Source organism: Pseudomonas sp. Pseusp21 (assembly GCF_059492145.1).
In genome coordinates this window covers 2909590-2966002 of the sequence record NZ_CP168520.1, presented here as the reverse complement: position 1 = coordinate 2966002, position 56413 = coordinate 2909590, and the positions used below count along the sequence as shown (strand labels likewise).

Here is a 56413-nt window from a genome sequence, read left to right as displayed (position 1 = left end):
TGCCGCTGCGGCACAGATCATCCAGCCAGCTCGGTGAATAATCCTTGAGCCGCGCCGGAAGAATGTCGCTGTCCCAGGCCGAAGCGGCGGCCGGGTAGCCTTCGAACTGGCCGACAATCACCGGCAATACGGCGTTGCCCTGACCACGGGTGGACGGGGACACATGCTGCCAGTCGAACAGAAACCGCATGAAATCCTGCAACGCCACCGGCTCGATTTCCCGGCGCAGACGCTTGACGGTGTAGCGGTGAATTCGCGCCAACAGATGCCGTTCGCACCATTCTTCAACGGTCGATCCCGGCGTGAAGCGGCCGCGCAGTACATAACCTTCGCGCTCCAGATGAGCGAGGGCTTGATGAACAGCGGCCGGCATCAGGGCCAGCGGTTCGGCAATCGCCGCCAGCGGTAGCGGACCGAATGCGCCGAGCCGCGCGCGGATCACTTCGATCAGTGCCTCATCGGCGGTCCATGCTTCGTCGAAACCGGGCAACGCGGCCAGTTCAGAATGCGCCTTTGGATAAAGCGCTTGCAGACAGGTCAGGCGTTCTCTCGCCAGCCACAGTGAGTGCTCGGGATCGATCTGCAATCGGCAGGCTCGTCCGGTTTCTGCCAGGGTATTCAGCCAATCGCGCCACTGCGGATTTGCCTCGACTTCGCGGTCGCTGATGCAGGCCAGGCTCATCAATGCTTCGTGCATTTCATCGGCGCTGTTCGGCGTCGGCCAGGCCTCTTCGCGCACGGCGTTGATCGCGTCGGCGTCCAGCGCGCCGAGGTCATCGGTGGATTGGGGATCGCTCCAGCGGCGGTTGAGCACGGCCTGGGTGCGACGCTCCTCCAACGGCGCATCGTCGAGAAAGGTGTAGGGCCGGGCGCTGAGGATTTCCGCCGCCAGCGGCGAGGGCGCCGGCAGGTCGCGGGCGATCAGCCGCACTTCGCCGCGCTCCATGCGCCGCAGGAGTTCGAGCCAGCCTTCGCTGTCCATCGCCTCGTGCAGGCAGTCGTCGAGGGTCTGTTCCACCAGCGGATGCTGGGGAATTTCCCGTTCACCAGCGAGGTTTTCCAGGCAGGCGATCTGATCGGGAAACACGCTGGCGATCAGGTCTTCGCTTTTCATCCGCTGCAATTGCGGCGCGACCTTGCGCCCGCCGGTGTAGCGCGGCAAGGCCAGCGCCACGCCGGCATTCCAGCGCCAGCGCACACCGAACAGAGGCGCATCCAGCACCGCTTGAATCAGGATGTGCTCGGCGCTGTTGCTGTGCAGATAACGCCAGACTTCATCGAGTTCGAAACTGTGGCTGGTGGACAGCGACAGCACGATCGCGTCTTCGCTGGCGGCGGCCTGCAATTCGAAGTTGAAGGTGCGGCAGAAACGCTTGCGCAAGGCCAGGCCCCAGGCGCGATTGATACGACTGCCGAACGGCGAATGAATGATCAGCTGGGTGCCGCCGGACTCGTCGAAAAACCGCTCCATCAGCAGCGTGTCCCGCGACGGCAACGCACCGAGGGCGAGGCGGGCGCGGGCCAGGTAATCCACCAGTTGTTCGGCGCTGGCCAGGTTCAGGCCGAGGGTGTCGGTCAGCCAGTCGAGGGCCGGTTGCAGGTTGCCGGGGCTGGCGCTGAGCAGTTGATCCAGCTGCGCGTGCAGGCGCGCCACGGCCGCCGACAGTTCATCGCTGCGTCCCGGCGCCTCACCGAGCCAGAACGGAATGGTCGGCGGCAGGCCCTGGGCGTCTTCGACCCGCACCTTGCCGGAGTCCACCCGCAGGATCCGATAAGAGGCGTTGCCGAGCTGGAACACGTCGCCGGCAATGCTTTCCACGGCGAAGTCTTCGTTGACGCTGCCGATGTTCAGCCCTTGGGGTTCGAGCAAGACGCTGTAGTCGGCATTGTCGGGGATGGTGCCGCCGCTGGTGACTGCGGTCAGCCGTGCGCCGCGTCGTCCGCGCAGGGTTCGGCTCACGGCGTCGCGGTGCAGGTAGGCGCTGCGGATGCCCTGACGGCCGTTGTAGCCTTCGGCGAGCATGCCCAGCAGCGCCTGATAATGTTTTTCGTCGAGGCGGGCGTAGGGCTCGGCCCGGCGGAACAGCGCGAGCAAATCGTCTTCGGCCCATTCCTGGCAACTGACCTCGGCGATGATCTGCTGCGCCAGCACATCCAGCGGCGCCTTGGGGATGTGCAGCGTATCGAGTTCGCCCCGGCGCACGCAGTCGAGCAGGGCGGCGCACTCGATCAAATCGTCGCGGGTGGTGGCGAACAGGCGGCCCTTGGGCGTGCCGCCGACCTGGTGCCCGGAGCGGCCAACTCTTTGCAGAAAACCGGCAATCGAGCGCGGTGAAGCGATCTGACAGACGAGGTCGACTTCGCCGATATCGATCCCCAGCTCCAGCGAGGCGGTGGCGATCAGCACTTGCAGCTCGCCACGCTTGAGCCGTTGTTCGGCGTCGAGGCGAAACTCCTTGGCCAGACTGCCGTGGTGCGCCGCCACCGCGTGTTTGCCGAGGCGTTCGCTCAGGTGCCGGCTCAGGCGTTCGGCCAGGCGTCGGGTGTTGACGAAAATCAGCGTGGTGCGGTGTTCACGGGCCAGTGCCGCGAGGCGGTCGTAGACCAGTTGCCAGACGTCATTGGCCATCACCGCCGACAACGGCACCGGCGGTACTTCAATGCCCAGATCCCGTGGGCGCGCGTGGCCGATGTCGATGATTTCGCACGGGCGCCCATGGCCGACCAGAAACCGCGCGACGGCATCGATCGGTTTTTGCGTGGCCGACAGACCGATGCGGGTCAGTGGTTCGGCGCACAGCGCCTGCAAGCGTTCGAGACTCAAGGCCAGGTGACTGCCGCGTTTGCCGGCGGCGATGGCGTGGATTTCATCGACGATCACCGTGCGCGTGGTGCCGAGCATTTTGCGCCCGGACTCGGAGCCGAGCAGCACGTAGAGCGATTCCGGGGTGGTCACCAGTATGTGCGGCGCGCTCTTGCGCATGGCGGCGCGGTCTTTCTGCGGGGTGTCGCCGGTGCGCACGGCGGTGGTGATTTCCAGCGCCGGCAGGTCCATCTGGCGTAACTGCTCGGTAATCCCGGCCAGCGGGTTCTGCAGATTGATGCGTATGTCGTTGGACAGTGCCTTGAGCGGCGAAACGTAGACCACCAGGGTTTCGTCCGGCAGGCCGTCAGGCGTTTCCAGGCCGCGGTGGACCAGTTCGTCGAGCACCGCGAGGAACGCGGTGAGGGTCTTGCCGGAACCGGTGGGCGCGGCGATCAGCGTCGAACGGCGCTGGCGGATCAACGGCCATGCGCGGGCCTGGGCGGCGGTTACCGTCGGGAAGGTGCTGCTGAACCAGGCGCTGACGGCGGGGTGAAAGCCTGCCAGCGCCGCGTCCGTGGGAAGGGGCAGATTCATGGCTCCAGTTATGCGGGTGGGTGGGCGAAGTTGCAAGTACCGCTCGGGATCTACACTTTACGGGTGACGGTTGCGCACTAAACCCGCAAAATGCAACGATTCCGGCAATTATCGACGACGGTGTCACAAGCATCGTCGCCAAAGCCATCGTTCCAATCAGACTGGGCCTGCTGACTCTATGCGAATGCGCCTTATGTTACTGGGCGGCGGAAATGCCCTTGGGCAGGCGCTGATTCGCCTCGGTGCGGAGGAAGACATCGGTTTCCTCGCCCCCCGCCCGCCCGAAGACGGCTGGGATGCCGCGAGCCTGACCCAATTGCTCGACGACACCCGTCCCGATGCATTGATCAACCTTGCCTACTATTTCGACTGGTTCCAGGCCGAGGTCGTCAGTGAAAGCCGTCTGGCCGGGCAGGAACGCGCCATCGAACGCCTGGCCGAACTGTGCCAGCACCACAACATCGTGCTGGTGCAGCCGTCCAGTTATCGGGTGTTCGACGGTTCCCGCGCCACTGCCTACAGCGAAAAGGACGAACCGGTGCCATTGGGCCTGCGCGGTCAGGCGTTGTGGCGGATCGAACAGAGCGTTCGCGCCACTTGCCCGCAACATGTGCTGCTGCGCTTTGGCTGGTTGCTCGACGACAGCCCGGAGGGGATCCTCGGGCGCTTCCTGGCCCGTGCCGAACAGCCGGAAGAACTGCTGCTGGCCGATGACCGGCGTGGCAATCCGACCCCGGTCGACGATGCGGCACGGGTGATCATTTCGGTGCTCAAACAACTCGATTGCGCCGCGCCGCTGTGGGGCACGTACCACTACGCCGGCCACGAGGCGACCACGCCGCTGGCACTGGGTCAGGCGATTCTCTCCGAAGCGCGCAGCCTGCACCCGTTGGCCATCGAAGCGCCGACCGCCCAGGCCCACGCCGCGCGGCCGGATGCCGCCGAAGAACCGCAACACGCGGTACTCGCCTGCAAGAAAATTCTGCACACCTTCGGGATCAAGCCGCGCGCCTGGCGTGCCGCACTCCCGGGCTTACTGGATAGGTTTTATCGTCATGGCTGAAGGCCCTGTTCTCATCACCGGCGGTGCCGGTTTCATCGGCTCGCACCTGACTGACGCGCTGCTTGCCAAGGGCCATTCGGTGCGGATCCTCGATGACCTGTCGACCGGCAAGCGCAGCAATCTGCCGCTGGATAATCCCAGGGTCGAACTGATCGTCGGCGATGTGGCCGATGCCGCATTGGTCGCACAGGCAATGCAGGGTTGCAGCGCGGTCGCACACCTCGCCGCCGTCGCTTCGGTGCAGGCATCGGTGGACGATCCGGTGAAAACCCACCAGAGCAATTTCATCGGCACGCTGAACGTCTGCGAAGCCATGCGCGAGGCCGGCGTCAAACGCGTGCTGTATGCTTCCAGCGCGGCCGTCTACGGCAACAATGGCGAAGGCGAGTCGATTGACGAAGACACGCCCAAGGCACCGTTGACGCCTTACGCGTCGGACAAACTGGCCGGCGAGCAGTACTTCGATTTCTACCGCCGCCAGCACGGTCTGGAACCGGCGATCTTCCGTTTCTTCAACATCTTCGGCCCGCGCCAGGATCCGTCCTCGCCGTACTCCGGGGTGATCAGCATCTTCAGCGAACGCGCGCAGAAAGGCCTGCCGATCACCGTGTTCGGCGATGGCGAGCAGACCCGGGATTTCATGTACGTCGAAGACCTGGTCGATGTGCTGGTGCAGGCGATCGAGACGCCGCAAGTGGACGTCGGTGCGGTGAACGTCGGCTGGAATCAGGCGACCAACCTCAAGCAGATGCTGGCCGCGCTCGAAGCGGTGGTCGGCGAGTTGCCGCCCGTCAGCTACGGTCCGGCGCGCTCCGGTGACATCCGTCATTCGCGGGCGAACAACCGCCGGCTGCTGGAGCGATTCAAGTGCCCGACGCCAACGCCGATGAGCGTCGGCCTGGCCCGTCTGCTCGGCCGCTGAGTTTCTCCCGGACATGAAAAAGGCGCCTTTTGACAGGCGCCTTTTTCACGGCCGGAATTCGGGTTTCAAACCGGTTTCCTGTAGCGAGGGAGCTTGCTCCCCGGTCGATTGCGAAACATCGCCGTCAGTTCTGAGCTGCCCGCCACCAAGCCTCATTCACCACCACGTGAACGTTCTTTAGAACTTGTAGCCTAGACCAACCATGTAGATGAAGGGATCAACGTCCACATTCACCCGTGCACGGGTGCCCGGGGCCACGGCGTTGTTCTCGACGGTGGCGCGGGTATCGATGTCGATGTAGCGCACCTGGGCGTTGAGCATGATGTTGTCGGTCAGCATGTAGTCGGCGCCGACCTGCCAGGCCAGGCCCCAGGAATTTTTCGCCTTGAAGTTGCTGAAGCCGTTGGACTGGGCTTCGCTGCCGACGTGCTCGTCGTAGATCCAGGTGTAGTTGATGCCGCCGCCGATGTACGGCTGGAAGGCCGACTTCGCGTCCAGCGGGTAGTAGACGACGCTCAGGGTCGGCGGCAGGTGTTTGAGGGTGCCGAGTTTGCCGTTGGCGGCTGGCAGGGCAGTGCCCTTGAGCTTCACGTCATGTTCGAACGGCGAGGCGGCCAACAGCTCGATACCGATGTTGTTGGTCAGCATGTAGGCGAAGTTCAGGCCCAGTTGGGTGTCGCTGCTCATGGTCGCCTTGCCGCCCAGGTTGGTGCCGCTCAGCGGACCCTGATCGACCTTGACGCTGGAGCTGTCGGCCTTCGGGTTGACGGTGATCGCACCGGCACGAACGATGATGTCGCCGGCTTCGTGGGCGTGGGCGAGCGGGGCTGCGAGCGCGAGGGCAAACAGCGAGGCGCTGAGCAAGGACTTGTTCATGGAAGCTCCCAAAGGACGTTAAAAATGTTTGATGTCCTATGGTACGAATCCGTCTGATACGGTCTTTTGACTCAGCTCAATGAAACAGTGATGCCCCTGATTTTTGTGGAACTTTCATGGCCTCATCGCTGACAAGCAATAAAGAACCAGCAGATTTACTCCGGCAGTTCGTACACATAAATCTTGTCAGCTTCCATCTGATACCCGGCATCGGCCAGTTCGCTGGTGGACTGCTTGACCTGCAACGGCCCTTCCACCCAGTACGGCTGATACAGTTCGTCGAGCTTCACGCCGAGTTCGCTTTTCACGTGCACGATCTGGTTCGATGGCGGTGGCGGCACGTGGATGCAGGCGCCGAAATACGGCACCAGCAGGAAGTCCGTGGTGCGGCCCTCTTCGCTCACTTCCAGCGGCACGATGTAGCCCGGCAGGCGGATGTTCTGGCCGTCGAGGCTTTGCACCACGGGGGCGTTGGGCATGTCCTGTTTGGCGGCCGGCGCGGACTCGGCGGAAAGCGCATCGCCCATCTTCGACAGGTCATGCAGCGGCGTCATGTTCGGCACTTCGGGCGCGGCGTCCGGCGGGATCATTTCCGACCAGGTCAGGTCTTTCGGCGCCGCCGCCCACACGGGCAGGGCGACCAGCAACAACAGCGCAAGCACGGCGCGGGGCATGGTGAACATCCTCATAAACGGATCGACAGGCCGTCGGCCAGAGATTGGCGATACGCGCGCCAGGCCGGCACGCTGCCCATCAGCAGCGCGGCCGCCAGAATGCCACCGAGCAGCGTCCATTCATACTCGCTTGGCCAGGCCAGCGGCAGATACAGCCCGTAATTGGCCTGCACATAACCCTGAGCAGCGGCGATGCCGAGGTACAGCAATGCCAGCCCGGCGATCACCCCGGTCAGCGCCAGAGCGAACGCTTCCAGCACCAGCAGGCTCGCGATGTGCCACGGCCGCGCGCCCACCGAACGCAGGATCGCCATCTCGCGGCGGCGTTCGTTGAGGCTGGTGAGAATTGCCGTGAGCATGCCGATCAACCCGGTCAGCACCACAAACAGCGAGACCACGAACAGCGCTTTTTCAGCGGTGCTCATCAGGCTCCACAACTCCTGCAAGGCCACGCCCGGCAGGATCGCCAGCATCGGTTCGCCACGGAATTCGTTGATCTCCCGTTGCAGGGCGAAGGTCGAAATCTTGCTGTTGAGGCCGAGCATGAACGCGGTGATCGCTTGCGGCGTCAGGTCCATGTTGCGTGCCTGATCGGCGCTGATTCGCCCGTTGCCACGGGCCGGCACGCCGTTGTGCCAGTCAATGTGGATCGCCTCCATGCCGCCGAGGCTGATGTGCAGCGTGCGGTCCACCGGGGTGCCGGTGCGCTTGAGAATGCCGACCACGGTGAACGGCTTGTCATCGTGCTTGACCAGACTGATCGCCGCCACGCCGTGGGCCAGCACCAGTTTGTCGCCGAGCTTGTAATGCAGCGCTTCGGCCACTTCGGCACCGAGCACCACTTCGAACGGATCGGTGGCGAAGGCGCGGCCATCCGCCAGTTGCAGATGTTGCTGACGCCCGTACTGGTAATGCTCGAAATAGGCTTCGGTGGTGCCCATCACCCGGTAGCCGCGATGGGAATCGCCGAGGGACATCGGGATCGCCCACTTCACCTTCGGATTGCTGGCGAAGTGTTCGAAGCTGTCCCAGCGGATGTTGTTGGTGGCGTTGCCGATGCGAAACACCGAATACAGCAACAGGTTCACCGAACCGGAACGGGCGCCGACGATCAGGTCAGTGCCGCTGATGGTGCTGGCGAAACTGGCCTTGGCTTCGGTGCGCACCCGCTCCACCGCCAGCAGCAAGCAGACGGAAAGCGCGATGGCGAAAGCGGTGAGCAAAGCGGTGAAACGCCGGTTGGCGAGGCTGGCCATGGCCAGACGGAACAGATACATCTCAGACCTCGGCAGACGTGGCGGCGCGATTGAGTTCGGCCAGGGACAGGTGACGGTCGAACAGCGGCGCCAGGCTCTGGTCGTGGCTGACGAACAACAGGCTCGACCCGGCTTCGCGGCATTCGGCGAACAGCAGACGAATGAAGTTTTCCCGGGCGTCGTAATCCAGTGCCGAGGTCGGTTCGTCGGCGATCACCAGTTCCGGTTGCCCGATCAAGGCGCGGGCAGCGGCGACCCGTTGCTGCTGACCGATCGACAGCGAATCGGCGCGGCGACTCAGGAGGCTTTCGTCCTTCAAACCCAGGTGGGCGAGCAGGGTGGCGGCGGCCTGATCAACGCTGCCGTGACGCTGTTTCGCTCGCTCGGCACGCAGCTTCGAAAAGTGGCACGGCAGCTCGACGTTCTCGCGCACCGAGAGAAAGGGCAACAGGTTGAACTGCTGGAAAATGTAGCCGGTGTGGTCAACCCGAAAGCGATCCCGGGCGCCGGCACCCAGTTCGGTCAGTTCCTGGCCGAGCAGGCGAATGCTGCCGCGACCGGGTTTCTGCACCCCGCCAAGCAGGCCGAGCAGGGTGGTCTTGCCGCTGCCGCTGGGGCCCTTGAGGAACAGGGTTTCGCCGGCCTCCAGACGAAACGCCGGGATGTCCAGCAGCGGCGGGTGACCGGGCCAGTTGAAGCCCAGGTCGGACAGTTCGATGAGTGCTTGGGTCATGGCGCCGTTTCGTGTCAGAACTTCAGGGCGGCGGCCTTGGCCGTCACTTCCGTGCCTTGCTGGCCGCTCGGGCCGATCAGTTGTACCTGAATTTTCTGGGTGGCCGGGAAGGTAGTGAACAGGTTCGCCAGATCCAGGGTTTTCAACGCGCCCGGCGCCGCGCAGCTGAACTGGTAGTGGGCGTGGATTTCGCTGTGGTCGTGATGATGCTCGTGACCGTCCTTGCCGGCCTCCTCTTCGTCGTGATCGTCGGCATCCGGCTTGTCGCCGAACAGCGGGCTTTCCAGCTCCTGGCTGGTGACTTTGCAACCGGCGGCGGCCGGCAGACTGAACAGAGCCTGCGGTTTTTCCAGTTGCGCGCGGGCGGCGGCGACCTTGGCCTTGTCGGCATCGCTGGTGGCGACGTGTTCAAAACCCACAAGGTTCATCGCCGGGCTTTCCAGCTCCAGCTCCAGGGTCTGGCCGTCGAGCGCGGCGTTCAGGCGTCCAACGCCATGTTCGTGGGCAGCGAGGCTGCCGTGCTCATGGTCGTGATCATGCTCATCGGCAGCCTGGGCGATGGCCAGCGGCAACAGGGCAAACGGCAAAGCGAGCAGCAGACGACGCATGATGGTCTCCGGGAAGTAAAGTGAAGAGTTTGTTATGTAATCTTATAACGAAAGTGCGCAGAGTTTGCCCGCCCGCTTGGCGTTACACAAGTCCCATGGGAGCATGCAGGTCAGAAATGTGCGGGAGCGAAGCTTATGTTGCGGATACGCGGAACCGTCGGCGAGTTGCCGGTGGATTTGACCCTGGAACTGGATGAAAGCGACTGGGCGCGGCTCGGTGCGCAGTTTGGCGTGCAGGTGCAGACGGCCCAGCCGCAGGCAGCAGCGGCGGCGCCGATGGCGAAACCGGTGAGTCAGGACGATGCGTTGTGGCAGGTCGCGAGGGATCTTTTGCGCAAGGCCGGGCAGCTCAGCGGCCCGGATCTGCTGGATCAGCTCGAAGGGCTGACCGGCAGCGCAGCGGCGGGCAAGCGCTTGCTGGTGCGCCTGCGTCATTCATCCGACGTGAAAGTGGCGAGCGGCGGCGATACGCCGCTCTACAGCTGGATCGAGTAAGCGCTTAGTACAGCGCGGCAAACACCTTGCGCCGGTAAGCGGTCACCAGCGGGTGATCGTTGCCCAGCAGTTCGAACACTTGCAGCAAGGTCTTGTGCGGCAGGCCTTCGCCGTAGCTGCGGTTGCGGATGAACAGCTTGAGCAATGCGTCCAGCGCCGCTTCGTATTGCTGACGGGCCAGTTGCTGGATCGCCAGTTGATACACCGCTTCATCGTCCTGCGGGTTTTGCGCCAGACGGCTCTTCAGGTCGGCGGCGTCCGGCAGGTCTCGGGCCAGGCCGAGGAACTTGATCTGCGCCTTGGCGCCAGCCAGCGCGGCTTTGTGCTCGTCGCTCTTGACCGCGTCGAGCACGGTTTGCGCTTCGCCCAGCTCACCGCGTTCGGTCAGGCAGCGAGCATAGAGAATCAACGCCTTGGCGTTGGTATTGTCTTCGCCCAGCAGCGTGACCAATGTCGCTTCCGCGTCGGCGTAGCGGCCCTCGTCAAACAGTGCCTGAGCCTGTTCGAACGGATCGGCAGCCGACGGCGCGGGCATCTGCACATGGGGTTCGAGCAGGGCGCGCACGGCGGATTCCGGTTGCGCGCCGGCAAAGCCGTCCACCGGTTGACCGTCCTTGAACAGCACCACGGTCGGCAGGCTGCGGATGCCGAAGCGGGCGACGATGTCCTGCTCGATATCGCAATTGACCTTGGCCAGCAGCAACTCGCCCTGATAGCTCTCGGCGATCCCTTGCAGCATCGGCATCAGCGCCTTGCACGGCGCGCACCATTCGGCCCAGAAATCCACCAGCACCGGTTTTTGAAAGGAAGCCTCGATCACCGACTGGTCGAAGTCGGCCGTCGTGGCGTCGAAGATGTACGGCGTTTGCTGACTCATGGGGTATCTCGTAAAAGCGTGAATGGGGCAACTATACGGTCAGGCGCGGGCCGCGTGGTAGAGGCTGACATGGCGAAACTCTTCCGGTTCGGCCAGATCCGGCAGGGTCATGGCTTCCAGCATTTCGATGCGCCGGTACAACGGATGACGGAAATCCCGAACCCGCGAATCCGCCACCAGCGCTTCGCGGCCACGGCTCAGGAAGGCGTCGAGCAGCGGCAGGTTTTCCCGGTCGTAGAGAACGTCGGCCACCAGGATCAGATCGTAGCGATCGGCCTCGGCGAAGAAATCCGTGGAATAACTCATTTGCACATCATTGAGTTCGGCATTCGCCCGACAGGCGGCAATCGCCAGCGGGTCGAGGTCGCAGGCCACCACCTCCAGCGCTCCGGCTTTCACCGCTGCGATGCCGGCGATTCCGGAACCGGCGCCGAAATCCAGCACCCGTTTGCCCCGCACCCACTCGGGAAACTCTGCCAGATAGCGCGCCACCGCCAGACCGCTGGCCCAGCAGAAACTCCAGTAGGGCGGTTCATGCAGGATGCGTTGGGTTTCTTCCTGGCTGAATTCGCGGGCCATGTTGTCGCCATCGATCAGCCACAGCTGCAAATCGGTGTCCGGCAACGTACAGGCTTTCAGTCGAGCGTCGCCGAGCAACTCGCCCAGCGACTGTTGCAGGTCTGACGGGGCATTCATGGGGCTTTGACAAATTGCAGCTGGCCCAACGCCTGGGTGGTTGGCTGAGTGATGGTCTGCGACGGCAGGTGCAGGATCAACTGGCCGGACTGGCTGGCGCGGCCGCGCAATTCAACCCGCGCGCCAACCGGGAAGGATTCGGGGTTGAAGCGCAGGTGAAACGGCAGAATCTGGTTGTTGCCGATCAGGCTGGAACTGGCGAGCAATTGTTGCGGGCGATCCTTTTCGTCGATCACCAGCAGCGCCAGTTCGACTTCGGCGCCGGCCGGCACGCCTTGCAGGGTGCCGCTCAGTTCGCGCTGATAGGCCGGCAGCGGGCCGAGGTCGGCGGCTTCCCGGGCTTTTTTCTGCGCCTGTTGCGGCGCCGGGCCCGGCGTAGGCGGCTGAGGCTTGGGCGCGTCGCTGCCACAGGCCACCAGCAGGCTGAAAACACTGAGCAAAACGAGCGGTCGTAGGGACATTGGTAGCTCCAGCAAAATGAAATCCATGGATCAATCGATCATGGCAGTCTGTATACCGCAAAGCCTATGGCTTGTCTTGCCACCGGGATGCGCTACCATGGCCCTCCCTTTTTTTGTTGCCAGCCACCATGCACTGTCCCTTCTGCGGTGCCAACGACACCAAGGTCATCGACTCGCGTCTGGTCGCCGAGGGCGAACAGGTGCGCCGCCGGCGTGAATGCCTGGCCTGCGGCGAACGTTTCACGACGTTCGAGACGGCCGAACTGGTGTTGCCGCGCCTGATCAAAACCGACGGCAGCCGCCAACCGTTCGACGAAGAAAAACTCCGCGCCGGCATGCAACGCGCCCTGGAGAAACGTCCGGTGAGCGTCGAGCGCCTCGAATCCTCGCTGGTCCATATCAAGCACAAGCTGCGCGCCACCGGCGAGCGCGAGGTCAAATCCCTCGTGGTCGGCGAACTGGTGATGGCCGAGCTGCAAAAGCTCGATGAAGTCGCCTACATCCGTTTCGCTTCCGTGTACCGCCGCTTCCAGGACCTCAACGAGTTCCGCGAAGAGATCGACCGCCTCGCCCGTGAGCCGGTGAAAGAATGACCACCGCCGCCGATCAGGCCATTCTCGACGCTCACTTCATGGCCCGGGCCCTGGAGCTGGCGCGCAAGGGGCATTACACGACTCACCCCAATCCACGGGTCGGCTGCGTGATCGTGCGCGACGGGCAGATTGTCGGCGAAGGCTGGCATGAACGGGCCGGCGAACCCCATGCCGAAGTCCACGCCCTGCGCGCCGCCGGTGAACGGGCCCGGGGCGCCACGGCTTACGTCACCCTCGAACCTTGCAGCCACCACGGCCGTACGCCGCCGTGCGCCGATGCGCTGGTGAATGCCGGTATTGGCCGGGTGGTTGCGGCGATGCGTGATCCGAATCCTCAAGTCGCCGGACGCGGCCTGCAGCGCTTGACCGATGCCGGCATCGCCACCGAAAGCGGTGTGCTGGAAGCTGAGGCGCGCAAGCTCAATCAAGGTTTTCTGAAGCGCATGGAACACGGCTTGCCGTTCGTGCGGGTCAAGTTGGCCATGAGCCTCGATGGCCGTACAGCGATGGAAAGCGGTGAGAGCCAATGGATCACCGGCCCTGCCGCGCGTTCGGCGGTGCAGCGTCTGCGCGCCCAGGCCAGCGTGGTGCTGACCGGCGCCGACACGGTGCTGGCCGATGGTGCACGCCTGACCGTTCGCGGCGATGAGCTGGGGCTGGATGCCGAACAAACCGCGCTGGCCCTGAGCCGTCCGCCGCTGCGGGTGTTGATCGATGGTCGTCTGCGGGTGCCGCTGGATGCGCCGTTCTTCAAGGCCGGCCCGGCGCTGGTCGCCACCTGCGTGGCCATCGAAGAACAGTACGCCCACGGTCCGGAATGCCTGATCGTGCCGGGCGATGACGGTCATGTCGATCTGCATCAACTGCTGATCGAACTGGCCAACCGTGGCGTCAACGAAGTGCTGGTCGAGGCCGGTCCGCGACTGGCAGGTGCGTTTGCCCAGCTCGGTCTGGTCGACGAGTTCGTGATCTTCATCGCCGGCAAGTTCCTCGGCTCCACGGCGCGTCCGCTTCTGGACTGGCCGCTGGCCTGTATGAAGGATGCGCCGGAGCTGAAAATCACTGAAATTCGCGCGGTTGGCGATGACTGGCGAGTCACTGCCGTCCCTGTCCCATCGGCGAGCGTATAATTCCCGGCCATCGCGTTAGCGCTGGCTTCGTTCTCAAGGAGAACCCCATGTTTACCGGCATCATCGAATCCATCGGCAGTATCCGCGCACTGACCCCAAAGGGCGGTGATGTGCGGGTGCATGTCGAAACCGGCAAGCTCGACCTGAGCGACGTCAAACTCGGCGACAGCATCGCGGTCAACGGCGTGTGCCTGACTGCGGTTGAACTGCCGGGCAACGGCTTCGCCGCCGACGTCAGTCGCGAAACCCTCGACTGCACCGCCATGAATGACCTGAAAAGCGGCAGCCCGGTCAACCTGGAAAAAGCCCTGACCCCGACCACCCGTCTCGGCGGCCATCTGGTCAGCGGTCACGTCGACGGTGTCGGCGAAGTGGTTTCGCGCAGCGACAATGCCCGCGCCGTGGAATTTCGCATCCGCGCGCCGAAAGAGCTGGCCAAGTACATCGCCCACAAAGGCTCGATCACCGTCGACGGCACCAGCCTGACCGTGAACGCGGTCGATGGCGCCGAATTCCTGCTGACGATCATCCCGCACACCCTGAGCGAAACCATCATGGCGTCCTACAAGCCAGGTCGCCGGGTGAACCTGGAAGTCGACCTGCTGGCGCGTTATCTGGAGCGTCTGCTGTTGGGCGACAAGGCTTCAGAGCCAACGTCCGGCGGCATCACTGAAAGCTTTCTGGCCGCCAACGGCTACCTCAAATCCTGACTGAAGGGGGTGCCTTGTGGCGCTCAATAGCATCGAAGAACTGGTTGAAGACATCCGCCAAGGCAAGATGGTCATTCTCATGGATGACGAAGACCGCGAGAACGAAGGCGACCTGATCATGGCCGCCGAATGCTGCAAGGCCGAGCACATCAACTTCATGGCCAAATACGCCCGTGGCCTGATCTGCATGCCGATGAGCCGCGAGCGCTGCGAAACCCTGAAGCTGCCGCTGATGGCTCCGCGCAACGGTTCCGGTTTCGGCACCAAGTTCACCGTCTCGATCGAAGCGGCCGAAGGCGTGACCACCGGCATTTCCGCCGCTGACCGTGCGCGCACCGTGCAAGCGGCCGCCGCGAAAGACGCCAAGGCCGAAGACATCGTCAGCCCGGGCCACATTTTTCCGCTGATGGCCCAGGCCGGTGGCACCCTGGCGCGCGCTGGCCACACCGAAGCCGCCTGCGACCTGGCGCGCATGGCCGGTTTCGAGCCGAGCGGCGTGATCTGCGAAGTGATGAACGATGACGGCACCATGTCCCGTCGCGCCGAGCTGGAAGCCTTCGCCGCTGAACACAACATCAAGATCGGTACCATCGCCGACCTGATTCACTACCGGATGATCCACGAACGTACCGTTCAGCGGATTGCCGAGCAGCCGCTGGACAGCGAACTGGGCCAATTCAACCTGGTGACCTATCGTGACTCCGTGGAAGGCGACGTGCACATGGCACTCACCTTGGGCACCGTTTGCGCCGAAGAACCGACCCTGGTTCGCGTGCACAACATGGACCCGCTGCGCGACCTGCTGATGGTCAAGCAACCGGGCCGCTGGAGCCTGCGCGCCGCCATGGCTGCGGTTGCCGAGGCCGGCAGCGGTGTGGTGCTGTTGCTCGGTCATCCACTGGATGGCGACGTGTTGCTGGCGCACATCCGCGAAACCGGCGATCAGGCCGCACCGAAAAAACCGACCACCTACAGCATCGTCGGTGCCGGTTCGCAGATCCTGCGTGACCTCGGTGTGCGCAAAATGCGCTTGATGTCGGCACCGATGAAGTTCAATGCGATATCCGGTTTCGATCTGGAAGTTGTAGAATACGTGCCCTCCGAATAATGACCGGTTGTTTCCGGCCCTGTATTCGCGGCAAATAAATCACTGAGGGACGCGAAACAGACGCGTCCCGGCTCTTTAAGAGATCTGACGAATGACCCTGAAGACCATCGAAGGTACCTTCATCGCCCCTAAAGGCCGCTACGCTTTGGTAGTGGGCCGCTTCAACAGCTTCGTGGTTGAAAGCCTGGTCAGCGGTGCAGTTGATGCCCTGGTTCGCCACGGCGTGAGCGAAAGCGACATCACCATCATCCGCGCACCTGGCGCCTTCGAAATCCCGCTGGTTGCGCAGAAAGTCGCCCAGAAAGGCGAGTTCGCAGCAATCATCGCCCTGGGCGCGGTCATTCGTGGCGGTACTCCGCACTTCGAATACGTGGCGGGCGAGTGCACCAAGGGCCTGGCCCAGGTGTCCATGGAATTCGGCGTACCGGTCGCTTTCGGCGTCCTGACCGTTGATTCCATCGAGCAAGCCATCGAACGTTCCGGCACCAAGGCCGGCAACAAAGGTGCTGAAGCTGCCCTGTCCGCTCTGGAAATGGTCAGCCTGCTGGCGCAGTTGGAGGCCAAGTGATTAGCGACGAAAGCGATCGTTTCAACCCGCGCGATCCGAAACCTGCGGATGCCGGCAAGCCATCGAAAAGCGCCAAGCGCCGCGAAGCCCGTCAGCTCGCGACCCAGGCCCTGTATCAGTGGCACATGGCTCGGCAGTCGTTGAACGAGATCGAAGCGCAGTTCCGGGTCGATAACGATTTCACCGATGTCGACGGGGCTTACTTCCGCGAAATCCTCCACGGGGTTCCCCAGTTCAAGACTGAAATCGACACCGCGCTCACGCCTTGCCTGGACCTGGCGATCGAAGAGCTGGACCCGGTTGAACTGGCAGTTCTGCGCCTGTCCACCTGGGAACTGCTCAAGCGCGTCGACGTGCCGTACCGCGTTGTGATCAACGAAGGTATCGAGCTGGCCAAGGTGTTCGGTTCGACCGACGGCCACAAGTTCGTCAACGGCGTGCTCGACAAGCTGGCTCCGCGCCTGCGTGAAGCTGAAGTGAAGGCGTTCAAGCGCTGATCGGCGCTTGAATACTTTTTCTCAGCCATGGGCGAGTTTGAGCTGATCCGCAATTTCTTCGCCGCCGCGCCTTGTGCGCAGGGCGGCGAAGGCGTTGCACTGGGGATCGGTGACGACTGCGCCTTGCTGGCGGTCCCTTCCGGGGAACAGCTGGCGGTTTCCACCGATACGCTGGTGGCCGGTGTGCATTTCGCCGACCCCTGCGATCCGTTTCTGCTCGGTCAGCGCTCGCTGGCCGTGGCGGTCAGCGACCTCGCTGCCATGGGCGCCACGCCCGTCGCCTTTACCCTTGCCCTGACCTTGCCGACGGTGACTGCCGATTGGTTGCAAGCCTATGCCCGCGGTTTGAACCGCATGGCGCAGGGCTGCGGCGTGGCACTGGTGGGCGGCGACACGACGCGCGGGCCGTTGAGCCTGACCGTCACCGTGTTCGGCCGTGTCCCGGCTGGCAAAGCGCTGACCCGCAGCGGCGCGCAGCCGGGCGATCTGCTGTGTGTCGGCGGTGAGCTGGGCAATGCCGCCGGGGCCTTGCCGCTGGTGCTGGGTCAGCGAGACGCCGAACCACACATCGCCCAGCCGCTGCTTGATCATTACTGGTCGCCGCAACCGCAACTCGCTCTCGGTCAGGCCCTGCGTGGCAAGGCCACTTCGGCGCTGGACATCTCCGATGGGCTGCTCGCCGATTGCGGTCACATCGCATTGGCCTCGAAGGTCCGCCTCGAAGTCGAGCGCGAGCGCGTTCCGTTGTCGGAGGCGCTGGTGGCGTTTCTCGGTCAACGCGGCGCCGAACGTGCGGCGTTGAGCGGTGGCGATGACTACGTGCTGGCCTTCACCCTGCCGGCCGTCGAGTTGCCGGCGCTGCTCGCCGATGGCTGGCCGATCCATGTGATCGGTCGTGTGACGCAGGGCCAGGGCGTGGTGCTGCTGGATCGCGACGGGCACGACATCACCCCGCAAATCCGGGGTTATCAACATTTTCAGGAGTCACCGTGACAGATCACCCGAAACAGGTTCCGGCCGAATTCGTTCCGCCGTCGGTCTGGCGCAATCCCTGGCATTTCCTCGCGTTCGGTTTCGGCTCGGGCACCTTGCCCAAGGCGCCGGGCACTTGGGGCTCGTTAGTTGCGCTACCCTTTATTCCGTTGTGGCAAATGCTGCCGGACTGGGGTTACTGGCTGATGCTCGGGATCACCATGCTGTTCGGCTTCTGGCTGTGCGGCAAAGTGGCGGACGATCTGCGGGTGCACGACCACGAAGGCATCGTCTGGGACGAAATGGTCGGGATGTGGATCACCCTGTGGCTGGTGCCGGAAGGCTGGTACTGGTTGCTGGCCGGGTTCCTGGTGTTCCGCTTCTTCGACATTCTCAAGCCGTGGCCGATCCGCTGGATCGACCGGCATGTTCACGGCGGCGTCGGCATCATGCTCGACGACGTGCTGGCCGGCGTGTTCGCGTGGCTGGCGATGCAGGGACTGGTGTGGGTTTTCGCCTGATTTCCAGGCGTGGATGAGGGACGCAGGGATGACTCGACGCTGGTTGGCGATAGTGGTTTTGGCCTTGCTTGGCGCCATGGCCCAGGCACAGGACGCACCGCCGTCGGTCATTCACCTGGCCAGCGAAGACTGGGAAGACTACACCGCCGCCGATGGTCATGGCCTGGGCTGGGACGTGTTGCGCAAAGTGTTCGAGCCGGCCGGTGTGACCCTGGATATTCGCACCGTGCCCTACACGCGCTCGGTCGGGCTGGTGCAGTTGAAGGAAGCCGACGCACTGGTCGGCTCCTATCGCGGCGAAGCCGAGCAGGTGCTGTACCCGAAATGGAATTTCGATTCCGACCACATCTACGCGCTCGGCCTGGCCAGCAATCCGCCGCCAACCCAGGCAACGCTGGGCAAGTACCGACTGGCCTGGGTGCGCGGCTATCGCTACGAAACCTATCTGCCGAACGTCAAACGCTTCAACCAGATCGAGCGCCGCACCGGGATCCTGTCGATGCTCAAGCAGGGGCGGGCGGATTACTACATCGATGCGCTGACGGAAATCGAAGCGGTGCTGCGAAACGCCGCCGATCCTTCGCCATACCGTTATTCGCATCTGGCCGAGTTGCCGCTGTACCTCGGCTTCGCCGACACCCCGCAAGGCCGGGCGCTGATGTCGATCTACGACCAGCGCATGGAGCAACTGGTGAAAAGCGGCGAGTTGAAGCCGATCTTCGAGCGCTGGAAGCAGCCGTATCCGTTCGAGTAAAGGCGATAGCGACGAGCCTGTCATCAAACTTTTTGATAGTTATCCCCGATAATTCAGCCTAAGCGCCTCTGGGAACCTGCTGTTACAATGCCGCCCAGCGAATCTCGGACTTTTCAGATCAGGAGCACACCGGTGCCTGTCGTTTTTGTCGCCGCTTCCAAGCTGCCAACGCCTTTTGCGCAATTCACCATGCACGGTTTTCTCGACGAAGCCACCGGCCGCGAGCACGTCGTGCTGAGCCTGGGCGAGATTGCCGACGGTGCCCCGGTACTCGGCCGTCTGCACTCCGAATGCCTGACCGGCGATGCCTTGTTCAGCCAGCGTTGCGACTGCGGTTCGCAACTCGAAGGCGCCCTCAAGGCCATCGCTCGCGAAGGCCGTGGCGTGTTGCTGTACCTGCGTCAGGAAGGGCGCGGCATCGGTCTTTTGAACAAGATCCGTGCCTACGAATTGCAGGACGGCGGCGCCGACACCGTTGAAGCCAACGAGCGTCTGGGCTTTGCCGCCGACCAGCGTGACTACGCCATGTGCCTGCCGATGCTTGAGCATCTGGGCGTCAAATCCCTGCGTCTGATGACCAACAACCCGCGCAAGGTCAAAGCCTTGACCGACATGGGCATCGTCGTCGCCGAGCGCGTGCCGCTGCACACCGGCCACAATCCGCACAACAAACTCTATCTGGCGACCAAGGCCAGCAAGCTCGACCACATGATGGGCAACGAGCATCAGGGCGAGGTAGACCGGGCGTGACCCGCGGGCAAGTGCGGCGCCGTCTGTCGATCGCCTGGTGGAAATACCTGGCACTGGCGCTGTTGCCGCTGTTCGTGATCAACGGAGTGTTCGGCCAGGGCGATGCGATCCTGCCGGTCTTGGCGATGCCTTTGTTTATCGCTGGCGTGGCGTCGATGTTTGTCAGCCTGAAGTTTTTCGGGCGCTACAAACATGCGCTGATCGCCACGCAAAAAGCCCTCGATACCCCTGAAGAACCCGCTGCCTGGATCGCCCTGGCGGCCTGCCTTCGCAGTGCATTCGTGGTCGCGGCGCTGCCGGCATGGATCGGCGCGCTGGCGGTGTTCGTCGGCCTTGAAGCGGTGCCGCTGATGTTGCTGGCGCTGTCCACGGCGGTGCTGTTCTACCTCTACCGTATCCCGCGTCAACTCGCCTGATGCGGCGTCTCTGGCTGGCGGTTCTGCTGCTGGCCGTCAGCGGTGAAACGCTGGCCGCCCTGCGGGTGGTCAGCCTCGCGCCATCCCTGTCTGAAATCGTGGTTGAACTGGATTCGGCCGATCTGCTGGTCGGCGTGCTGGATGCCGGTGAGCGTCCTTCCGCGATCAAGGACGTGCCTTCGGTGGGCCGTTACGGCCAGCTCGACATGGAACGGCTGCTCAGCCTCAAACCTGACTTGTTGCTGCTATGGCCCGGCAGTGTTGGCCCGGCCCAGCGGGATCAGCTCAAGCGTCTGAACATCCCGACGTTCGTTGCCGAGCCTCACAGTCTCGAACAGCTGACTGCGCAGATTGAGGGCATCGCGATACAGCTCGGTCGTCCTGAGCGTGGGATCGCGCGGGCCAGCGAGTTGCGGCAAAAACTCGATAAGCTGCGCCAGCGCTACCGCCGCGAAGTACCGCTGCGGGTGTTCTACCAGGTCTGGGACAAGCCGCTGTACACCGTCGGTGGCGGGCAGATCATCAGCGATGCGCTTGAAGTGTGCGGCGCGCGCAATGTGTTCGGCGACCTGCGCCTGCCGGCGCCGCAGGTGAGTATTGAAGCGGTGCTGCAGCGCAATCCCGAGGTGATCCTGGCGAGTGATCAGGCGCAGCTCGAAGCGTGGAAGTCCTGGCCACAGGTGGCGGCAGTGACGCAGGGGGAACTGCTGCGGGTCACTGACAAAGGCCTCGAAAGACCCAGCGGCCAGATGATTGATGCCACCGCCAAGCTCTGCCAGTTGATCGCGCCTGACCGTTGAAACCGGTGTGACTTCTTCGCGAGCAGGCTCGCTCCCACAGGGGGACCGCACTGCAAATGTGGGAGCGAGCCTGCTCGCGAAGGGGCCAGTCAAATCGCTAAAAACTTCAAATCAAAGCTGCGGTGTCCAGGTCACGCCGAACATGAACGCCCGACCTTCCTCGCGATAGCCAAACTGACTGCCGTCATGGCTGTACAGCGCCCGGCTGTAACTCTTGTCCAGCAGGCTGTCGACCTTGAAATCCAGTTTGATCTCGCGGTTCAGCGCCCAGCTGCTGCGCAATCCGAGTAGTGCATAACCGCCCAATGGTTGCTGATTGTTCAGGTCGTCATAACTGCTACTAACGGCCTGCCAACTGGCGCCGAGGCCAAGGCGATCGAACTGTCGGTCCAGATCCCAGCTCAGGGTGCGACGGGCACGACGTGCCAGGGTGTGGCCGGTGTCGCGGTCGCGGGGATCGATGATCGCCACGCCGAGGTTGCTCTGCCAGCCGAACAGCTCCTGTTTCAGCGCTGCTTCGAAGCCGTTGATCCGCGCCGAGGCGACGTTTTCCGGGCGTGAGTTGCTGCCGAAGATGATCGCGTCTTCCAGATCGGTCCGATACAACGAGGCTTCGAGGCGACTGCTGTCGCTCAACTGGCTGCGCCATTGCAGCTCGTAGCTTTTCGAGGTTTCCGGTTTCAGGTCGGGGTTGCTGAAGTCCGGGTAATACAGATCGTTGAAGGTCGGCGCGCGGAAGCCTTCGCTGTAGCTGAGCAGCAGATCGTTGTCCGGGTTGACCGGCAATGTCAGCGTGCCGCTCCAGCTGTTCTGGCCGCCGAACTGCTGGTTGTCATCGCGACGCAGACCCAGTTCGGTGGAGAAGCTGTCCGCCTGGAAGCGATGCTGGATGAAGGCTGCGCGGTTCCAGCGGCTGTCTTCGTCGAACGCGGTGCTGCTGTTGATGCGGTCTTCGTACCAGTCGCCGCCAAGGATCAGGCTGTTGCGCGCATCGAGGGTCAGGTCGTTCTGCCAGGTCACCGAGTCGCGGTAGGTGTTGAACACCGAGCGTTCGTCGCTGAGCTTGTCGAAGGACTTCTCGCGGTTTTCGCTATGGCCGAGTTCCAGGCGCGACTTCCAGCGCTCGTTGATCCGCGCGTCGATGTAGCTGCTGAAACTGCTGACGGTGAAATCGCTGTACGGTTGCTGCTGCACAGAGTCGAAGGTCTCCGGGTCGAAGCGGCCGAACGGGTTGTCGAACTCGCTTTTGCCACGGTTATCCAGCAGGTTGGCGCCGACTTCGATGTCATCGGTCAGCGCATGGCTGAGGCTCAGGCTGATGGATCTGTTGCGGTAGGCATCGTGATCGCTGTCGCTGGGATACGACTCGTGGGTGCGGTCGATCCCGGCGGTTTCATCGAGACTGGCGCCGAGGTTGAAGCGGGTTTTCTCATCGCCGCCGGAGAGGCCGACACTGCGCTCCCAGGTCTGGTGGCTGCCGAAGCCCACATGCATCCGCGGCTGCAAGCCCTGTTCGCCGCCGCGCCGAGTGAAGATCTGAATTACCCCGCCAATCGCATCGCTGCCGTAAATCACCGAGCGTGAACCGCGCAGCACTTCCACGCGCTCGATCTGCTCGATGTTCAGGTGTTGCAGGTTGCTGTCGCCGGAGGTGGAGTTGCCGATGCGCTGGCCGTCGACCAGCACCAGGCTTTGCGCCGATTGCGTGCCACGAATGTAGATCCCCGGCAGACTGCCGCGCCCGCCGGTTTGCGCCACTTGCACGCCCGGCACCCGCTGCAGCAGGTCGGTGACGCTGCGCGGTTGCAGGCGTTCGATGTCTTCGCGGGTGAACACGGTGCTGGCGGCGCTGCTGTCGTTGCGCGCTTCGACCTGGCGGTTGGCGCTGATCAGCACGTCCGGCAGCTTCAGGGCCTGGTCGCGTTCGAAGGTGTCGGCGAGGGTGTTGGCGGATGGCAGCAGCAGGAGGGGCAGGGCGACGCGCGAGAGGTTCATCGGTATTCCATAGGTCTTTCAGGTGTACACAAATCAAATGTGGGAGCGGGCTTGCTCGCGAAGGCGGTTTGTCAGTCAACTCATCATCGACTGATCCGACGCTTTCGCGAGCAAGCCCGCTCCCACATGGGGTTTTGCGTTTATCCAGCGAGTTAGCGGTTAAGCAGTTCCAGGCGCTCACGCACCGCCGCTTCGATCCCGGCCTCATCCAGCCCGCACTCGGCCAGCATCTGCGCCGGCTTGGCGTGCTCGACGTAAACGTCCGGCAAGCCCAGGTGCAGCACCGACTTGAGGATGTTCTCGCGGGCGAGGAATTCGCTGACCGCGCCACCAGCGCCGCCCATGATCGCGTTTTCTTCGATGGTTACCAGCAGATCGTGGCTGTTGGCAATCTCGCGCACCAGCGCTTCGTCCATCGGCTTGACGAAACGCATGTCGACCACGGTCGCGTCCAGCGTCTCGGCGACCTTCAGGGCTTCGGCCATTTGCACGCCGAACACCAGCAGGGCGACCTTGCTGCCCTGACGACGCACCACACCCTTACCGATCTCGATCGGTTCGAGGTCTTTTTCGATGGTCGCGTTCGGGCCGTTGCCGCGTGGATAGCGCACCGCCGCCGGGCCGTTGTACAGGTGGCCGGTGGTGAGCATTTTGCGCAGTTCGTTTTCATCGCTCGGGGTCATGATGACCATGCCCGGGATGCAGCGCAGGAACGACAGGTCGAAGCTGCCGGCGTGGGTCGGGCCGTCTTCGCCCACCAGACCGGCGCGGTCGATGGCGAACAGCACGTCGAGGTTCTGCACCGCGACGTCATGCACCAACTGGTCGTAACCGCGTTGCAGGAATGTCGAGTAGATCGCCACCACCGGTTTTGCGCCTTCGCAGGCCATGCCGGCAGCGAGGGTCACGGCGTGTTGCTCGGCAATCGCCACGTCGAAGTAGCGCAGCGGGAAGCGTTCGCTGAACGCCACCAGATCCGAGCCTTCCTTCATCGCCGGGGTGATGCCCACCAGACGCGGGTCGGCAGCGGCCATGTCGCACAGCCATTCACCGAACACGCCGGAATACTTCGGCCCGCCGGCCTTTTTCGGCGCAGCGGCCGGGGCGTCCAGCGGTTCGAGCTTGGTGATGGCGTGGTAACCGATCGGGTCGACTTCCGCCGGGGCGAAGCCTTTGCCCTTTTTGGTGACGATGTGCAGGAACTGCGGGCCTTTCAGATCGCGCATGTTGCGCAGGGTGGCGATCAGGGTCGGCAGGTCGTGGCCATCGATCGGGCCGATGTAGTTCCAGCCCAGTTCTTCGAACAGGGTGCCAGGGACCAGCATGCCCTTGGCATATTCTTCGGTACGACGGGCGATTTCCCAGGCGCCGGGCAGGCGCGACAGCACTTTCTTGCTGCCTTCACGCATGCTCGCGTAAGTGCGGCTGGAAAGGATCTTCGCCAGATAGTTCGACAGCCCGCCGACGTTGCGCGAGATCGACATGTCGTTGTCGTTGAGGATCACGAGCATGTTGGCGTCGACTTCCGGCGCATGGTTCAGCGCCTCGAACGCCATGCCGGCGGTCAGTGCACCGTCGCCGATCACCGCAATCGCCTTGCGATCACTGTTCTGCAGGCGGGCGGCGATGGCCATGCCCAGCGCTGCGCTGATCGAGGTGCTGGAGTGGCCGACGCCGAATGTGTCGTACTCGCTCTCGGAGCGGCGCGGGAAGGCGGCGATGCCGTCCTTCTGGCGCAAAGACTCCATGCGCTCGCGACGACCGGTGAGGATCTTGTGCGGATAAGCCTGATGACCGACGTCCCACACCAGCCGGTCGTCCGGGGTGTCGAAGACGTAATGCAACGCGATGGTCAGCTCGATGACGCCCAGGCCGGCACCGAAATGCCCACCGGTCTGGCCGACCGTGTAGAGCAATTCCAGGCGCAACTCATCAGCCAGGGTTTCCAGCTCGGCTTCGCCTAACCGGCGCAGGCCGTCCGGCGTATTAGCGCGGTCGAGCAGGGGCGTGGTCGGGCGCTTGCGGGGAATCTCATGAAACGTCGTGGGCATCAGGCGAATCGTTATAGGTATAAAAGATGCGGCAGTTTACCTGATGCATCGCCCCCTGCCCACGCGTTGGTCTTTTTTGGCAGATAAGCCTTCAGTTGCGCCGGTCGACGATATACCGGGCCAGATCGCGCAACGGCTCGGCAGCCGCGTCAAACGGTCGCAGCGCGTGCAGGGCCTGATCGCGCAGTTCCAGTGCGTAAGCCTTGGCCGCGTCGAGGCCCAGCAGGGCCGGGTAAGTTGGCTTGTCACGGGCAATGTCGGCGCCCTGGCGTTTGCCGAGGGTTTCGGTATCGCTTTCGACGTCGAGGATGTCGTCCTGGACCTGGAATGCCAGGCCGATGGCCTGTGCATAAGTCTGCAGGGACTTGAGTTCATCCCTCTCGGCACGGCCGCTGGCCAGGGCGCCGAGCTTGACGCTGACTTCGATCAGCGCGCCGGTCTTGTGCCGGTGCATCTGTTCCAGCGCTTTCTGATCAAGCTTGAGGCCGACCGAACCGAGGTCGATGGCCTGACCGCCTACCATGCCGGCCGGGCCCGCCGCGTGCGCCAGCGCTGTGACCTGTTGCAGGCGGATGTCCGCGCTCAGGTCGCTCAGACGCGGGTCGAGCAGGGCGCTGAACGCCAGGCTCTGCAAGCCGTCACCGGCGAGGATTGCGCAGGCTTCGTCGAATTTCTTGTGAGTGGTCGGCTGGCCACGACGCAGATCGTCGTCGTCCATCGCTGGCAAATCGTCGTGCACCAGCGAATACGCGTGAATCAGCTCAACCGCACACGCCGCGCCGTTGGCCTGTTCAGCCTTGCCGCCGAGGGCTTCGCATGCCGCGTAGGCCAGCAGCGGACGCACGCGCTTGCCGCCGTTCATCACGCTGTAGCGCATGGCTTCATAAAGGCGCGCCAGTTCTGGCAGCGGGGCGTTGAACAGGGTTTCCAGTGCCGCATTGACCCGTGCCTGGCTGGTGGCCGAATACGCTGCAATCATTCTGGCTGATCCGCGTCGAAGGGTTCCTCGGCGAGTTCGCCATCGCGCTCCAGCAACACCTGGACTTTCTGCTCGGCCTGGGCCAGCGCCGCCTGGCAGTCACGGGTCAGGCCGATGCCTTGCTCGAAAGCGGTCAGCGAGTCTTCCAGCGACAATTCACCGTTCTCCAGACGCTCCACCAGCGTTTGCAGGTCGGCGAGGGACTGTTCGAAATCCAGTGCAGCTTTTTTGCGGGCCATGGCGGCTAATTCCGGTTGACGTTAAACCGGCGCGACACTAGCAGATAGGGGGGGTATGGGCAAATGAGCGGGGCGGGTCAAAGCCTTGAAATGGCGAAGGCGCTAGCTGATTAACCTGAGCAAAATATGACGGAAAGGCGCTTGTTTCAGAAAGTCTCTCGCCAATTGCGGGTGTTCTTTGAGCAAGCTGACGAACGCTTTTATCCACTTTTCCCGTTCTCGAATGAGTGCTGCACTATGGAGCCCAAGCATATCTCGCGTTTGACGAACCAAATGCCTATTTCTCCTGTTGAGATCGGGCATGGGTTCCAGTGAACCATCTGACGATAAAGAGAACTGCTCATTGCAACCGGGAGCGGGCTCAATCGGGAGAAGCCGATCTCCTTTTCGCTGGCCACATCCGTCTGACCGGATACACCCGTGTGCATAGTTGGTGTAAGAGAAGGTCAAGTGAGGGTGGCCATCACTACCGCGCTTGGGCTTGATGTGGTCAATTTGACCTGTGTCGGGTTGCAGCGGCATTTCACAGTAAACGCAAAGTCCACCTTGATCATTATGGAGGCTCGCCTTCACGATTTTCTTCACCGGGCGGAAAGCCTCTCCATCAAAATCATCTGGTCCCGCGCCGGGATAAGTTTCGTTGAAATCCAGCAGTGCTTTTGGGGGAGCGGGGTTGTGAGTCAACTCAATCATTACGCGTCTTCCTGACCTGCGCCGCGAGGAACGTCCAGAGCGTCATGTCAGCCTCGGAGATTTCGTAACCAGCGTTATCCAGTTCCTGTTTCAACTGGGTAGCTTTTGGGCTGTTACCGGCACCATCCCGGAACAATTGTTCGTACGCGTGGGCAGTTTCAACGATCGCCATCGGAGGGCGGGTGTTGACATTCATGACGCCCGCCAACGCATCTCCGGATTCCTGTGCCAAGGGACTCATAGCCGGTTGTTCTGAAACCCAGCCTTGCTCGTCCTTGTGAATGACACGGATCTGCTCACGATTCGCCGTCGTCAAGACCTGAGGACTATGTGTGCTAACGATGAACTGAATTTTCGGGAACGCTTTGCGCAGTGCTGCCAGGACCTGTTGTTGCCAGGCAGGATGTAGATGCAAATCGACCTCGTCGATCAGAACAATACCTTCTGTGAGCAATGGGGCTTGATCCTCAAACTGACCATTCAGGCGCGCGCAGCGAAATGCCATGTCGGCAGTCAATGAAATCATCGCTCGAACGCCATCACTCAGCAGGCTGATTGGCAGAAGCCCATGATCAGGATGAGACATTGCGAGATCTTCATAGCCAAGGCTGTAGTGAAAGTTACTCCAGCCTTCATTCTCCAGAACCAGATTTACTGCATTTTGAATGCCGGTGATTCTTGGCTTCAGATCCGATTGCTCGTAACCCGGCAACTCTTGTTGTTGAAGCAAAGCCATTGTCGCCTTCCGCATCCATTGCTGCATTTGCACAAAATTTGATGCAGAAGACAGGCAGTCTTCATACCCCATGGTTCTGCTGGCACTAACCACCGCTTTTCGTGAGCTGTTGTTGTGTGTGATCCAAAGGCGTCCAGCTGGGTAATAGCTGATTAGCGGCAAAGCAGTTGCAGCCTTGGTTCGTGCTAACTCTTGAAGGTTTTTGCCCCAGTTGGCCAGTGAGGTGGCTTCTTTTGTAGTCGTACGGCTTTTGGGGCCATGCAGTGCTCGTTGCCATTGGATGGCGGGATCATCGAGGACAGCATCAATGATGACTGGAAATCTCTGTTCGTTTTCGAAGCTGTTGCCGAGACGAACGTAACGAGCATCGGTTCGCTCAATGTGCTTGGATTTGCCCATATCGAATGCGCCGACAAATGGCCCGAGCGCGGTGGCAATGGCTTCAAGTATTGTGGTTTTACCCTGCCCGTTACGTGCGGCAATGACCGTCAGCTCAGGATGGAAGTCGATTTCAATGTCTTCAAATCGACGGAAATCCTTTAGTTTCAGTTTGCGCAGCTTCACAGGAGTACCTCTATTTTTTCCGTCCTTGCCGACGGATTTTCTGGCCGTAGTTGACCATGAGATGACATTGAGCTCCAGTCGAAATCTTGAATTGAAACTGGATAATGCTTGGCAGCGCGCTCAGTCTGGAGAGTTGATTTGGTAGCGACTGCTCCGCCCTCCTGCGGCTGTCCGTTTCAAACATTTTTTCTTGACCAATTCAGCCAAATGCCTGGTTGCTGTGGCCTTGGACAGTTTTGTTTCCGACTGATACTGCGCTGCACTGATACCGTGCTCGAAACCGCGCTCACCACCGTCGAGCAAACGATTGAGCACTTTGATCTGCTCCGCCGACAGCTCGGATTCCCGGTGCGCCTGCCAGAAGCGTGATTTTCCCAACACACTTTCAATCCGCGCGATGGCCTGTTGCAGACTGCGCAGCAGGGTTTGCAGGAACCATGCGAGCCAGTCGGTGATGTCCAGCGTGGCTTTCTGGCTGGATTCGAGAATCCGGTAATAGCCCGCACGATCATCGAGAATGCTGGCGGACATCGCATAAAAACGAATGGCCTGCGCTTCGCCTTGAGCCAATGCCAGATCGGTGAGGGTGCGAGTCAGGCGCCCGTTGCCGTCATCGAACGGGTGCAAGGTGACGAACCAGAAATGCGCGATGCCTGCTCGCAGCAAAGGATCGAGGCCTGCCTGATGCTGACTGGCGTCGAACCATTTGAGAAAACTGTCGAGTTGTCGCTCGAGGCCTTGTCGCGGTGGCGCCTCGAAATGCACGGTCGGGCGGTCGATTCGCCCTGAAACCACCTGCATCGACTCATCGCCGCGTAAAGCGCCGACATTGATCGCGCGCGCGAAGAATCCGTTTTCCTGTTCTGGAAACAGCCACGAATGCCATTCCAGCAGACGCTCCAGCGTCAGCGGTTCGGCGAAGCGCCGGGTCGCATCAAGCATGAGCTGCGCCAGCCCCTCGCTGCGTTGACTGACTTTGTCGCCATCGGGTAATTCCAGCCCCAGGCGCAGTGCCAGCGAAGATCGCACGGATGCGACATTCAACTGCTCACCCTCGATGGCCGAGGAGGTCACGATGTTTTGCAGCAAAGCGTCCAGCTCTGTCTGCGCGCTCAGTGAATGGCTCACCGATCCCGCCATGCCCATCAATTGACCTTGTGCCTGAACACACTCGCGCAACAACGGTGCCAGGCATTCCGCCTGCCAGTTGAAGTCGGGCCAATCAGGCTGCTGCCAGATCCAGTGAGTCGCCATTAATTGCTGATCCTGAGTGCGTGAGCCGATTGGAAACGCTATTCGGCTCATTTCGTGAGCCGAATATGACGCCTAATCGGCTCATCGTCCACTGGTCGCCGTGATTCCTACCGCAAATCCAGATGTATCCGATTGTTAAAAAACTGCCGAATCGCTAACCTTCGCGCCTTCTACGACCCGACAGTCACGGGTCTTTCAGACGAAACGCAGTAACGCCCACTGTGAAGCGCCGAGGATCGGGTGCAAGGTTTCGTTCAGGCATGGCAGGAGGCATCACATGCGTTCACTTCTTTTGCTGCTGATCGGGTTGGCCTGCGCGCCCGCGCTGCTGGCAGCGCCGAGCGCGGAGCTGTCGGAGCCGGTGGGCGGCTGGCGCTATCACGGGCTGCTCGACCGCACGGAAAACCCGCAGGTCGCCTATCCCACGCCGCCCATCGATCGAGGCATCCAGCGCAATCGCACAATGATCCAGGGTCAGCTCAAGGCGATCGGGCATCTGCGCCCGCCCCACAGCCTGGCGGTGAATGGCAATCCACTTAATCTGTACACCGACGACCAGGGCCGTTTCGCCCGGCCGTATGCGTTCGGCGCCGGCTCCAACAGCGTCGAAGTGATCAGCGCCGACGGCCAGTCGCTCAAGCGCGTTCAATTCTACGAAGCCAATAACCTGCGCACGCCGGCGCGGATCCGCGTGGTGCTCGGTTGGGACGACCCTAAAGCCGAACTCGACCTGCACGTCATTACGCCTGACGGCCAGCACGCCTTCTGGGCGCGCCCGGCGATGAGCAACGGCGGCGGCCTCGATCCGGACGGCGTCGACGGCCCCGGCCCGGAAATGTTCACCATGACCGCGCCGCTGCACGGCACCTATCTGGTTTACGTCAACTATTGGGGCAACTTCGGTAACGGCGGCTATAACTTCGAGGAGACCAGCAACCAGAACGAGGTCATCACCTCGCAGATCACGCTGGTGCTCAACGAAAACACCGTCGACGAAAAACGCGAAACGTTCATCGTGCCCCTGCGGGCCATCGGTGATCTGCTGCTGGTCAAGACTTTCAACTATTAAGCATCCCGCACCACGGATGAACTGCCGAGCTTTGGGAACATGAGCGAGAAGATGAGCGATAACACTGCGACCCCGGCTACCGATGCGCCCGCCGCCAAACCTTCCCGGCGCTGGCCGTTGCTGGCGGTCGGGCTGTGCCTGGTGGCCGGCGTGGCGGGCGGGCTCGGCTGGCTGATGCACAAACCGAAGGCGCCGCCGGCGGAATTGGCCAGCGACAAGCTCGGCCTGAGCCGCCCGGACGCGCTGCTGGAAACCCGCTCCCTGAGCCAGTTGCCCAAGGATCTGCTGACGGTGCCGTTCCTCAAGGCCACGCTCACCGAGGACTTCGTCTTCTATTACGAAACCCACGCCGATCGTCTCGGGCTGATCGGCAGTCTGCGGCGGATCATCTACGAGCATGACCTGAAGCTGCAGGACAGCCTGATCGAGCAACTCTTCGATCAACCGGCGGATGTAGCGCTGTGGCGTGGCGCCGATGGTCGCCTGAAGGATTTCCTGCTGGTGATGGATCGCGGCGGACTGGCCAAGGTGTTGGAGCCGCTGGCGAAAGTCGCCCTGGATGATTCGCAACTGAGCGTGCTCAGCACCCTGAAAGCTGGCGGCGACGAAGTGCCGCTGTATCAGCTGACCTACAACGCCGGCAAATCCCTGTTGTTCGCCTCCCGTGGCGACAAACTGGTGGTGCTGTCCAATCCGGCCAAATTCTACGACCCGGAAAGTGGTGTTTCGGAGGACTCCGGTCACGTCTCGCCGCAGGCGCTGGCGGCGTTGCTCAATGGCGAAAAACTGTTCCCCGAAGCGTTCGGATTGCCGGCCAAGACGCCGGAAACCAAGCAGCGGCTGTCGGTCAATTCCAGCGTCCTGGCCATGGGTTACCAGCGCTTCATCCCGAACTTCGCCGGCCTGCGTTTCGACATGGACGACAAGGGCTGGCACAGCTTTCTGGCCATGGATGAGCTGGAAAACCAGCCGGACTTCGATTTCAAACCGGTCTGGCAAGCCATGCCGCTGGGCGCCAGCGCCTGCGTGACCTTGCCGGTGGCCGCCGAACCGCAAAAACCGTTGCTGGTGAAACTCGGCGCCGAAGAAGCCGTGGCGCAAAAGCTCACCGAACACGTGGCCGGCGCGGCGGGTCTGTGCTGGTACGCCGATTCGCGGCTGTACACGCCGTTGCTGGTGGCCAGTCTGAACGACGAAGACAACGGCAAACTCGACGCAGATATCGGCACGCTGTTCGATTCGATGGTCGGCGCCTACGAAGGCAAGGTCGACGAACACGCGTTCCCGGTGGTCGAGAAGCAGGAAGGCCAGAGCCACCTCTGGCAGCGTCAGGTCAGTTCCAACTTCGGCCCTTACGCGGCCAAGGATGCCGAGAATCCGGACGCGATCACCGGCCGTGCGTTCATGAAAGTCAGCCTGGCGCGCCACGGTTCGACGCTGCTGTTTTCCCTCGACGACAAACTGGTCGACAAGGCCCTCGGCACCCTCGACAAACGCTTCCCGCCGATGGCCGACGTACTGCCCAAAGACGTGCTGATGCCGATCTACTTCGGCCCGGATTCGATGGCGCAACTGATCCAGCAGGAAACCCTCGACAGCCTGCCGCAGGACATGGAGCCGGTGTTCTACAACGCCGCGCAAACCTACCTGATCCCGAAACTGCGCACTCTCGGCGGCATGGGCAAATACGCTCTGACCCTGCCTGAAGGCAGCGAGCCTGACGGTCACTGGCAATGGCTGCCGCTGGAGTGGAAAGCGCTGTGACTGCATTGATTCGCAGCCTTGGCCTGCTGGCGTTGTTGCTCAGTGCCGGTGCCCGAGCCGTTGAGGCTCCGGCCCTCGATCCGCAGCAGTCCCAGGTGTTTCGTGCCTGGTTCGTGCGCATCGCCCAGGAACAATTGAGCAAAGGCCCGAGCCCGCGCTGGTATCAGCAGGACTGCGCGGGACTGGTGCGTTTCGCCGCCAACGAAGCGCTGAAAGTCCACGACGACAAATGGCTGCGCAGCAATGGCGTGTCCAACCGCTACCTGCCGCCGGAGCTGGACCTGAGCGCCGATCAGCGCAAGCTCGCCCAGCAATGGCAGCAGGGCGGCGGCAAGGTCGGGCCGTACGTCAACGCGATCAAACTGATTCAGTTCAACAGCCATCTGATCGGCCGCGACGTGTCCCAGGCACGGCCCGGCGATCTGATGTTTTTCGATCAGGGCGACGACCAGCACCTGATGATCTGGATGGGCCGCTACATCGCCTATCACACCGGCACGACCACCCCAACCGACAACGGCATGCGTTCGGCAAGCCTGCAGCAACTCATGACATGGAAGGACACCCGATGGATACCCGACGCAGCCAACCCCAACTTCATCGGCGTCTATCGACTGAACTTTCTCTCCCAATGACCGGTGCCCGCATGCTGCGTTTACTGCCTTTTCTGTTGCTGTTGACCCTGCCGTTTTCGGCCGTCAATGCCGAAGACACCGTGGAGCCAAGCGGCTACACGCCGGTGTCCGGTGAAAGCTTTTTCCTGCTGGCCGACAGCAGTTTCGCCGCCGACGAACAGGCGGTGGTACGCCTCGAAGCACCGGGTCGCGACTATCGCCGTTTCCGCATGGAACCGTACGGCGGCGCCGATATCCGCGTGTACAAGATCGACAAGCCGCTGGACTTCCTCAAGCGCCAGAAGAACCTGCACCGCGTGGTCAGCGACGGCCAGTTCAAGGGTGAAGGCCTGTCGAACACCCTGGCGTACCTGTGGGACAACTGGTACCGCAAATCCCGTCGGGTGATGCAGCGTGCGTTCTCTTACGAGTCGCGCCAGCAAGTCACCGAGGAAGTGCCGGAGCTGAAGATGGGCAATGCCATCGCCGCGCCGACGCCGTACGACGCGCAACCGCAGTTCGCCCTGATTCCGGGTCTGCCGGTGGTCAGCCAGTTCCGTTATCCGCTGTGGCAAGCGAAGCCGATCCAGCCGCCGACCGGCGTCAGTCTGGCCGGGTCTTCCAGCGAGTTTGTCAGCGTTGCGCCGGGTAACGTCTACATCCCGCTGGGCAATCTGAAACCGGGCCTGTATCTGGTCGAAGCGCTGATTGGCAAGTACCGCGCGACCACCATGGTTTTCGTTTCCAACACCGTTGCGGTGAGCAAGATTGCCGGTGATGAATTGCTGGTGTGGGCCGCGCGCAAACACGAAGGCAGCTCGGTGCCGAAGGTCAACGTGCTGTGGACCGACGGCCTCGGCGTGATGAGCAGCGGCGCCACCGATACCGATGGTCTGCTGCGCCTGAAACACGTCAGCCCCGAGCGTTCGTTCGTGATCGGCGAGGACGAAGAGGGCGGCGTATTCGTCTCGGAAAACTTCTATTACGACAGCGAAATCTACGACACCAAACTCTACGCCTTCACCGACCGGCCGCTGTATCGCCCGGGTGATTGGGTGTCGCTGAAAATCGTCGGCCGTGAATTCAAGAACGCGCGGGATTCGGTATTGCCGGGCGCGGCGGACGTCAATGTCAGCGTGCTCGATGCGACCGGCACCGAGTTGCAGCGCCTCGATCTGAAACTTGATTCCAAGGCCGGCACCCAGGGCCGTTTCCAGTTGCCGGACAACGCCGTGGCCGGTGGTTACGAGCTGCGTTTCAACTACAAGGATCAGGCCTACAGCAGCGCGTTCCGTGTGGCCGAGTACATCAAGCCGCACTTTGAAATCTCGCTGAATCTGGCCAAGCAGGATTACCGCACGGGCGAGCCGGTGAAGGGCAGCCTGGTGCTGCTGTACCCGGACGGCAAACCGGTGGCCAACGCCAAGCTGACCCTGAGCCTGCGCGCCCAGCAACTGTCGATGGTCGACAATGAGCTGCAATACCTCGGGCAATTCCCGGTGGAGCTGACCAGCACCGAACTGACCACCGACAGCAAGGGCAACGCGACCCTCGACCTGCCGGCCGCCGACAAACCGAGCCGCTACATGCTCACCGTGTTTGCCAGCGACGGCGCGGCGTATCGGGTCAAGACCACCAAGGAAATCCTCATCGACCGCGGCGCCGCCAGCTTCCGCCTGAGCGCGCCGCAGCGTTTCAGCGCGGTCGGTGACAAAGTTGCGTTCAGCTACGCCAACGAGGGTGGCAGCGAACAGGCGCAGGCCGTTGTGCCGAGCAGCTACAGCTGGGTGCGCCTCGAAGACCAGACCACCGGCGAAGGCAAACTGGCGGCGAAGGACAAAGGCTTCAGCGTCGCTTTCGATCGCCCGGGCACCTACAACCTGTCGCTGAAAGATCAGCACGGCCGGGTGCTGGGTGCGACCGGTCATTCGGTCACCGGCGACGGCGTCAAGGCTGTGCCGGGCACCGTGGAAATCGTCCTCGACAAACCCGAGTACAAGGCCGGCGATGAAGCGCTGGCGCTGATCACCTTCCCGGAGCCGGTCAGCGATGCACTGCTGTCGCTGGAACGTGACAAGGTCGAAGCCACCGCGCTGCTGGCCAAGGGCGGCGACTGGCTGAAACTGGAAAAGCTCAGCGATACCCAATACCGCGCACGCATTCCGGTGAAGGACAATTTCGCGCCGAACCTGACGTTCTCCGTGCTGTACACCAAGGGCGGTCAGTACAGCTTCCAGAACGCCGGGATCAAGGTTGTTGCGCCGCAGATCGACGTGGCGATCAAGACCGACAAAGACACCTATCAGCCGGGCGATACCGTGACGGTCGATCTGACCACGCAGTTCGCCGGCAAGGCAGTGCCGGCCCACCTGACGGTCAGCGTGGTCGACGAAATGGTCTATGCGCTGCAACCGGAAGTCGCGCCGACCATCGACCAGTTCTTCTATCACCCGCGCCGCAACAACGTGCGCACCAGCGCCAGCCTGTCGTTCATCAGCTACGACGTGGCGCTGCCGGGCAGCCCCGGCGCACCGGGCAAAGCCAACCGCAGCGAGCGTGGGGTGAAAGTGCTGGAGCGGCCGCGTCGCGAAGACGTCGATACCGCTGCGTGGCAGCCGGAATTGCTGACCGACGCTGACGGCAAAACCCGTTTCACCTTCAAGATGCCGGACTCGCTGACCCGCTGGCGCATCACCGCGCGAGCGATTGCCGATGACGGTCAGGTCGGGCAGAGGAAGCAGTTCGTGCGCTCGGAAAAACCGCTGTATCTGAAGTGGAGCGGGCCGAGCAAATTCCGCAAGGGCGATCAGCCGCAACTCGGCGTGTTCGCCTTCAGCCAGGCCGAAAAACCGGTCAAGGCTGAACTGGTCACTCACTACGCCGGCGCCGAACAGCGCCTGCCGGTGACCCTCAACAACGGCATCAACTACCTGCCGCTGCCGGCCTTCGCATTGGCCACCGGCGAATGGACCGCCGAGCTGGTGCAGGACGGCAAGACCGCCGATGCCTTGGCTGTGCGCCTGACTGCGACCGGTGAAGGTTGGCAAGTGACGCAGACCCAGAGCCTCGATGTGGCCAGCGGCGACACGCCGTTGAGCCTGCCGGCAGACGCCACCGATATTCGCCTGCGTCTGGATGACAGTCCGCAAGCGCTGTTCCGTTCGGCCCTCGACGATCTGCTCAGCTATCCGTACGGCGGCGTCGAACAGACCGCCAGCCGCTTGCTGCCGTTGAGCATCGCCTATCCGTCGCTGGCGTCGAGCCCGCAGATCCGCGACCGCTTGCGCCTGATCATGCAGAACAGCCGTCTGCGCCTGGTGCAAATGGCCGGGCCGTCAGCGAGCTTCACCTGGTGGGGTTTCGATGGCGAGCCGGATGCGTTCCTCACCGCTTACGCCTATTACGCCGACTGGAACGCCAGTCAGGTGCTGGATCTGACCTTGCCGCCGGAGCACTGGCAGCGGGTGCTGGAGGTCTACGCCAAGCAGGCGCCGAACACGCCATTGCTGCAACGGGCGCTGATCCTGTCGTTCGCCAAGCAGATGCATCTGCCGGTCAACACGCTGCTCAGCGGTTTGCTGGAGGATCTGGCCAAGGCCGGGGAAGGCAATGCCGAAACCCTGATGGACGACGGCGAAGACAGTCTGGTGATGGGCGATCCGGATTCGGCGCTCGGTCTGGCGGCGGCGCGGGTCTTGACCGCATCGTTGGCAACCCAGTCGAAAGTTGCTTTGCCGGACGCGTTCAATCGTCAGTTGGGTGCTGCGCAACAGCGCTTGTCGGTCAGTTCGCAGCCGTTTGCCGAAGCGCTGAACCTGTCGCTGCAACCGTTCGATCAGGCTCGTGCGACAGCGTTGTTGCAACGCCTGTTGCCACAGCAATCGACCCTTGACCGTGCGTTGGCGCTGACTTGGCTGCAACGCAGCATCGCCCAGGCCTCGCCGACCATCGCGCTGGCTCCGGGCGAAGGCTGGAAGAAAAACTACGGCGCGACCGGCGAGATGTACTGGACGTGGCAGGGTACTGCGCCGGTGCCGAGCGTGTTGACGGTGTCGGGCACTCAGGAGCGTCCGTTGCGTGCCGCGCTGAGCTTCCAGACCCAGCAACCGGCGGTCGATCCGATGGCGGTGACCATCACTCGTCGCCTGTCACGTCTGGTACCGGGTGACGAAGCCTTCACCTTCAAACTGGAGCCGGTCGGCACTAAACCGCTGTCCAGCGACAGCCTGTATCTGGACGAGGTGATCCTCACCAGCAAGGCACCGAAACCGCTGCGCTACGGCATGCTCGAAGTGCCGCTGCCGCCGGGCGCCGATGTTGAGCGCACCACGTGGGGTATCAAGTTGCAGGGCAAGGACGGCACCGAACCGACCGCGCTGGAAAAAGCACGGTTCGAACCGGGTCAACTGGCTTACGCGGTGCCGGTGGATGCGCTGAGCGGCGAATTGCGTCTGCGCCATTTGGTGCGGTTCTCGCAGAAGGGCCAGTTCAACCTGCCGCCGGTGCGTTTCACTCAGGTCTACGCGCCGCAGCATCAAGCCCGCGAAGCGAAAGCGGCCCTCGGTCAGGTCACGGTCAACTGACATGACCCGGCTGCTGGTCTGGCTGCTGATGTGTGTGATTCCTGCGCTGGCGACGGCGCAGGATGAGCCGTTGCGCGTGGCCTACAAGGGTGAGTTGCTGTCGCTGAACACCACACAACTGACTGCTCGCGAGCCGTTGCCTTCTTCGCTGGAGACACCGCTGGGCAGTCTGTGGAAGGTGTTCGTTTATGCGTGGCTGGTGGATACCGGTGCGCGGGAACCGGCTTATGAATGTCGTGGGCAGTCGAAGGAAGAGGTTTATTGCTGCAGCGCGGGCGGGAAGATCGAGCGTGATCAGGCGCTGGTGAAATCCTGTGGGCTGTATTTCGAGCCGGCGCGGTTGGGCATAACTGCTGGCGATTGGAAAGTCTATTGGCAGGCGCGACGGGCGCCGTCGTGGTTGCTGGATTTGCCATCGGTGCAGCCGGCTACTCGGGTTTCCGTGGCTGACTTGCTGAAGGTTCTGGCTTTGCTGCCGGCTCAGGAGCAGATGCGTCGGGTGCTGCTCGACGTGGTGCTGAACGCGGCGGACGGCAATGTCGTCGGTGAACTTGGCGGACGCTTGCGGGTGAAAACCTGGAGCTGGCTTGGCGATCAGGATCCGCAATCACGTCAGGGCGGGTTCGCTGGATGGACGGCGGATGGCTCACCGATCTGGGCCGGTGGCCGGGGCACCAGTCAGATGGTTCTGCGGCATTACGGTGCTGCGTTGGCGACGGTGTTGCCCGCATCATGGCCGGCGGAAGCGGGGCGTTGTGTTGAGGTCGGACTGTTCTCGCGATATCCGGTTTCGCGGGTTCTGGCCGGTAATCAAGCGGTGACCTCCGGCCCGTTGCAGGGCGATTACCGCGTTGAATTCGCCAACGGCAATGCGCTGGATATCCACAGCGACGGCGAACTGTTTCTGCTCAACGACAAGCTTGTGGCCCGGCTGGATCGCGAGGAGTACGTCGCCCGTGTGCTGGAGCGTGAAGCCAAATCTGAACCGGCCGAAGCCGCGAAAGCGTTAGCCGTGGCGATCCGCACGTATCTGCTGCAAAACGCCACGCGCAATGGCGAATGTTTGAGCATCGACGACAGCAGCACTCGCCAGCGTGTTGCACCGCGTCCTGCTTCCGCCGAATCCCGCAACATCGCCGCATGGACGTCGGATCTGGTATTGGCCGGCAGCACCGTCACCTATCACTCCGATCAACCCGGCCCCGACAAACTGGCCTGGCAACAAGCCGTCGAGCAAGCCAATGCCGGCCAGCGTTACGACGCGATTCTGCTGCACGCCTACCCGCGCGCCAGCCTGAGCCGTTGGGACAACCCGGTGGCGTCCTGCGAAGCGCTACCTGCTGCCCAAGACTGGCTGCAAAAACAGCGGCGCGGCTGGCGTCCGAGGCTGGAAAGCGAAACCGGCTACAACGAAGTCAGCACGTTCGCCGTCTGCAAACTCGCCTTCGGTCGCCCCTTTGTCGATCGCGAACGCCAGCGCATCTACGTGCGTGGCGTGCTGTCCTTGCAGGATCGCCTCGACCTGACTCACGAATACCTGCACCTGGCCTTTGAAGCACACCCCAACGGCCAGGATGAAACCTATATCGAAGGGCTCGCCCGTCACCTTTTGCTGGAATAGACCATGACACTCCGTTATCCACAGGTCTTGCTGTTGCTCTGCGCGCTTAATGCATTGCCAATGGCGATGGCTGCCGACAGCGTCAAACTCGACACCCCGGTCGGCGGCTGGCGCAGTGGCGCGCCCGAAGGCGAGGGCGAGAGCTTCCGCCAGACCGTCAACTACCCGGCCTCCTCGGTGAACACACCGATCGGCCAGGCCAACACCGCCCGTATCAGCGGCGAAATCAAAGCCACACCAAAAAACAAAGAGCCCGGCCGCCTGATCGTCAACGGCGTCAGCATGCCGCTGAAAATCGACGACAGCGGCCGCTTCGACCGCCCGTTCTCCTTCCCCAACGGCAGCAACAGCGTCGAAGTGCGCAGCCCGGACGGCCAGCAACGGCACCGCACGCAATTTCTCAACACCAGCGGCGGCGCTACCCCGGCGAAACTGCGGGTGTTGCTGGCGTGGGACAGTGATGGCACTGACCTCGACCTGCATCTGATCACGCCAGACGGCGCGCACATCTGGTATGGCGATCGGGTCGCCCCCAACGGTGCGGCTTTGGACGTCGACGTGACCACCGGTTACGGCCCGGAAATCTTCGCCATGCCGGCGCCGATCAAGGGGCAGTATCTGGTGTATGTGAATTATTTTGGCGGTGGGTATCGCGGGGATGATGAGGGTGGGGAAGAGGCGGTGCAGCCGCTGACTACGGCGCAGGTGACGGTGATCACGGAGGAGGGGACGCCTAGCGAGAAGATGGAGACGTTCCTGGTGCCGATGCGGGCGGTGGGGGAATTGACGTTGGTGAAGTCGTTTAGTTATCCCTGAGCAGAAGCCTGCTCAGGGATGCATTAGAAGCCGGGCGGAATATAGCCGGGCACGAACGGGACGTTGATGCACTTCCCGTGAATGATCTTCCCGTCTTCAATCCTGAACAGCACGATCTTCTTGGCTTTGTTGACGGTGGCCTCCAGTTTGCAATCCGAACTGTGACCGACTGTCTCGTAGTACTCGGTGTAAACCATGCCGTTGCCGGTATGGTTCATTGAAGTCCCGGCCGCTTCTGTAGTGGTCCAGCTGGAGGATTTGAACCAGGTGAGAACCGCCAGATTCTCACCGTTGGCACCGGTCTGTTTTTTCATCGAGTCGGGTTTGCCGAACAGGTCGAGTGCTTCCTGGACATCGCGCCCTTCCCATCGAGACTGAGCAATCAGGTGGCAGCCATGCAGCAGCAATAGTGTGGGTGTCAGCAGGACCGCCAGTAACGTTTTAGTCCATTGATTCATCATGCGTTCCGCCGCTTACTTGTTACCGAGGATCGAATCCAGGTTATCCATCATCTGCCCCTTCTCCTGAATCGGTGCCAGCTTGAAGAACATCTGTTGCATGCCCTGAATCATCTGCAAGGGCTCCATCTTGCCCAGCGCGATCATGTCCTTTTTAGCGGGGGAGCAAACAAACTCGGCGGCGCGTTGTACCCAGAACTCCTTCGGCTGCTGCCATTGGTCGTTAACTTTCAGGTGCCGCATCATGTAGGCAATGCGATCTATGGATTGCCCATTAAGAAAGCGGACCTTGTTCGTGGAGCACTGCACTTCGAGGTTGTAGGCATCGATCATCGGTTTGCCGGGTTCTTCATACACCAGCGTCACGGCCACCAATTTCGCACCCTTGGTATGGTTCGACGGCACGACTGAAGTGCTGTCGGCTACATACATGATGTTCTTGTTGGGAATGCCGTTGCCGTAAATGATCCACCAGTCACCGACGGGGTTCGGTTCTTCTGCCTGCGCGCAAGTAGTGGCGGTCAGAAGTGCGGTTACTAGAACAAGGGATTGATTGAGTTTGAAAAACGACATGGTGTTGCTCCATTCCTTGGTGCTTTTGCAATGCACAAAAACAGAATGGAAATTTAGTGGCGAGGTTGGGTGAGCGGCAATTAGGGCGGATGTGCTAATGGCTTATTGCGATGGTTCAATAATCGCCTGAGCCGTCTACTCATTGCACGTGCCAAGCGGACAGGCAAACTCGCATTTATTGTCTGCGTCAGGCCGCTATTTTCGGGCTGAAACTGCTGGAGATCAGGCGATTAATCGCAATTTCAAGAGCTTGATCATCGAATAGTTTATTTTTGCGCACCGCAGCTCCACCCCCGCCGTCCCAGTTTCTCAGTGCTTCACGTACCGCAGAAACGGTCGGAACAACCCCTTCCTTAATCAGCAACCAATCGACGGTCGCGAGTAATTCCATTCCGAAGGGGGATTCAAAGCCATCGATTAATTCAGCTGTGCGCTCTAAAGCTTGGGAATATTCCCTGGCTTCAGTCTTTAGGTAGGTCTGCAAAAAAGCCTTGCGATCTTGATCAAACCAAATCACATCGGTGATTTCCGCATCACTGATACGCTTGTCGCAATGTAGATAGCTACCATCCAGATTGTTGAGCAGATGCTCCAGTCGATTGGCGTATGGCCCGAATTTATGAGCGATAAATTTCAGGTTTAGCGGGTTCTCTGTACTTGGAAGTTTTTCAATTGCCCGCTCAAGAAACCAAGCCAGTTTTTGAATCTCGAGCAGACTGCATTCCATGCCCAACACCCAATAGCGTCGAACCAGTTCAGCGATAAGGGCACGGGCCGGCGTGAGCGTCTCTACACCGTTGCGCTTGGCGACATTCAGATATTGATTGGTCGGCTCGAACACCAGCACGTCGACATCCAGATCCCCCAAAACCTCAACGATCTGTTCGCGGACTTCAGGCCACCTCAATCCACCGTTACCAGCACCCAGTGGCGGGATAGCGACGGATTTCACGTCATTCTCAATTAGAAAACGACGCAGGTCGTGCAGACCTTCTGTTATCCAGGCCATTTGCGAAGGTGAACGCCAGTGACGTTTGGTCGGGAAATTGACGATCCAGCGAGGTCCTTCAAGTTCGTTGGTGGCGGTCACGTGCATCTTGCCGGTTTCAACTTCCTTGGCCTTGCACGCCGCTGCGTACAGACGATAGTTCTGTGCAAAGCGTTCTTTGAACATCAGCGCGATGCCTTTTCCCATCACGCCCACGGTGTTCACCGTGTTGACGAGGGCTTCGGTCTTGGCTTCCAGCAGGTTGCCTTGGGTAAATCTGATCATTGGAAATACCATTTGGGACGCGCATGGACAGACAACGTCAGGCCTCGAGCGGCGACGTCTTGTTCTATGCGTTCTTTCATTGCATCGGTGTGGCACATGATGCCCAGTAGTCCCGTAATCGGTAAGTGATGGTGGATCAGCGCTTCCGCTTGATAACGCTCTATTTTACGAGGGTCATCAGGATCGCGCTTGAAGTCGCGCCGTTGAAGGATAGTCCAATCGATCTGGTCGAGATTCGCCAGATCGCTGTAATAGTCTGTCCAACTCGGATAGGCATGTGCGTTTGTAAAGACAAACGGTAGGCCGAGCTCTTCAACGCGATGGAGGCTTGAGACCAGAATGACGATCTCGTCATTGCTGCGTTGCTGCACGCTCCACCCGGAGTGGATGTTCTGCATCATCACCGAGAAGGGCGTGAAATAGAAGGGCACGTAGTCGGCCAGGACGCCTTCGGGTGCGATAGGCACCTGACGGGAACGGCGCTTGTCGATCAAGTCGACGTTGCCGATGTTCACGTAATGAGGTGCCTGTACTTCCGAGTTTGCGCAATGCAGGCCGTTGTCCAGAATCCAGGGCAGGTTATCGCGATGGACGATACGCCAAATCAGAGCTTTCTCTGGATTCAGGCTGGTGTAGTTCATTGATAAAACATTCTCTGATTCACGCTGGTCTGCACATTAACATCCGCTGCCTGCAATTTAGCTACGCAAAGTGCATCGACTTCTTCGCTGGGGGTAAAGATTTTGAAGAAGGCCTCAGGTTTAACAACCCCCGGTGCGAGACACTCGGCCATGCAGATGCTTTTGCAATGAGGGTCCAGGTAATCGCGACTGCTCATGACATCCCACTCGATGGCTTCGAAACCCTGTTCGTAATCAAGTAGCTGTATTGAGTCGCCTGCTAACGGGTGGCGTGGAATGATTTTCCAGCCGTATTGCCTGGCCGTTGATCTGTAGACCGAGATCAGTACAAATTGGGCCTCTGGCCTGTTGCGCTGGACGCTTCCGTCAAATGGATTCTTCGCAAACCAGTGGAAGGGCACGTAATTGTCGAGCTGCAGAGCCTGCCGCTTTTTCAGGATTTCAGCATCTGCGACGTCTTTGAAACCCGAGAGGCCAGCGCGAGGTTTCAAACCATCCTTGAAAATTCCATCCAGGTTTTCAACTGAAGTGAGATGGTAGAGAAGCTTCTGATCCTTGATGCTTTTAACGTCCGCCATAGTGGTCTCCTTGACCTGCACATCAACCTAAACTGGATTCAGTTCCGGCCTCGCCCCGTGCTGATGTAACCCTCGATCCGTAGGGGTTGGTAGAACAATCGCTGTGATTCTAGTGTGCCATCACTTTTGGCCACAAGCCCACTAAGGAAATTGGTTAGCAGGGTCAAGCAGCAACACGCCCGAACTCACTCTTCATCAAAATAATCGCGATCCAGCGTCGGCAACCGCAACAAACGCGATGTCACGCCCACCTCATGATCCATCATCAGATGCACCAGTCGCGTCCCGTCTACCAGCACAATACCGTCCACCGATTTGGCGAAGTCGACGGCGTGCGCCGTAAAACCAGAGGTGGTAATGAACACACCGCGCTTGGCCTTTTGTCCTGCGAGCGCGCCATAGAACGCCTGTAACTCAGGTCGGCCAACCGTGTTCTGCCAACGCTTGGCCTGTACGTAAACCTTCTCCAACCCCAATTTATCGAGCGAGATAATGCCGTCGATGCCGGCATCACCGGAACCTCCGACACGTTGCAAGTCGTTGCGACTGGCGCCGTAACCCAAGCGATGAAGAACATCCAGCACGATTACTTCAAAACGGTTAGGGCTTACTTGCAGCAAGTTGTCCAAAAGGTCGGCCGCCGTGGCATCGCGTAATTCCTTAAGCGCTCGCTCCAGTCGGTCGTCGGGGCTCTCGGTGGCGGAGGCTAGATCGGGCTCCACATTTGGTTGGTCATCCAGTGGCTCGGCGTCAGGCGCGACTTTCAGCTTCACATTCATGTAGCCGATTGCTATGTGCTCCACATCCGTGGTCGACAGTGGAAATGCATGCTCCTTGGCGTACTGCACGCCTGCGTCGGTCAACTTCCAATAACCGCGTTTGGCACTGCTGGAAAGACCTGCGCGCTTGAGTCGATCGTGTGCCCAGCCTGATCGGTTCTTGTAGGTAGCCTGACCACTGGCGATCAGTTCTTCGCGCTGAGCTTCACTCAGTTGCAGCATTTTTGCTGCTGATTCATGAGCGTCCCGAGCGATTGCACCCTCGGGTTTTGTGGCGAGAAAGCGAAGGATCGGCTCAATGAACTGATCGTAGGTTGGAACGGACATGGGCGCATCCCTGTGCTGAAAGTGTTTTCGTGCCGATCGGATGGCGATTGTAAATCAACGGTGGATATGGAGGGCTTCGCGACTAAAGCGTCTGCAGGTGAAAGCGTAAGTCGCTATGTCAGTTTCACCATCAATCCGCAAAAACACCGCAAAGCGCATTGCCTTGGTAACCATGAACGATCGGTCCCAACATCATGAATGGGCCGCAAGCGTAGAAAGGGGATGGGACTTTTTGCTGCGAGTCGAGCAGAACGGCTTCGTTTCCGAACTCGTCGTTGCCGAAGGACTGCTCGAAATACGATGTGCACACCGGTAGTTTCAATGGCACCGGAATGATCAGTGCCCAAACGGTGATCCCGCACCATTCCCGTGTAGGCGTCGACGTGACCGTTCTGCTGATTTGCGGTGTGATTGATCGATAGCTTTGCGCTTTGTAAGCGTCTGTCTTGACGGTTGTTTTTTCCGGGAGCGATACGATTGCTCCAACACATCCTGAAAGACAAAGGCACGAGGCAGCTGTCAGGCCAACTGATTTCATGTTTGAAGTGATGGTTTTGGGCATCAATGTTGAACGTCCTTGTGGGGTGACTTGAGCAATCTAAGTTGCCGTCGCTTCCAGCAGGTGGGGCTCTGTTATGCGATGAGTTGTGCAAGCACCATTACACAGCGCTCTGCCCGTAAACCGACCCCCGGCCGGTTTTTCAGCAGGCATTAAAAAGCCGGCTTGTGGCCGGCTTCTCGGGGACTGGCTTGGTTTATTTTTGGTAAACCGCGCCAGCCTTCAAAACGTACATCCGGATCTTGCGTCCGGCTGCGGGACTTGGTCAGACAGTGGTCTGCCGCGTCAGGCGTCATCTGGGCCGCTTGGCGGGTCGATGCGCGAATGTGGGGCGCAGGATACTGAGTTTTGTTGGGGATTCCCAGTGCGAAGTGCGGGATAGAGCGTTCTATCCAGGAAAAATCCCGTATTTGTACCGACTATCCGGGCCGGTTGCCCCTCACGACAGAAGCTGGCTCAGAGAAACGGCACCACCGGCCGCCGCTTGCCCAGCGTCGACCACCAGAACACCCACCCCAATACATGAATCCGCTGTTCCTCAATTTGCGCCGCGCGGAAGATCTCGTCCGGGTATTCGGCGCTGTTGTGGCTGCGCAGGCGCAGGGCGTTGCCGGGCATGCGGTGCAGGTATTTGATGCGCAGCATGCCGTCATGTTCGATGGCGTAGATTTCGCCGTCCACCACCTGGGTGAGGCCACGGTCGATGGCGAGGGTGGAGCCGTCTTCGATTTTCTCGGCCATGCTGTTGCCGATCATGTGTGTGCAGATGGCGTCGGTGGGGCGGATTTCCAGGGCTTCGAGGTGGCTGCGGGGCAGGCGGATGGTTTGTTCCGGGTCCTTGATGACGTGGGTCTTGCCGGAGCCGGGGGCGGTCGGTGTTTCCTTGTAGAGGGGCAGTTCGATGTCGCTGGATTCGATCACCGTATAGATACCCTGGATCGCTTGGGCATCCAGCGTGGTACCGGCTGCATGCAGGTGCGGGGCCTCCTTCGGGCCTTCGCCGGTCTTCAGCCATTGGCTGTTGACGGACAGCAGGCGTGCGACCTCTTCCAGGCGGTACGCGGGTACGCCCCGGGTGTACCAGTTATGAACGTTTTGGGCTTCCGTGCCCCAGAACTTTGCGAATCCCGTGGTGGTGATGTTCGCAGCTTCCAGGAGTGCCTTGAATCTTGGACCGCTAGTGTTCTTTCTCATAAACACGAGTCTACGGCCGGCCTAGAGCGGTTTGAATAAACCTTGCGTTCAAAATCAGGGCAAATTTTGCGACGGGATGTAAGACGTCCTTGTGGGAAATTACACACACTAAAACTTTTCTGTAGGCCGACATAAACAAGCTGTTTAAGCGCCTTTCGGGCAGGCACAAAAAACCCCGGATCAACCGGGGTTTTCTTCAAGCGTGTCGCAGGTCGTGAGGCTTAGCCTTTGTAGGCAGCAACCGACTTGGTGATCGCTTCGCGGGCGGCGTCTGCGCCCGCCCAGCCTTCGATTTTCACCCACTTGCCTTTTTCGAGATCCTTGTAGTTCGCGAAGAAGTGCTCGATCTGCTGGATCAGCAGGGCTGGCAGGTCGGTGTATTCCTTCACATCCACGTACAGCTGGGACAGCTTGTCGTGTGGGACTGCGATGACTTTGGCATCGCCGCCGCCGTCGTCGGTCATGTTCAGGATGCCGACCGGACGCGCGCGGATCACCGAACCTGGAGCAACCGGGTAAGGGGTCACGACCAGCACGTCCAGGGGATCACCGTCGTCAGCCAGGGTGTTCGGGATGTAACCGTAGTTGGCCGGGTAGAACATCGGGGTGGCCATGAAACGGTCAACGAACAGGCAATCGCTGTCTTTGTCGATTTCGTATTTGATCGGCGCGTGGTTGGCCGGGATCTCGATCGCGACGTAGATGTCGTTCGGCAGGTCTTTGCCAGCCGGAATCTTGCTATAGCTCATTGGGCGTTGCCCCCGTTAGTTGACCAAAAAACACTTGGCCGGATTGACCAAAAAGTGGCGGCGATTATAGGCATATTCTGCCGTGGACGCCATGTACCGGAAGTCGTGCAGACCTTTACTCGTGAGCCTGATAGACCGGGTCGCTGGCCTGAAGTTGCTTCAGGCGGGTCAACGGATCCTGGCGGTAGAAAAGCTGCAGCTGCGCATACACCTGTGGATAAGCCTCGTGCAGCAGATCCGGAGCGCTGAAGAAGTACTCGCTGGTGACGGCGAAGAATTCGGCCGGGTTCTCGGCGGCATACGGGTCGATGGCGGTTTCGGCGTCAGGATGGCGGTCGAGCTGGCGATTGAGGTCGTCGTACGCCGCCTGCATCACCTCGGCCCAGTCGCTGACCCGCATGTCGGCATGCAGAGGTGGCAGGCCGTTGGCGTCACCGTTGAGCATGTCCAGCTTATGTGCGAGCTCGTGGATCACCAGGTTGTAGCCTTCCCAGCCACCGCTGGCCATCACGCCGGGCCAGGCGAGGATGATCGGCCCTTGTTGCCACGCTTCGCCGCTGTGTTCGCCGTCCCACTCATGCTCGACGCCGCTGGCATCGCGATGGCGCTGGGGGCTGAGGAAATCGTCGGGGTAGAGGACGATTTCGTGGAAACCCTGATACCAGTTCAGATCGCCAAGATGCAAAAGCGGCAACTGCGCCTGAGCAGCGAGCAGCAGGCGTTGTTCCTGGTGCAGCTCGACACCGGGCAGGGCGGTCAGGTGTTTGTCTTCGAGGAACAGCACGCTGGCTTCACGCAGCCACTGGTCTTCAGCGGGCGTGATGCCATCGAGAAAACTCAGGTGATGGCGCACCCGCTGCCACAGTTCGTCGGCAATCGGGTGCCTGGCCAGAATGCGCCGGCGGCGCCAGGCGCTCAGCGACCACATCGGCTTAGTGCGATTGGGCTTTGGTGCCGCCGAAGCGGCTGCGGACTACACCGATAATCATCGGGACCAGCGACAGCAGGATGATGCCGACCACCAGCAGCGACAGGTTCTTCTTGATGAACGGCACGTTGCCGAAGAAATAACCCAGCGTCACCAGACCGCCAACCCACAGAACGGTGCCGAACACGCTGAAGCCGAAGAACCGCGGGTAAGGCATCTTCGCGACACCGGCGACGAACGGTGCGAAGGTGCGGATGATTGGCAGGAAGCGCGCCAGGGTCACGGTTTTGCCGCCGTGCTTGTCGTAGAAATCGTGGGTCTGTTGCAGATAGTCGCGGCGGAAGATTTTTGAGTTCGGGTTGCTGAACAGCTTTTCACCCGCCGTTCGTCCGATCACGTAGTTGGTACTGTCGCCGAGAATCGCCGCGAGCATCAGCAAGCCCGCCAGCAATACCGGGTCCATGCCGCCGCCCGCAGCGACCGCGCCGGCGATGAACAGCAGAGAATCACCCGGCAGGAATGGCATCACCACCAGGCCGGTCTCGCAGAAGATCACCAGAAACAGGATGGCGTAGATCCATGGCCCGTAATTATTCACCAGCAGGTCGAGGTAAACGTCGAGATGCAGGACAAGATCGAGCGGGTTGAAATCCATGGAGGCACCTGTGGTGACGGCCTGACTCGGCAGACCTGTGCGGATGACTTCGTGTAAGCCTACAAGCGGGTGTAGTTTTTCTTACAAGCCGGAAAGATCGGGATTATACGGGCAGAGGGGTGAAAAGCGCGTTGGTTTTGTAGCGGGGGATGTCGGTGTGAATAAATGTCGGGTTGGCATTCATTTTGGGGAGGGAGTCTGCTCCCTCCCCGCAGGACACCTCGCGATCAGAGTTCTTCGCTGATCGGCAGCACGTAGTTCTTGAACTCGGTGTCTTCCTTGAACCCGATGGATTCGTAGGTTTTCTGCGCCACTTCGTTGTCGGCGCTGGTGGAGACGCGCATGCGCACGGCCTGGGTTTCTTTGGCCATTTTCTTCGCGGTGCGGATCAGGTTGTCGGCTACCAACTGGCGGCGGGCGTCTTCGGCGACATAGATGTCGTTGAGAATCCACACGCGCTTGAGCGACAGCGAGGAAAAGCTCGGGTAGAGCTGGCAGAAGCCCATGAGCTTTCTGTCGTCGTCATCGGCCAGGGCCAGATAGATCACCGATTCCTTGCGTCGCAGGCGCTTTTCGAGAAAGGCCCGGGACGAGTCCGGATAGGGCAGGGAGCCGTAAAACTCGCGGTACTTAACGAACAACGGGGTCAGCAAATCCAGGTGTTCGAGGGTCGCTTGGATAATCCGCATGGTAGGTCTCGTCCTTCAAGTGGCTGTCTTCACGTGCTCTGACGGCGATGGGAAACCCGGGCGGCCGTGCATCGATCCTGCCTGAAACCGGCGCAGAAAGGCAATGCGGAAACGGTTCAGGCTGGGGGCGGATCGAGTAGGAAATTACTCTTCATGTCTGCACCGGCTTCCGATTCCAGCGTCTGAACCTGCGCCTCGTCCTTCAGATTGACGCCCGACAGCTGGCGCCGACAGGCTTCGCGCATCAGATACAGCAAGCGATGCGCCGCCATGCCGTAGCTGAGCCCTTCCAGCCGCACATTGGAAATGCAGTTGCGGTAAGCATCCGTGAGGCCGACCTTTGGATTGTAGGTGAAATATAAACCCAGGCTGTCCGGCGAACTGAGGCCCGGACGCTCTCCGATCAGCATCACGACCATTTTCGCGCCCAGCAACTGGCCGATTTCATCGCCAATCGCCACTCGGCCCTGTTCCACCAGCACTACTGGCGCTGTCGACCATTCGTCGGCGCTCATCTGCTCTTCCAGACGGGTGAGAAACGGCAGGGTATGCCGATGCACCGCCAGCGCCGACAGACCGTCCGCCACCACAATCACCAGATCCACACCGCCCGGATGCGCCTTGGCGTATTCGCGCAGGGTTTGCGCCGATTCATCGCTGAGCTTGCGCCCCAGATCCGGACGTTGCAGGTAGCTGTTGCGATCCACCGCCGCGCTGTGCAGCACAAGACTTTCACGTTGGCGTTCAGTCAGCTGGGCGCTGAGCCCGGCGTGATCGAACGGCAAATGCACCGCGTCCCGTGCCTGTGCGTGGGCGTACTGGAAATCCAGCTGTGCGCGGGTCGGCAGGCTGGTGCCGGTGCGGCCGAGGGCAATGCGCGCCGGGGTCAGACGACGCAGCTCCAGCCATGGGTTTTGTGGATCGACGGGCGGTTTTTCCATCTGACTCATCCCAGTTGCGCCAAGGCCTGACGAAAGGCCGGCGGCAGGTTGTTGCCGAAGCGGACCTTGCCGTCCGCCTGGGTGAAGATGCCCATGTTCGCCAGCCACTGCTCGAACTCCGGCGCCGGTTTCAGGCCCAGGGTCTGGCGCGCATAGAGCGCGTCGTGGAACGAGGTGGTCTGGTAGTTGAGCATGATGTCGTCGGAGCCGGGGATGCCCATGATGAAGTTGATCCCGGCCACGCCGAGCAGGGTCAGCAGGGTGTCCATGTCGTCCTGGTCGGCTTCGGCGTGGTTGGTGTAGCAGATATCGCAGCCCATCGGCACGCCGAGCAACTTGCCGCAGAAGTGGTCTTCGAGGCCGGCGCGGATAATCTGTTTGCCGTTGTAGAGGTATTCCGGGCCGATGAATCCCACGACGGTGTTCACCAGAAACGGCTTGAAATGGCGCGCCACGGCGTAGGCCCGGGTCTCGCAGGTCTGTTGATCGACGCCGTGGTGGGCGTTGGCTGACAGCGCACTGCCCTGGCCGGTTTCGAAATACATCAGGTTCTGCCCGAGCGTGCCGCGATTGAGGCTCAGGCCCGCTTCATAACCTTCCTGCAAAATGTTCAGGTTGATGCCGAAACTGGCGTTGGCCGCTTCGGTGCCGGCAATCGACTGGAACACCAGATCCAGCGGCACGCCACGGTTGATCGCTTCTATAGAGGTGGTGACGTGGGTCAGCACGCAGGCCTGGGTCGGAATGTCGTAGCGCTGGATGATCGCGTCGAGCATTTCCAGCATCGCGCAGATCGAGGCGATGCTGTCGGTGGCCGGGTTGATGCCGATCATCGCGTCGCCGTTGCCGTACAACAGACCGTCGAGAATGCTCGCGGCGATGCCGGACGGCTCGTCGGTCGGATGATTGGGTTGCAGCCTTGTGGATAACCGTCCCCGCAGGCCCAAAGTGCCGCGAAATTTGGTGACGACGCGGATCTTCTGCGCCACCAGCACCAGATCCTGCACGCGCATGATCTTCGACACGGCAGCGACCATTTCCGGTGTCAGGCCGGGGGCGAGGGCGCGCAGGCTGGATTCGTCGGCCGCTTCGCTCAACAGCCAGTCGCGAAAGCCGCCAACCGTGAGATGGCTGACGACTGCGAAGGCCTGTTTGTCATGGCTGTCGATGATCAGTCGGGTGACTTCATCGGCTTCGTAGGGAATCAGCGCTTCCTGCAGGAAATGCGTGAGCGGGATGTCGGCCAGTGCCATTTGCGCGGCTACCCGCTCGCCATCGTTGAGCGCGGCGACGCCGGCCAGGAAATCCCCGGAGCGCGCGGGGCTGGCCTTGGCCATCACGTCCTTGAGGCTGTCGAAGCGATAGGTCTGGGCGCCGACGGTATGGGCAAATGCGGCCATTGGGCGCGTTCCTCCTGAATGAATGCTTTTAGTGCAGGCACCGAGCCCAAGGCCCGGTGCCGGTGCAACTCAGATAGTTTTTTAGATACCTTCGAGCATAGCGTCTGCCGGTGCTTCGGAGCGTTGCTTGGCGGTCAGCTGGAAGTACAGGTAGCCAGCGGCCATGAAACCGAGGAACACACAACCGATCAGCGTGTTGAACCAGGCCATCGCCACCAGGCACACCAGCGCCAGAAACAGCGCGATGGCCGGCACCACCGGATAGCCCGGCGCGCGGAAGGTGCGCTCCAGGTTCGGCTCGGTTTTGCGCAGTTTGAACAGGCTGAGCATGCTGATGATGTACATCACGATGGCGCCGAACACCGACATGGTGATCATCGCCGCCGTCAGGGTCATGCCTTGCAGATTGACCAGACCGTCGCTGTAGATTGCCGCGATGCCGACCACGCCGCCCGCCAGGATCGCCCGGTGCGGGGTCTGGAAACGCGAGAGTTTGGCCAGGCCTTTCGGCAGATAACCGGCCCGGGCCAGGGCGAAGAACTGCCGCGAGTAGCCGAGGATGATCCCGTGGAAACTCGCCACCAGCCCGAACAGGCCGATCCACACCAGCATGTGCATCCAGGTCGAATTGTTACCAACCACCGCTTTCATCGCCTGAGGCAACGGGTCGTTGATGTTCGACAGTTGACGCCAGTCGCCAACGCCGCCGGCCATCACCATTACGCCGATAGCGAGAAACACCAAAGTCAGGATGCCGCTGACGTAGGCCCGTGGAATCGTGCGTTTCGGGTCCTTGGCTTCCTCGGCCGCCATGGCCGCGCCTTCGATGGCGAGGAAGAACCAGATCGCGAAGGGAATCGCCGCGAAAATGCCCGGAATCGCGCCCATCGTGAACTCATTGGCGCCGGACCAACCGTTGAGTACGAAGTTGCTGAAGCTGAAGCCCGGCGCGACCACGCCCATGAACACCAGCAATTCGGCGACGGCGAGCACGGTCACCACCAGCTCGAAGGTCGCGGCGATGCTGACGCCAAGGATGTTCAGGGTCATGAACACGAAATACGCGCCGACCGCCGCGAGTTTGGGATCGAGCCCCGGATATTGCACATTCAGATAGGCGCCGATGGCCATGGCAATGGCCGGCGGGGCGAAGACGAATTCGATCAGGGTGGCGATCCCGGCGATCAATCCGCCCTTCTCGCCGAACGCCCGACGGCTGTAGGCAAACGGCCCGCCCGCGTGGGGAATCGCGGTGGTCAGCTCAGTGAAACTGAAGATGAAGCAGGTGTACATGGTCGCGACCATCAGGGCCGTGACCAGGAAACCCAGGGTTCCCGCCGTGCCCCAGCCATAACTCCAGCCGAAGTATTCGCCGGAAATCACCAGGCCGACGGCAATGCCCCAGAGGTGCAGGGTGCCGAGTGTGGGTTTGAGCTGTGTGGTGGAAGTCATAAGTCCTCTCTGTCTTTTTTATTGTTCGATCTGTTGGACTTTCGGGTGCAGCGGTTGATTGGGTGGATGCTGTTCACGCAGCGGCAGTGTTCACGCAAATCCTGAATGACGGGTACGCAAGGCCCGTGCCAGAGCGGCCAGGCTACGTATGTAGTCATCAAGGACGCCAATCGCGAGCAGGCTCGCTCCCACAGGGGGAACGCGGTGTAAGTGTGGGAGCGAGCCTGCTCGCGATAGCGGTAGAAAGGCTAGGCAAAAACACCTGCCTAGCCGGTGTTTTAGAAGAAGCCCAGCGGATTGATGTCGTAGCTGACCAGCAGGTTTTTGGTCTGTTGGTAGTGGTCGAGCATCATCTTGTGGGTTTCACGGCCGACGCCGGACTTCTTGTACCCGCCGAACGCGGCGTGCGCCGGGTACAGGTGGTAGCAGTTGGTCCACACACGACCGGCCTTGATGGCGCGGCCCATGCGATAGGCGCGGTTGATGTCGCGGGTCCAGAGGCCGGCGCCGAGGCCGAACTCGGTGTCGTTGGCAATCGCCAGGGCTTCGGCTTCGTCCTTGAAGGTGGTGATGCTCACCACCGGGCCGAAGATTTCTTCCTGGAACACACGCATCTTGTTGGTACCCTTGAGCAGGGTCGGCTGGATGTAATACCCGGTCGCCAGGCTGCCCTCGAGTTTTTCCACCTTGCCGCCGGTCAGCAGTTCGGCACCTTCGCCCTTGGCGATTTCCAGGTACGACAGGATCTTGTCGAATTGCTGCTCGGACGCCTGGGCGCCAACCATGGTGTCGGTGTCGAGCGGGTCGCCACGTTTGATCTGGCTGACTTTCTTCATCACCGCTTCCATGAACTGCGGATAGATCGACTCCTGAACCAGTGCGCGGGAAGGGCAGGTGCAGACTTCGCCCTGGTTGAAGAACGCCAGCACCAGGCCTTCGGCGGCTTTTTCAATGAAGCTTGGCTCGGCCTGCATGATGTCTTCGAAGAAGATGTTCGGCGACTTGCCGCCCAGTTCCACGGTGGATGGAATGATGTTTTCGGCGGCGCACTTCATGATGTGCGAGCCGACCGGGGTCGAGCCGGTGAAGGCGATCTTGGCGATGCGCTTGCTGGTGGCCAGGGCTTCGCCGGCTTCTTTGCCGAACCCTTGCACCACGTTGAGCACGCCCGGCGGCAGCAGATCGCCGATCAGTTCCAGCAGCACGCTGATGCCCAGCGGAGTCTGCTCGGCAGGCTTGAGCACCACGCAGTTGCCGGCGGCCAGGGCCGGGGCGAGTTTCCACGCGGCCATCAGGATCGGGAAGTTCCACGGGATGATCTGGCCGACCACGCCCAGCGGTTCATGGATGTGATAGGCCACAGTGTTGCCATCGATCTCGGCGGCGCTGCCTTCCTGGGCGCGCAGGCACCCGGCGAAGTAGCGGAAATGGTCGGCAGCCAGCGGGATGTCGGCGTTGAGGGTTTCGCGGATGGCTTTGCCGTTGTCCCAGGTTTCGGTGATCGCCAGGGTTTCGAGGTTCTGTTCGATGCGGTCGGCGATTTTCAGCAGGATCAGCGAGCGGGCCTGGGCGGAAGTGGAACCCCAGGCATCGGCAGCGGTGTGGGCGGCGTCCAGGGCCTTGTCGATGTCTTCGGCGGTGGAACGCGGGAATTCGGCAATTGGCTGGCCATTCACTGGCGAGGTATTGGTGAAGTACTGACCTTTGACAGGCGCGACGAACTCGCCGCCGATGTAGTTACCGTACTTGCTCTTGAACGAGACTTTGGCGCCTTCAGTACCGGGGTGAGCGTAACGCATGATGATGTTCTCCTTGGCTTTGTACTTATTAGAGAAACGCGCATGAGCGCTTGCTATAAGCGTAGAGCAAAGGTCGGGCCACTGCCGTGCAGGTCAGGCAAATCAAGGCCTTGCGTAATTTGTGTCAGACAAGTGGCAAGCGCCTGTGACGGTATCGGTACAGCTCGGGTGACAGTTTGTACCGCTTGTGGCACAACCCGTGACCGGGCGGTCTTGCCAGCATTGCAAAGACCGGTTGGCTGGAGGATGCTGGGCACCACTTCACGCATGGGCCGATGAGCCTCGGGGAGAATAATAAGAAATGCACGACAACCATTTGAGTCGCCATGCCCAGCAGGTTCTCACCGTCACCCAGGGCAAGCCGCACCTGCATGGCCCCGGTGCCGACCCGTCGATTGCCCGTTCGTGGCTGCGTTGTCTTGAGGACTATCACCTCGACCCGGCCCTGAGCATGGCGCCGACCGTACTCGAACACGGTCGAATCCTCGAAAGCCGCGAACGGCTGCAACAGGTGTTGCAGATTGCAGGCAATGAAATGAGCAGCCTGCATCAACAACTCTCCGGCGCCGGCCACGCGGTACTGCTGACCGACGCGCGCGGGGTGATCCTCAACTGCGTCACCGCTCCCGCTGAACGCAAGATTTTCGAACGCGCCGGCCTGTGGCTGGGTTCCGACTGGAGCGAGGCCTGCGAGGGCACCAACGGCATCGGCACTTGCCTCGTTGAACGTCAGGCCCTGACGATTCATCAGGACGAACACTTTCGCGGCCGTCACACCGGCCTGACCTGCTCGGCGAGCCCGGTGTTTGACCCGCACGGCGAACTGCTGGCGGTGCTCGACGTTTCCTCGGCTCGGCATGACGTATCGCGCCAGAGCCAGTTCCACACCATGACGCTGGTCAATCTGTCGGCGAAGATGATCGAGAGCTGCTATTTCCTGCGCTGTTTCGATAATCAATGGTTGTTGCGCTTCCATCTCCAGGCCGAGTCCGTCGGGCTGTTCAGCGAAGGGCTGCTGGCGTTTGACGGGGATGGGCGGATCAGCGCGGTCAATCAGAGCGCATTGAATTTGCTCGGGCACATTCGTGGCGGCTTGCTCGGCAAACCGGTTGAGGCGTTTTTCGATTGTTCGCTGGATGAATTGCTCGGGCGTGCCAGTGCCAATGCCAGCGCCAGCTGGCCGCTGCGTACTCGCGACGGGCGGCATCTGTTTGCGGTGCTGCGTGGCGAAACCCGTCGGCCGCTGCCGGTAGCGCCGGTTCCCGCGCCGGTCGAAGCACCGCGTCTTGCAGGCATTTGTCTCGGTGATGCGGCGTTGCAGGCGGATTTTCGCAAGTCGTTGCGGGTATTCGAGCGTGACGTGCCGCTGCTGATCAACGGTGAAACCGGCTCCGGCAAGGAAGCATTCGCCAAGGCTGTGCATAACGCCAGTCAACGCGCCGGCAAAGCCTTCGTCGCCCTCAACTGCGCGGCAATTCCCGAAAGCCTGATCGAGAGCGAGCTGTTCGGCTATCGCGGTGGCAGTTTCACCGGCGCGCGCAAGGACGGCATGCGCGGCAA

The 56413-nt window shown here is 61.3% G+C and carries 54 protein-coding genes (2 of these 54 running past the window's edge); 22 read left to right on the top strand and 32 right to left on the bottom strand.

Annotated elements, in window-relative coordinates:
* On the bottom strand, nucleotides 1–3400 hold the 5' portion of the coding sequence (locus ACEN93_RS13455; RefSeq protein WP_495611503.1) for a DEAD/DEAH box helicase. It extends 896 nt beyond the left edge of the window; only the first 3400 of its 4296 coding nucleotides appear in the window; the start codon lies at nucleotides 3398–3400; its stop codon lies off the left edge, out of view.
* Between the two features lie 178 nt (nucleotides 3401–3578).
* Between ACEN93_RS13455 and ACEN93_RS13450 the strand changes: the two genes are divergently transcribed.
* Both ACEN93_RS13450 and ACEN93_RS13445 read left to right on the top strand, forming a co-directional pair.
* Complete coding sequence (locus ACEN93_RS13450; RefSeq protein ID WP_074691645.1) at nucleotides 3579–4463, top strand: sugar nucleotide-binding protein; 885 nt, start codon at nucleotides 3579–3581, stop codon at nucleotides 4461–4463.
* A complete protein-coding gene (locus ACEN93_RS13445; protein WP_103385510.1) occupies nucleotides 4456–5385 on the top strand; it encodes an NAD-dependent epimerase/dehydratase family protein in 930 nt (309 codons plus the stop codon). Before ACEN93_RS13450 ends, ACEN93_RS13445 begins: the two co-directional genes overlap by 8 nt.
* Nucleotides 5386–5562: 177 nt before the next feature.
* On the opposite strand, the gene ACEN93_RS13440 is transcribed toward ACEN93_RS13445, so the two are convergent.
* From ACEN93_RS13440 to ACEN93_RS13420, 5 genes are all read right to left on the bottom strand, one after another.
* Nucleotides 5563–6261: an OmpW/AlkL family protein gene (locus ACEN93_RS13440; protein ID WP_039771940.1), complete on the bottom strand. Its 699-nt coding sequence runs from the start codon at nucleotides 6259–6261 to the stop codon at nucleotides 5563–5565.
* A gap of 155 nt (nucleotides 6262–6416) precedes the next feature.
* The gene (locus ACEN93_RS13435; RefSeq protein ID WP_039772003.1) at nucleotides 6417–6935 is read right to left on the bottom strand and encodes a DUF3299 domain-containing protein; all 519 of its coding nucleotides are present in this window, start codon (nucleotides 6933–6935) and stop codon (nucleotides 6417–6419) included.
* A gap of 11 nt (nucleotides 6936–6946) precedes the next feature.
* The gene (locus tag ACEN93_RS13430; protein ID WP_064382224.1) at nucleotides 6947–8212 is read right to left on the bottom strand and encodes an ABC transporter permease; all 1266 of its coding nucleotides are present in this window, start codon (nucleotides 8210–8212) and stop codon (nucleotides 6947–6949) included.
* 1 nt (nucleotide 8213) lies between these two features.
* Nucleotides 8214–8924 carry an ABC transporter ATP-binding protein gene (locus ACEN93_RS13425; protein ID WP_064599743.1) on the bottom strand — a complete coding sequence of 237 codons (711 nt, stop codon included), beginning with the start codon at nucleotides 8922–8924 and terminating at the stop codon, nucleotides 8214–8216.
* A gap of 14 nt (nucleotides 8925–8938) precedes the next feature.
* On the bottom strand, nucleotides 8939–9532 hold the full coding sequence (locus ACEN93_RS13420; RefSeq protein WP_064599741.1) for a DUF2796 domain-containing protein: 594 nt from the start codon (nucleotides 9530–9532) through the stop codon (nucleotides 8939–8941).
* Nucleotides 9533–9667: 135 nt separating this feature from the next.
* Between ACEN93_RS13420 and ACEN93_RS13415 the strand changes: the two genes are divergently transcribed.
* Entirely contained in the window at nucleotides 9668–10027 is a 360-nt protein-coding gene (locus tag ACEN93_RS13415; protein ID WP_074691635.1) for a hypothetical protein, read from the top strand.
* A gap of 4 nt (nucleotides 10028–10031) precedes the next feature.
* Here the strand turns inward: ACEN93_RS13415 and trxA are convergent, their stop codons facing one another.
* The 3 genes from trxA to ACEN93_RS13400 are packed head-to-tail and all read right to left on the bottom strand — an operon-like array spanning nucleotide 10032 to nucleotide 12061.
* The gene (gene trxA / locus ACEN93_RS13410; protein WP_007955581.1) at nucleotides 10032–10904 is read right to left on the bottom strand and encodes a thioredoxin; all 873 of its coding nucleotides are present in this window, start codon (nucleotides 10902–10904) and stop codon (nucleotides 10032–10034) included.
* Between the two features lie 39 nt (nucleotides 10905–10943).
* Complete coding sequence (locus tag ACEN93_RS13405; RefSeq protein WP_085668098.1) at nucleotides 10944–11600, bottom strand: class I SAM-dependent methyltransferase; 657 nt, start codon at nucleotides 11598–11600, stop codon at nucleotides 10944–10946.
* A complete protein-coding gene (locus ACEN93_RS13400; RefSeq protein WP_011336139.1) occupies nucleotides 11597–12061 on the bottom strand; it encodes a YbaY family lipoprotein in 465 nt (154 codons plus the stop codon). The genes ACEN93_RS13405 and ACEN93_RS13400 overlap by 4 nt, the downstream gene beginning before the upstream one ends.
* A 128-nt stretch (nucleotides 12062–12189) precedes the next feature.
* Between ACEN93_RS13400 and nrdR the strand changes: the two genes are divergently transcribed.
* The 12 genes from nrdR (at nucleotide 12190) to ACEN93_RS13340 (ending at nucleotide 20880) form a co-directional block, all read left to right on the top strand.
* Nucleotides 12190–12654 carry a transcriptional regulator NrdR gene (nrdR, locus tag ACEN93_RS13395; protein WP_003228656.1) on the top strand — a complete coding sequence of 155 codons (465 nt, stop codon included), beginning with the start codon at nucleotides 12190–12192 and terminating at the stop codon, nucleotides 12652–12654.
* Nucleotides 12651–13784 (top strand): bifunctional diaminohydroxyphosphoribosylaminopyrimidine deaminase/5-amino-6-(5-phosphoribosylamino)uracil reductase RibD, encoded by a 1134-nt coding sequence (gene ribD / locus ACEN93_RS13390; protein ID WP_495611502.1) that lies wholly within the window; start codon nucleotides 12651–12653, stop codon nucleotides 13782–13784. The genes nrdR and ribD overlap by 4 nt, the downstream gene beginning before the upstream one ends.
* Before the next feature lie 47 nt (nucleotides 13785–13831).
* Nucleotides 13832–14494: a riboflavin synthase gene (locus ACEN93_RS13385; RefSeq protein ID WP_039771924.1), complete on the top strand. Its 663-nt coding sequence runs from the start codon at nucleotides 13832–13834 to the stop codon at nucleotides 14492–14494.
* Nucleotides 14495–14510: 16 nt separating this feature from the next.
* On the top strand, nucleotides 14511–15602 hold the full coding sequence (ribBA, locus tag ACEN93_RS13380) for a bifunctional 3,4-dihydroxy-2-butanone-4-phosphate synthase/GTP cyclohydrolase II (protein ID WP_039771922.1): 1092 nt from the start codon (nucleotides 14511–14513) through the stop codon (nucleotides 15600–15602).
* 91 nt (nucleotides 15603–15693) lie between these two features.
* Nucleotides 15694–16170, top strand: a complete 477-nt coding sequence (ribH, locus tag ACEN93_RS13375) for a 6,7-dimethyl-8-ribityllumazine synthase (protein ID WP_003228649.1) — start codon at nucleotides 15694–15696, stop codon at nucleotides 16168–16170.
* A complete protein-coding gene (gene nusB, locus ACEN93_RS13370) occupies nucleotides 16167–16667 on the top strand; it encodes a transcription antitermination factor NusB (protein ID WP_024014489.1) in 501 nt (166 codons plus the stop codon). Before ribH ends, nusB begins: the two co-directional genes overlap by 4 nt.
* Nucleotides 16668–16694: 27 nt before the next feature.
* Entirely contained in the window at nucleotides 16695–17660 is a 966-nt protein-coding gene (thiL, locus tag ACEN93_RS13365; RefSeq protein WP_039771919.1) for a thiamine-phosphate kinase, read from the top strand.
* Nucleotides 17657–18160: a phosphatidylglycerophosphatase A family protein gene (locus tag ACEN93_RS13360; protein ID WP_011336134.1), complete on the top strand. Its 504-nt coding sequence runs from the start codon at nucleotides 17657–17659 to the stop codon at nucleotides 18158–18160. The genes thiL and ACEN93_RS13360 overlap by 4 nt, the downstream gene beginning before the upstream one ends.
* A 28-nt stretch (nucleotides 18161–18188) precedes the next feature.
* Nucleotides 18189–18914 carry a substrate-binding periplasmic protein gene (locus tag ACEN93_RS13355; RefSeq protein ID WP_495611501.1) on the top strand — a complete coding sequence of 242 codons (726 nt, stop codon included), beginning with the start codon at nucleotides 18189–18191 and terminating at the stop codon, nucleotides 18912–18914.
* 132 nt (nucleotides 18915–19046) lie between these two features.
* On the top strand, nucleotides 19047–19664 hold the full coding sequence (gene ribA, locus ACEN93_RS13350) for a GTP cyclohydrolase II (protein WP_007955551.1): 618 nt from the start codon (nucleotides 19047–19049) through the stop codon (nucleotides 19662–19664).
* A complete protein-coding gene (locus ACEN93_RS13345; RefSeq protein ID WP_085668095.1) occupies nucleotides 19661–20080 on the top strand; it encodes an MFS transporter in 420 nt (139 codons plus the stop codon). Before ribA ends, ACEN93_RS13345 begins: the two co-directional genes overlap by 4 nt.
* The gene (locus ACEN93_RS13340; RefSeq protein ID WP_495611500.1) at nucleotides 20080–20880 is read left to right on the top strand and encodes a cobalamin-binding protein; all 801 of its coding nucleotides are present in this window, start codon (nucleotides 20080–20082) and stop codon (nucleotides 20878–20880) included. Before ACEN93_RS13345 ends, ACEN93_RS13340 begins: the two co-directional genes overlap by 1 nt.
* 111 nt (nucleotides 20881–20991) lie before the next feature.
* Here the strand turns inward: ACEN93_RS13340 and ACEN93_RS13335 are convergent, their stop codons facing one another.
* The 7 genes from ACEN93_RS13335 to ACEN93_RS13305 all read right to left on the bottom strand — a co-directional run bounded on the left by ACEN93_RS13335 (nucleotide 20992) and on the right by ACEN93_RS13305 (nucleotide 29391).
* On the bottom strand, nucleotides 20992–22875 hold the full coding sequence (locus ACEN93_RS13335) for a TonB-dependent receptor domain-containing protein (protein WP_495611499.1): 1884 nt from the start codon (nucleotides 22873–22875) through the stop codon (nucleotides 20992–20994).
* Between the two features lie 152 nt (nucleotides 22876–23027).
* On the bottom strand, nucleotides 23028–24926 hold the full coding sequence (gene dxs, locus ACEN93_RS13330) for a 1-deoxy-D-xylulose-5-phosphate synthase (protein ID WP_039771911.1): 1899 nt from the start codon (nucleotides 24924–24926) through the stop codon (nucleotides 23028–23030).
* 91 nt (nucleotides 24927–25017) lie between these two features.
* The gene (ispA, locus tag ACEN93_RS13325; RefSeq protein WP_007955546.1) at nucleotides 25018–25905 is read right to left on the bottom strand and encodes a (2E,6E)-farnesyl diphosphate synthase; all 888 of its coding nucleotides are present in this window, start codon (nucleotides 25903–25905) and stop codon (nucleotides 25018–25020) included.
* A complete protein-coding gene (locus tag ACEN93_RS13320) occupies nucleotides 25902–26144 on the bottom strand; it encodes an exodeoxyribonuclease VII small subunit (RefSeq protein WP_007894317.1) in 243 nt (80 codons plus the stop codon). The genes ispA and ACEN93_RS13320 overlap by 4 nt, the downstream gene beginning before the upstream one ends.
* Nucleotides 26145–26246: 102 nt before the next feature.
* Nucleotides 26247–26837 carry a retron system putative HNH endonuclease gene (locus tag ACEN93_RS13315; protein WP_084777013.1) on the bottom strand — a complete coding sequence of 197 codons (591 nt, stop codon included), beginning with the start codon at nucleotides 26835–26837 and terminating at the stop codon, nucleotides 26247–26249.
* Nucleotides 26830–28137 carry an AAA family ATPase gene (locus ACEN93_RS13310; RefSeq protein ID WP_064382206.1) on the bottom strand — a complete coding sequence of 436 codons (1308 nt, stop codon included), beginning with the start codon at nucleotides 28135–28137 and terminating at the stop codon, nucleotides 26830–26832. The genes ACEN93_RS13315 and ACEN93_RS13310 overlap by 8 nt, the downstream gene beginning before the upstream one ends.
* Nucleotides 28138–28257: 120 nt before the next feature.
* Nucleotides 28258–29391 (bottom strand): Fic family protein, encoded by a 1134-nt coding sequence (locus tag ACEN93_RS13305; RefSeq protein ID WP_495611498.1) that lies wholly within the window; start codon nucleotides 29389–29391, stop codon nucleotides 28258–28260.
* Between the two features lie 277 nt (nucleotides 29392–29668).
* Between ACEN93_RS13305 and ACEN93_RS13300 the strand changes: the two genes are divergently transcribed.
* Genes ACEN93_RS13300 through ACEN93_RS13275 form a run of 6 tightly spaced genes read left to right on the top strand, consistent with a single transcriptional unit; the run spans nucleotide 29669 to nucleotide 39858 of the window.
* Nucleotides 29669–30460, top strand: coding sequence for a YfaP family protein (locus tag ACEN93_RS13300; protein WP_039771904.1), 792 nt, complete (start codon nucleotides 29669–29671; stop codon nucleotides 30458–30460).
* A gap of 51 nt (nucleotides 30461–30511) precedes the next feature.
* Nucleotides 30512–32224: a DUF2138 domain-containing protein gene (locus ACEN93_RS13295; RefSeq protein WP_495611497.1), complete on the top strand. Its 1713-nt coding sequence runs from the start codon at nucleotides 30512–30514 to the stop codon at nucleotides 32222–32224.
* Nucleotides 32194–32859 (top strand): DUF1175 domain-containing protein, encoded by a 666-nt coding sequence (locus ACEN93_RS13290; RefSeq protein ID WP_039771902.1) that lies wholly within the window; start codon nucleotides 32194–32196, stop codon nucleotides 32857–32859. Before ACEN93_RS13295 ends, ACEN93_RS13290 begins: the two co-directional genes overlap by 31 nt.
* Nucleotides 32856–37421 (top strand): alpha-2-macroglobulin family protein, encoded by a 4566-nt coding sequence (locus tag ACEN93_RS13285; protein WP_495611496.1) that lies wholly within the window; start codon nucleotides 32856–32858, stop codon nucleotides 37419–37421. The genes ACEN93_RS13290 and ACEN93_RS13285 overlap by 4 nt, the downstream gene beginning before the upstream one ends.
* A 1-nt stretch (nucleotide 37422) precedes the next feature.
* On the top strand, nucleotides 37423–39042 hold the full coding sequence (locus ACEN93_RS13280; protein ID WP_495611495.1) for a DUF2300 domain-containing protein: 1620 nt from the start codon (nucleotides 37423–37425) through the stop codon (nucleotides 39040–39042).
* A gap of 3 nt (nucleotides 39043–39045) precedes the next feature.
* Nucleotides 39046–39858, top strand: a complete 813-nt coding sequence (locus tag ACEN93_RS13275; protein WP_039771899.1) for a YfaP family protein — start codon at nucleotides 39046–39048, stop codon at nucleotides 39856–39858.
* A 23-nt stretch (nucleotides 39859–39881) separates the two neighbouring features.
* Here ACEN93_RS13275 and ACEN93_RS13270 read toward each other — a convergent pair whose 3' ends face one another.
* The 16 genes from ACEN93_RS13270 to exaC form a co-directional block, all read right to left on the bottom strand.
* Nucleotides 39882–40316: a hypothetical protein gene (locus tag ACEN93_RS13270; protein WP_039772002.1), complete on the bottom strand. Its 435-nt coding sequence runs from the start codon at nucleotides 40314–40316 to the stop codon at nucleotides 39882–39884.
* Nucleotides 40317–40331: 15 nt separating this feature from the next.
* Nucleotides 40332–40889, bottom strand: coding sequence for a hypothetical protein (locus ACEN93_RS13265; RefSeq protein WP_039771897.1), 558 nt, complete (start codon nucleotides 40887–40889; stop codon nucleotides 40332–40334).
* 187 nt (nucleotides 40890–41076) lie between these two features.
* A complete protein-coding gene (gene darG / locus ACEN93_RS13260; protein ID WP_490844069.1) occupies nucleotides 41077–42162 on the bottom strand; it encodes a type II toxin-antitoxin system antitoxin DNA ADP-ribosyl glycohydrolase DarG in 1086 nt (361 codons plus the stop codon).
* Nucleotides 42159–42803 carry a type II toxin-antitoxin system toxin DNA ADP-ribosyl transferase DarT gene (gene darT / locus ACEN93_RS13255; protein WP_074691609.1) on the bottom strand — a complete coding sequence of 215 codons (645 nt, stop codon included), beginning with the start codon at nucleotides 42801–42803 and terminating at the stop codon, nucleotides 42159–42161. Before darT ends, darG begins: the two co-directional genes overlap by 4 nt.
* A complete protein-coding gene (locus tag ACEN93_RS13250; protein ID WP_103385497.1) occupies nucleotides 42800–43381 on the bottom strand; it encodes a DarT ssDNA thymidine ADP-ribosyltransferase family protein in 582 nt (193 codons plus the stop codon). The genes darT and ACEN93_RS13250 overlap by 4 nt, the downstream gene beginning before the upstream one ends.
* A 185-nt stretch (nucleotides 43382–43566) precedes the next feature.
* Nucleotides 43567–44487, bottom strand: coding sequence for a restriction endonuclease (locus ACEN93_RS13245; protein WP_039771891.1), 921 nt, complete (start codon nucleotides 44485–44487; stop codon nucleotides 43567–43569).
* Nucleotides 44488–44617: 130 nt separating this feature from the next.
* Nucleotides 44618–45049, bottom strand: coding sequence for a hypothetical protein (locus ACEN93_RS13240; RefSeq protein ID WP_080770657.1), 432 nt, complete (start codon nucleotides 45047–45049; stop codon nucleotides 44618–44620).
* Between the two features lie 453 nt (nucleotides 45050–45502).
* Nucleotides 45503–46240 carry a S24 family peptidase gene (locus ACEN93_RS13235; protein WP_495611494.1) on the bottom strand — a complete coding sequence of 246 codons (738 nt, stop codon included), beginning with the start codon at nucleotides 46238–46240 and terminating at the stop codon, nucleotides 45503–45505.
* Between the two features lie 221 nt (nucleotides 46241–46461).
* Nucleotides 46462–46989: an inorganic diphosphatase gene (gene ppa, locus ACEN93_RS13230; protein ID WP_007990564.1), complete on the bottom strand. Its 528-nt coding sequence runs from the start codon at nucleotides 46987–46989 to the stop codon at nucleotides 46462–46464.
* Between the two features lie 115 nt (nucleotides 46990–47104).
* Nucleotides 47105–47917, bottom strand: coding sequence for a M90 family metallopeptidase (locus ACEN93_RS13225; protein ID WP_495611493.1), 813 nt, complete (start codon nucleotides 47915–47917; stop codon nucleotides 47105–47107).
* Nucleotides 47918–47921: 4 nt separating this feature from the next.
* Nucleotides 47922–48572, bottom strand: coding sequence for a DedA family protein (locus ACEN93_RS13220; RefSeq protein ID WP_074691601.1), 651 nt, complete (start codon nucleotides 48570–48572; stop codon nucleotides 47922–47924).
* 227 nt (nucleotides 48573–48799) lie between these two features.
* Nucleotides 48800–49261: a GNAT family N-acetyltransferase gene (locus ACEN93_RS13215; protein ID WP_039771887.1), complete on the bottom strand. Its 462-nt coding sequence runs from the start codon at nucleotides 49259–49261 to the stop codon at nucleotides 48800–48802.
* Nucleotides 49262–49377: 116 nt separating this feature from the next.
* The gene (eutC, locus tag ACEN93_RS13210) at nucleotides 49378–50211 is read right to left on the bottom strand and encodes an ethanolamine ammonia-lyase subunit EutC (RefSeq protein ID WP_414882756.1); all 834 of its coding nucleotides are present in this window, start codon (nucleotides 50209–50211) and stop codon (nucleotides 49378–49380) included.
* Entirely contained in the window at nucleotides 50208–51602 is a 1395-nt protein-coding gene (locus tag ACEN93_RS13205; RefSeq protein WP_039771886.1) for an ethanolamine ammonia-lyase subunit EutB, read from the bottom strand. The genes eutC and ACEN93_RS13205 overlap by 4 nt, the downstream gene beginning before the upstream one ends.
* Before the next feature lie 81 nt (nucleotides 51603–51683).
* On the bottom strand, nucleotides 51684–53054 hold the full coding sequence (gene eat / locus ACEN93_RS13200; RefSeq protein WP_039771884.1) for an ethanolamine permease: 1371 nt from the start codon (nucleotides 53052–53054) through the stop codon (nucleotides 51684–51686).
* A 278-nt stretch (nucleotides 53055–53332) separates the two neighbouring features.
* On the bottom strand, nucleotides 53333–54853 hold the full coding sequence (gene exaC, locus ACEN93_RS13195) for an acetaldehyde dehydrogenase ExaC (protein ID WP_285412251.1): 1521 nt from the start codon (nucleotides 54851–54853) through the stop codon (nucleotides 53333–53335).
* A 301-nt stretch (nucleotides 54854–55154) separates the two neighbouring features.
* On the opposite strand from exaC, the gene ACEN93_RS13190 reads away from it, so the two are divergent.
* Nucleotides 55155–56413, top strand: partial view of a sigma-54-dependent Fis family transcriptional regulator gene (locus tag ACEN93_RS13190; protein WP_495611492.1) — the 5' portion only. It continues 658 nt past the right edge of the window; only the first 1259 of its 1917 coding nucleotides appear in the window; it begins with the start codon at nucleotides 55155–55157; the stop codon falls past the right edge of the window.

Bases quoted from the DNA above. Each gene is read 5' to 3' on its own strand.
- ACEN93_RS13450 (WP_074691645.1), top strand. From the start codon at position 3,579: ATGCGAATGCGCCTTATGTTACTGGGCGGCGGAAATGCCCTTGGGCAG.
- ACEN93_RS13445 (WP_103385510.1), top strand. From the start codon at position 4,456: ATGGCTGAAGGCCCTGTTCTCATCACCGGCGGTGCCGGTTTCATCGGC.
- ACEN93_RS13440 (WP_039771940.1), bottom strand. From the start codon at position 6,261: ATGAACAAGTCCTTGCTCAGCGCCTCGCTGTTTGCCCTCGCGCTCGCA.
- ACEN93_RS13435 (WP_039772003.1), bottom strand. From the start codon at position 6,935: ATGCCCCGCGCCGTGCTTGCGCTGTTGTTGCTGGTCGCCCTGCCCGTG.
- ACEN93_RS13430 (WP_064382224.1), bottom strand. From the start codon at position 8,212: ATGTATCTGTTCCGTCTGGCCATGGCCAGCCTCGCCAACCGGCGTTTC.
- ACEN93_RS13425 (WP_064599743.1), bottom strand. From the start codon at position 8,924: ATGACCCAAGCACTCATCGAACTGTCCGACCTGGGCTTCAACTGGCCC.
- ACEN93_RS13420 (WP_064599741.1), bottom strand. From the start codon at position 9,532: ATGCGTCGTCTGCTGCTCGCTTTGCCGTTTGCCCTGTTGCCGCTGGCC.
- ACEN93_RS13415 (WP_074691635.1), top strand. From the start codon at position 9,668: ATGTTGCGGATACGCGGAACCGTCGGCGAGTTGCCGGTGGATTTGACC.
- trxA (WP_007955581.1), bottom strand. From the start codon at position 10,904: ATGAGTCAGCAAACGCCGTACATCTTCGACGCCACGACGGCCGACTTC.
- ACEN93_RS13405 (WP_085668098.1), bottom strand. From the start codon at position 11,600: ATGAATGCCCCGTCAGACCTGCAACAGTCGCTGGGCGAGTTGCTCGGC.
- ACEN93_RS13400 (WP_011336139.1), bottom strand. From the start codon at position 12,061: ATGTCCCTACGACCGCTCGTTTTGCTCAGTGTTTTCAGCCTGCTGGTG.
- nrdR (WP_003228656.1), top strand. From the start codon at position 12,190: ATGCACTGTCCCTTCTGCGGTGCCAACGACACCAAGGTCATCGACTCG.
- ribD (WP_495611502.1), top strand. From the start codon at position 12,651: ATGACCACCGCCGCCGATCAGGCCATTCTCGACGCTCACTTCATGGCC.
- ACEN93_RS13385 (WP_039771924.1), top strand. From the start codon at position 13,832: ATGTTTACCGGCATCATCGAATCCATCGGCAGTATCCGCGCACTGACC.
- ribH (WP_003228649.1), top strand. From the start codon at position 15,694: ATGACCCTGAAGACCATCGAAGGTACCTTCATCGCCCCTAAAGGCCGC.
- thiL (WP_039771919.1), top strand. From the start codon at position 16,695: ATGGGCGAGTTTGAGCTGATCCGCAATTTCTTCGCCGCCGCGCCTTGT.
- ACEN93_RS13355 (WP_495611501.1), top strand. From the start codon at position 18,189: ATGACTCGACGCTGGTTGGCGATAGTGGTTTTGGCCTTGCTTGGCGCC.
- ACEN93_RS13340 (WP_495611500.1), top strand. From the start codon at position 20,080: ATGCGGCGTCTCTGGCTGGCGGTTCTGCTGCTGGCCGTCAGCGGTGAA.
- ACEN93_RS13335 (WP_495611499.1), bottom strand. From the start codon at position 22,875: ATGAACCTCTCGCGCGTCGCCCTGCCCCTCCTGCTGCTGCCATCCGCC.
- dxs (WP_039771911.1), bottom strand. From the start codon at position 24,926: ATGCCCACGACGTTTCATGAGATTCCCCGCAAGCGCCCGACCACGCCC.
- ispA (WP_007955546.1), bottom strand. From the start codon at position 25,905: ATGATTGCAGCGTATTCGGCCACCAGCCAGGCACGGGTCAATGCGGCA.
- ACEN93_RS13320 (WP_007894317.1), bottom strand. From the start codon at position 26,144: ATGGCCCGCAAAAAAGCTGCACTGGATTTCGAACAGTCCCTCGCCGAC.
- ACEN93_RS13315 (WP_084777013.1), bottom strand. From the start codon at position 26,837: ATGATTGAGTTGACTCACAACCCCGCTCCCCCAAAAGCACTGCTGGAT.
- ACEN93_RS13305 (WP_495611498.1), bottom strand. From the start codon at position 29,391: ATGGCGACTCACTGGATCTGGCAGCAGCCTGATTGGCCCGACTTCAAC.
- ACEN93_RS13300 (WP_039771904.1), top strand. From the start codon at position 29,669: ATGCGTTCACTTCTTTTGCTGCTGATCGGGTTGGCCTGCGCGCCCGCG.
- ACEN93_RS13295 (WP_495611497.1), top strand. From the start codon at position 30,512: ATGAGCGATAACACTGCGACCCCGGCTACCGATGCGCCCGCCGCCAAA.
- ACEN93_RS13290 (WP_039771902.1), top strand. From the start codon at position 32,194: ATGGCTGCCGCTGGAGTGGAAAGCGCTGTGACTGCATTGATTCGCAGC.
- ACEN93_RS13285 (WP_495611496.1), top strand. From the start codon at position 32,856: ATGACCGGTGCCCGCATGCTGCGTTTACTGCCTTTTCTGTTGCTGTTG.
- ACEN93_RS13280 (WP_495611495.1), top strand. From the start codon at position 37,423: ATGACCCGGCTGCTGGTCTGGCTGCTGATGTGTGTGATTCCTGCGCTG.
- ACEN93_RS13275 (WP_039771899.1), top strand. From the start codon at position 39,046: ATGACACTCCGTTATCCACAGGTCTTGCTGTTGCTCTGCGCGCTTAAT.
- ACEN93_RS13270 (WP_039772002.1), bottom strand. From the start codon at position 40,316: ATGAATCAATGGACTAAAACGTTACTGGCGGTCCTGCTGACACCCACA.
- ACEN93_RS13265 (WP_039771897.1), bottom strand. From the start codon at position 40,889: ATGTCGTTTTTCAAACTCAATCAATCCCTTGTTCTAGTAACCGCACTT.
- darG (WP_490844069.1), bottom strand. From the start codon at position 42,162: ATGATCAGATTTACCCAAGGCAACCTGCTGGAAGCCAAGACCGAAGCC.
- darT (WP_074691609.1), bottom strand. From the start codon at position 42,803: ATGAACTACACCAGCCTGAATCCAGAGAAAGCTCTGATTTGGCGTATC.
- ACEN93_RS13250 (WP_103385497.1), bottom strand. From the start codon at position 43,381: ATGGCGGACGTTAAAAGCATCAAGGATCAGAAGCTTCTCTACCATCTC.
- ACEN93_RS13245 (WP_039771891.1), bottom strand. From the start codon at position 44,487: ATGTCCGTTCCAACCTACGATCAGTTCATTGAGCCGATCCTTCGCTTT.
- ACEN93_RS13240 (WP_080770657.1), bottom strand. From the start codon at position 45,049: ATGCCCAAAACCATCACTTCAAACATGAAATCAGTTGGCCTGACAGCT.
- ACEN93_RS13235 (WP_495611494.1), bottom strand. From the start codon at position 46,240: ATGAGAAAGAACACTAGCGGTCCAAGATTCAAGGCACTCCTGGAAGCT.
- ppa (WP_007990564.1), bottom strand. From the start codon at position 46,989: ATGAGCTATAGCAAGATTCCGGCTGGCAAAGACCTGCCGAACGACATC.
- ACEN93_RS13225 (WP_495611493.1), bottom strand. From the start codon at position 47,917: ATGTGGTCGCTGAGCGCCTGGCGCCGCCGGCGCATTCTGGCCAGGCAC.
- ACEN93_RS13220 (WP_074691601.1), bottom strand. From the start codon at position 48,572: ATGGATTTCAACCCGCTCGATCTTGTCCTGCATCTCGACGTTTACCTC.
- ACEN93_RS13215 (WP_039771887.1), bottom strand. From the start codon at position 49,261: ATGCGGATTATCCAAGCGACCCTCGAACACCTGGATTTGCTGACCCCG.
- eutC (WP_414882756.1), bottom strand. From the start codon at position 50,211: ATGAGTCAGATGGAAAAACCGCCCGTCGATCCACAAAACCCATGGCTG.
- ACEN93_RS13205 (WP_039771886.1), bottom strand. From the start codon at position 51,602: ATGGCCGCATTTGCCCATACCGTCGGCGCCCAGACCTATCGCTTCGAC.
- eat (WP_039771884.1), bottom strand. From the start codon at position 53,054: ATGACTTCCACCACACAGCTCAAACCCACACTCGGCACCCTGCACCTC.
- exaC (WP_285412251.1), bottom strand. From the start codon at position 54,853: ATGCGTTACGCTCACCCCGGTACTGAAGGCGCCAAAGTCTCGTTCAAG.